The following is a 57,671-nucleotide window of genomic DNA, read 5'->3' on the forward strand; positions in this document are numbered from 1 at the left end:
TTTTTATCTCGTACCAGCGAACACTATTGATATATGATAGACGCTATCTTTGTAGTTGTAATAAAACTTTAAAAGCTAAGAACCACTAACATGAAGAAAAAAATGCAGCATCAGACAGATGTAATTATTGTCGGTAGCGGCGCAGCCGGACTAAGCCTCGCTCTTTCTTTGGCAAATCACTGCCAAGTTACTGTAATCAGTAAAGGGGATTTAAAGGAAGGTTCAACACTTTACGCCCAAGGCGGAATCGCTGCTGTGTTTGACAAAAAGAACGACAGTATAGAATCTCATGTTGAAGATACATTAAAAGCCGGTGGTGGTTTGTGTGATAGAGAAGCCGTTCATTACACTGCATCTAACGCCAAAAAATGCCTCAAGTGGTTAATTGAACAAGGTGTGCCATTTGATATGGAGTTTGATAGCAAAGGCAAAGAGCGCTATCACCTCACTCGGGAAGGTGGTCATAGCCATAGACGAATTTTACACGCAGCCGACGCGACAGGAAAAGCGGTGCAAACCACCTTGGTTGAGCGCGTACTCGAACACACTAATATTACTGTACTTGAGCAATACAATGCGATTGACCTCATCACCGACAAAACCGCCGATGACAAAAGAGTCAATGGACTTTATGTATACAACCGCAAACATAACTGTGTAGAGTCTATTGCCGGGAAATATGTCGCCCTTGCCACAGGTGGCGCAAGTAAAGTTTACTTGTATACATCAAACCCAGATGTTTCTAGTGGAGATGGCATAGCCATGGCATGGCGTGCAGGCTGTAAAGTCGCCAATATGGAATTTAATCAATTCCACCCAACCAGCTTATACCACCCTGAATTACAGAATTTTTTGATTACCGAGGCGATGCGAGGTGAAGGGGCACACTTAAAACGACCTGATGGCACGCGTTTTATGCCCGACTTTGATGAGCGAGAAGAGCTTGCTCCACGAGATGTCGTAGCTCGGGCGATTGACTACGAGATGAAACGATTGGGTGCCAATTGTGTATATTTGGATATCTCACATAAGAACAAAGATTTCATTATTGAGCACTTTCCAACCATTTATGCAAAATGCCTCAGTGTCGGGCTAGATATCACCAAAGAGCCTATCCCTGTGGTGCCCGCGGCACACTACACATGTGGTGGTGTCATGACCGACTTTAATGGTAAAACGGATATATCAAACCTCTATGCGATTGGTGAAGTCGCTTACACGGGTCTGCACGGCGCAAACCGAATGGCGAGCAATTCACTACTTGAGTGTATTGTATTCGCCCATGCAGCGGCCCAAGACATTCTCTCAAATATTGATACTCAACCTGACATACCTACTTTGTCTCCTTGGGATGAGAGCAAAGTCAGTGACTCTGACGAAGAGGTGGTCATCACACACAATTGGCATGAACTTAGATTGTTTATGTGGGACTATGTTGGTATTGTGCGCTCTACAAAACGATTAGAACGAGCACTTAGGCGAGTTGAATTGTTAAAACAAGAAATACACGAGTATTACGCAAACTTCAGAGTCAGTAACAACTTATTAGAGCTTAGAAACCTTGTGCAAGTCGCTGAACTTATCATTCGCAGCGCATTGGCAAGAACGGAAAGTCGAGGTCTTCACTATACCCTAGACTACCCAGAGCAACACAATCAGCCCAAGCCAACAATTTTAACCCCCTAACTTACTTGGCTTGCAAGGCAATGCGGCTCAGGTGTGACCAAGCATCCGAGCCCATTGCGCTAACCGTAAAAGCAAATTTAACCTTCTCGCCAGACTCAGTATACACTTCTACAATTAATAACGACGCAAATACTTTACCGTAACTTATCGTGCCTTCTGTATGCTTAGCTTCACTGGTTAGTTTAAACCAGGCATCCTTTTCAATCAGTGTAATATCGCCCTCTTGGGGCATTATTTTAGTGCAGGTAAATAAGGCATGACGGTAACTAACATAACACAACGTCAAATGTAGCCACCACAGTTCTGGAATTAAGACGAGCAATAAAAAAGCAAAAATCACAAAAAAGACCACAAGTGCTTTGCGGTCTATATTATTTTTTTTAAAAGCAATGCTATACGCGAACTCGGTCAAGAATAAATTGCACCATTTTGCTTAACTCCGGGTGCGGGCACTTCTCGTGTCCCATAAACCACGCAAATAAGTCCGGATCCTCAACTTCTAACAAACGCTGAAAAGTGAGTTTATCTGCATCGCTAAGCTGATCATAAGCTTCATCAACGAATGGCTCAAGCAATACATCTAGCTCTAACATGCCTCGACGACAGGCCCACTTTATGCGGGGTTTAGGATACAATTGTTCCATATTGCTTAAATACCTCTTATCTAGAACATATAAATCTCGCCACGCAGTATAACCGCAATTGGTCGTTCAGGAAAATTAGATCGCCACTCATTTGCGCTAACTCAACAAGCGCAGTTAAAAAGCAACTGTACACTGCATAGTCATTGTTAAGAATTATTGTCATTTGATCTTGCTTTTGCCTACCTCAAGACCCATTTATCAGGTAACATAATCTAAAATATTTACGCAGGATCAGCTTGATGGCCACAGTATACCAACTCCCTCTTCGCTTGCTCTCAGTATCCGGACAAGACAAACTCAGCTACCTTCACGGACAAGTAACACAAGATATGAACTTAGTTCAAGATAACAACTTTCTTTGGACTGGTCACTGTAGCCCGAAAGGCAAGTTATGGGCTGCGCTGCGCGTATTGCGTTTAGACGATGCATTTTGTTTATTGGGCTCACAGCCAGAGGTTGAAGCTGCATGCCGTGAGTTAAGTAAATACGGCGTCTTTGCAAAAGTAGACATTAACTTGTCCGAACACCAATGTTTTGGCGTACTAGCCGATTCATTCGATGAGGTTTGCCACACCTTCAATTTGCAGTTTGATACAGACAATAATGCCTGTTCGTTTAATGGCGGTAAAGCCTTAAAAATCGATGACAGTAGCCTAATTTTAATTATTGAAAACACGACATCTCTCCCTGCTCAATTTACCGTTGAAGGTGATTCAACCGCGTTTGAGATCCGCGACATTCTCGCCGGAGAACCTCAGCTCGGTGAGCATGGCATAGATGAATTTGTGCCACAAATGATTAACCTGCAAGCGCTAAACGGCATTAGCTTTAAAAAGGGCTGCTATACTGGTCAAGAGACTGTTGCCCGCATGCGTTATTTAGGCAAGAACAAACGCGCGATGTTCATTGTTCAAGGCCAATCAGAGTCAAGCCTCGACGTGCAAGATCTTGAAATGCAACTTGGTGAAGACAATTGGCGCCGGGCTGGCAAGGTTATTCGCCAAGCATATGATGCAGCATCAAAAACATACTATGCATTGGCCGTTTTGCCTAACGATCTAGAAAATTCAGCTGTACTGAGACCGAAAGATATCCTTTCAGTATCGCTAAACATCAAGGCTTTGCCTTACTCTATAGAAGATAATTAACGGAAATACTATGAAAGTAGCTCAAAATGCAGTGGTAAAAATGCATTACGCGGTTTTGGATGATGACCAAAATACCATTGACAATACATTTGATGAAGATCCACTAGAATTTATCATTGGCACTGGTTATTTAATCGAAGGCTTAGAAAATGCACTTATCGACAAACAAGCTGGTGACAAAATCAGCGTGACTGTAAAGCCTGAAGAAGGCTACGGTGAGCGCAATGACAGCCTAACTCAAGCGGTACCAAAGAGTATGTTTGAAGGTATTGATGTAGAAGTCGGTATGCAATTTCGTGCGACTACAGATGAAGGTGAACAAGCCGTTATTGTGATAGGCGTCGAAGGTGATGAAGTCATTGTCGATGGTAACCACCCGTTGTCTGGGCTTACATTGCATTTTGATGTCGAGATTTTGGAAGTACGTGAAGCGACAGCTGATGAGCTGGAGCATGGTCACGTACATGGCGCAGGCGGCTGCGGCCACGACCATTAAAAAAAGCGCCTATTCGGCGCTTTCTTCTTGTGCATCTTCTTTAACTTTTTCTTTTAAAGCTTCGAGCAAGCCAGCTTGATCTGATGTACCTAAACGATATTTAGTGCCATCTACCATATTGACTTCTACCGCTTTGAATCCAGATACACTGTAAACCCAACCATCATGGGAAATTCGGATCCCAATACCATGCCTAAAGGAGTTGGTGACTGCACGCACGGATTCAATGTCTTCAAAACGAATTGTTTTTTTCGCCACTTTTGGCCCAAACCACCAGCTTAATTGTTGTGCAGTTGTATCAACTTTAATCGTCAAGCCATAGAAGGCAATTGCAACCAGAACTAAAATAATTCCAAAGGCAATAACCCCTACATTTTCACCAAGCAGTACAAACCCCATCACAACAAAAGTACTTAGCCAAGCCAAGATCCCAAAAATTGCCCATGCGAGCTGCGTTTTTTGATACATATTGCCTCAATCAAAACCATAAACAAAGGTCACACCAAACTCGGTATCTACTTTGCTTTTATTTTCTTCCGGATCGGAATTATACCGATAAGTATACGAAACCTTAAGTGACAAGCCTTCAATTACTTGGCTAATTAACGCTGTTTCTGAGAAACTCCTTGCACCAAGTCCAGACACAGACCTTTCATAACTAAAATCTTGATTAAACCGAGTCCGTTTTGAAATATTACGCTCCCACTGCAATGAAGCACGCAATAAATATCCCCGCTCTACTCTCGCTTGGTGAGGAAGCAATTCTGATTCATTATCAACCCGGTATATTAAGACACCTGGACCAAAATGAAAGTCGACCGTATTCTTACGCCCTTCAAATATGCGATTGCCATACCCCACAACAAAGGTCGATGTATACTCTCGGCCATTAAACTCATCAACTTCGTAGTCACCGTAAAGAAAAAATGACTCGTTATCTATGCCAAACTTATAACTAGTTTGAGCGGACACAAAGTAACGTGATGCCGTTTCATCTTCGACACCTGTTTCAATATCAGTTTCATCAGCGTAGTGACCATCAATTTTAAATTGGTTACGCCAATGCTTAAAATCCTGATAGAGGTTGCCTTTTAATTTAAATGAGGAGTTTTTCGTATTACCACTGTTCGCAATAAACCCAAACTCTACATCACCATATAAAAATTCACCTTTGTGCAACTCGTGGATTTCTTCTTCAGATAACTCACCATATTCGTGGAAGTCTTCAAAAGGATCAACAGCATACGCCTGAGCACAGCATAATGCAGATATAAATAGGAGTAACTTCTCTCTTTTCACTCGACAACATACTCTTTTTTATTGCTTCCAAACTACATGGCAAAATGGCGCATCTAAGTCTCGACTGATCAATGCCTTTGCAAACACTTCATCACCATCTTCAAATTCAATGCCGATAGTGACCTGTACAAAATGATCACGTTCAGCTTCTTGCTCAAATGCCACCACAGCTTGCCAGCTGTCATCAACATCCGCTTCTTCAATAAAGCCAAACTCTTCTCTGTGTTCATTAAATACATCAATATCTTCTTGAGATAAATTTTCTGGCGCCAACTCAAGAAAAATATCATATGCCTGATGTGTTACTTCTTCAATACTGCTTAGTCTTGCTGACATGTCCTCACCCCTCATTTATAACCAACCCCATGATACCAAATCCGTAATTTCGTTTTCTACAAGGATAGGGTGTAATGAATAAATTTAACGCTAAATTGCATTAACTAAATTAGCATGATAACTCTAATAAAACGTACTTATGTCGACTTTAGCTATTAAACCTATACTTAATAAGCTTAAATGGATAATTTAACGTTAATACTCTAATATTTACTTAAAAGAAAAATAACAATACATAGGAGCCGCCATGGTTCAGTACAAAGTCATCGATAACATCGCATGGGTAACATTAAACCGCCCTGAAAAACAAAATGCACTCAACTATGAGATGTTTCGACAGCTCGATCGCTCAATCAAACAGATCAAATCGAACCGCCAAATCAGAGCAGCAGTTATTCAAGGAGCAGGATCACACTTTTGCTCTGGACTAGATGTACAAAGTGTTACCAAACAGCCAAGCCAAGTTTTCAAACTGTTATTCAAATTGCTCCCAGGAAACCAAAACCTAGTGCAAAGAGTTGTATTAGGTTGGCGTACTCTGCCCGTACCTGTATATGCCATATTGCAAGGAAATTGCCTAGGGGGTGGTTTACACATTGCGCTGGGCGCAGACTTTAGAGTTGCCCACCCAGATACACAGGTCGCCATCATGGAGTCTCGTTGGGGGCTTTGCCCCGATATGGGCACTAGCCTTATTTTGCCCTCCTACGTCAAACAGGACAACGCTTTAGCTATGGCACTTAGTGCCGAGCGAATCTCGGCAATACAAGCCTTAGAATTTGGCCTCATTAGTAAAATTGATGAAAACCCGCTGACATATGTAAAACAACACATCGATTCTTTAAGCAGCCATTCGCCCGACGCATTAGCCGCAATCAAACAACTCTATAACCATGCTTACCATCCAGCTAACCGCCAGCTACTATGGCGAGAAACTTGGTATCAAATTAAACTTTTATGCTCAAAAAACACTCGTATCGCTATGAAAAATGGTGTAAAAAAGAACGTACAGCAACCTTACATTGAGCGTGCAAAATGGAAATAACACCCTATTCGTCCCCATACCCCATGAGTTGATAATTTGTGGAAAAGCTCAATTACATCATCGGCATGTTTTATGTACTTGTATGTCTATATAGTGCCAAAATGCTCGTTTTATTGACCGGGCTAAATATTCCAGCTCCTTTGGTAGGCTTAATCTTACTGTTTCTGCTACTGAAAGGTCGTATCCTCGCGCCACATAAATTAGCTCTGACATGCCAATCGCTGATTGCGTATATGGCACTGTTTTTTATTCCAGTAGGAGTTGGCTTTATTGAACACCTGCAACTAGTCGCAAAGCATAAACTTTTAATCATATCGTTACTTTTTTTGCTTCCGTGCCTTGTCCTATTCAGTGTTGGTAAACTGGCCACAAAAGGGAAATACCGTGATTAGCACAGTTGTTTGTATTCTTACAATTGGCTTATTCTTAATAGCGCGAAAAGTTTATAAACGCTGGCCGAGTCCTTTGCTCAATCCGGTATTGATTTGTATCGCAATCATCACTTTAATATTACTGCTAACTGGGTATAAATACCCGCTCTATTTCCAAGCCAGTATGCCCATAGATTGGTTTTTGGAGCCAGCTGTCGTGGCCCTCGCCTACCCCCTGTATCAGCAATACACTCATATAAAGTCGGTATTTAAATTATTGATTTTTTGTACTTTCATTGGCGTGTCCGTGTCTACCGTTTTTGCCTACGCCCTATGTTTGTTCACGCAAGCTGACAGTGTGTTGACCAGCACAATGATGGCGCTGTCGGTCACATCTCCTATCACGTTGCTCATAACGGAGTCGCTGGGGGGAATACCGAGTATTGCTGCTGCTATGGTTATTTTAATCGGTGTGTTTGGTGGCGTTTTTGGTCTTCAGTTACTCACCCTACTCAATATTACGCAGCCCCAAGCAAAAGGCATTGCACTGGGTGTCAGTTGTCATGCGATTGGCACTGCTGCTGCAATGGAATACCACCCGCTAGCTGGTGCTTTTGCATCTGTAGCTATGATATTAAGCGCCATAATAAGCGCTTTTTGGGTTCCGGTACTTTTTACTATACTCAATAACTTATACGCCTAATGGGCACTGAACATTACGCTCAAAGGAGCTCAACTTGATAGAGCAAGAAATAGAACAATTTGAAAAGTACTACGACATGATACGTACTTATTTACTTACCTACAGTATGCAGCTGCTGGCTGCTTTGCTGATCCTGATTGTCGGCTTATGGCTTGCTAAAAAACTTGCCTCAGCAACCCATGCAGTGATGATACGACACAACATTGATATTACTTTGACTAACTTCGTAGCAAATGTTGTTAAGGTCTTAGTTGTCACCATGTTTATTATCATTGCTTTAGGCAAGGTTGGGATCAGTGTGACCCCGTTTGTCGCAGCAATTGGCGCCGCATCACTTGGGGCCGGCTTGGCAGTACAAGGTATGTTATCAAACTATGGCGCAGGTCTTGCGCTGATTGCAACACGCCCGTTTGTTGTTGGTGACACCATTGCCGTAAAAGGAGTTAGTGGACAAGTTAAGTCTATAGAGCTCGGACATACTATTTTAATCAATGAACAAAAAGTAGAGATCACGGTGCCCAATAAACACATTATTGGCGAGGTTTTACACAACTCTTTTAACTATTCTCACATTGAGGGCCAGGTCGGCATAGCTTACGACGCGCCGGTCAATCAAGCTATATCTGTTATCCAGAAAATACTGGTTGACGATGATAATGTCGCTGATAGCCCTGCCCCGCAAGTTGGCATAGAAGCATTTTCGGATAGCGCGATCACTATCAGCTATCGATATTGGACACCCACCACATCTTTGATTGAAAATAAGCTCAATGTCAATCAGGCAATTTACCAAGGCTTTAAAGACGCGAATATTGAAATTCCGTTCCCTCAGCGAGTTGTCACTATTAAATCAAACACACCAAAGCCAGAATAAACCTTTGTACTGCAGGAGGTATCAACCAACTGCAGTGCCCCTCTACATTCTAACACTCATAGAAAAAAGCCATTGATTAACCCTTTACATAGTTCTATGCTGGAAACGTTTTGTTCACAAAACATACAACATGTAAGGAGAAAAACAATGAGAAATAGTAATATTGGTTACTTGCTCGGCAGTGGCGTGCTTTTGCTATCTAGCATGCAAACGCTGGCAGCAAATTGTACCGGCTTGGCTACTTGGCAAGCCTCCGAAGTTTATCGCGCGGGCGATCAAGTACAGCACTTAAGCAGTGCTTTTGAAGCAAGATGGTATAGTCAAAATGAAGATCCACAGCAGAACTTTGGCGATTATAAGGTGTGGAAAAACTTAGGCGCATGTGGTGGCAACCAAAACCCAGAAGTCACATTATTGACGCCTGCCCAAGGAAGTATTTTCACCCAAAATGACAACGTTGTCTTATCGGCCGAAGCGACAGATGCTGATGGGGCAATAGGCCAAGTTGAATTTTTCATCAATGATGTATCTGTCGGTTTTGACAATCAAGCACCTTATCAGGTCACGTGGTCTGCACAGCTCGGTCCGCATGTCGTTTCCGCTGTAGCAACAGATGATCAAGGCGCAATCAGCCAAGTTAGCTCAGCAACAATCGAGGTAACCGATGGCACAATCAATACACCACCAGCGATAGAGCTAACATCTCCGGGCAATAACAATCAGTTTTCGCTGGGTGATACAGTCAACGTCATAGCAACAGCAACAGATCAAGATGGTTCTATTGCCAGGGCATCAATATCCATCAACAATGTAGAGGTCGCGACATTTGCAAATGGAAATATCTCTTATGACTGGATAAGCGATACAACTGGCCAAGTACAAATAAAGGTTTCTGCCGTTGATGATAAAAATGCCAGCAGTAATACGAGCGTAAATATTAACATTGCATCGCCAAATCAAGGCGGATGTGTGGGCCTCAAAACATATCAAGCCGGTCAGACATATCAAACTGGTGAACTAGTTTCTCACAACAATCGCAAGTACCGCTGTGATGTTGGAGGATGGTGTAGCTCAAATGCACAATGGGCATATGAGCCAGGTGCAGGCCAACATTGGCAAGATGCATGGAGCGATCTTGGTATTTGTGCAATTGCACCTGAAATTCGCTTTATTTCTCCAGAACCAAACAGCACGCTTCTTCAGGGGCAACACAGTGAAGTCAGCATTGTAGCGACAGATGCAGATGGCACGGTAGCACAGCTGGATCTTTATGCAGATCAAACATTGCTTGGCAGTTTTACCAGTGGAACAGGCACTGCAAATTGGCAGCCCATTACGCTTGGTGCAGTGACACTGTCAGCGAGTGCGACAGACAATGAAGGAAATGTTAGCACCGAACAAATTCAGGTGAACATTACGGATAAGCCAGTGGTTGTTGACTTAACTTCGCCAACAGCAGGTACGCAATACACACTCGGTGACTCGGTGAATATTAAAGCACAAGCGCAAGCACTCACAGGTACAATTAGCAGTGTGGAGTTTTATGCCAACGGCACACTATTAGGTCATGACACAACGTCGCCATACAATTGGGTATACACACCTGCGGTACTTGGCAATCAGACACTCACCGCTATTGCAAAAGACAATGCCGGAAATCAAGCCAGCAGTGCTGGTACCACGATTAATGTCATTGATAAACCGATTGGTAAAACACACAAATTGATTGGTTATTGGCATAACTTTGTCAATCCAGCTGGCTGTCCTATCCCACTTGCGCAGATGTCACCTGCATGGGATATTATCGATATTGCATTTGCAGAAAATGACCGTAATTCCGATGGCACAGTTCACTTCAAACCATTTGAGAAAGACATTCGCTCCAATTGTCCACCGATTGACCCAGTGCAATTCAAAGCAGATATGAAAGCACTGCAAGCACAAGGCAAAGTGTTCGTATTAAGCCTTGGCGGCGCAGAAGGTACTATTACGCTTAATACCGATGCTGACGAGGCGAAGTTTGTATCTAGCCTAACCAATATCATACAAGAGTGGGGATTTGATGGGCTGGACATTGATTTAGAAAGTGGCTCTAACCTTGTGCACGGTTCACAAATACAAGCTCGTCTGCCTCGTGCACTTAAACAAATCGAACAAAATATCGGTGGCAACATGGTGCTAACTATGGCGCCAGAGCACCCTTATGTTCATGGTGGTATGGTTGCATATACTGGCATTTGGGGTGCCTATATTCCTTTAATTGATGCACTTAGAGATACATTAGACTTACTGCACGTGCAACTATACAACAATGGTGGTTTACCTAATCCATACGAACCAGGTAGCGCACCAGAGGGCTCTGTTAATATGATGGTCGCTCACGCCAAAATGCTCATAGAAGGGTTTGACCTAGCCGATGGCACACGCTTTGCGCCACTGAGAGATGACCAAGTTGCTATCGGGTTGCCATCTGGCCCCAAATCAGCTAACTCAGGACAAGCACCAACGGCAAACATCATCGCTGCGTTGGACTGCCTAACCAAAGGCCTTAGCTGTGGCACTATCAAACCCGCATTTAACTATCCAAAGTTTGGCGGTGTGATGACTTGGTCAATCAATTGGGATAAATATGATGGATATAACTTCTCAAAACCAATTGGCGACAAGTTAACTCAAATGAACCAAGGGAATTAATCAGGTATCGTTCTCTGCGCAAAACGTAAAAAGGCACCTACTGGGTGCCTTTTTCTTATTTCGCTTGAGCAGGAATTGGTCCTTGGGGAACTTCGACATGCGGGTTTTGTCCGCGCTGCCTCAGTAAGTGGTCCATAATTGTGATAGCCATCATGGCTTCAGCAATGGGGATCGCCCGAATACCTACACAGGGGTCATGACGGCCTTTGGTGATCATCTCCACAGACTCGTTCGCGGTATTGATACTCTGACCTGGCACTGTAATGCTTGATGTTGGTTTTAGAGCAATAGATGCGATGATATCCTGCCCTGTAGAAATCCCCGCAAGCACACCGCCAGCATGATTACTGACAAAACCTTCAGGCGTCAGTTCATCTCGATGCTCTGAGCCCTTTTGCTCGACTACGTCAAAGCCATCACCAATCTCGACGCCTTTCACCGCGTTAATGCTCATTAATGAATGTGCAAGTTCGGCATCCAGTCTATCAAATACAGGTTCGCCAAGACCAACTGGAACATTTTTAGCAACTACTTTGACTTTAGCACCGATTGAATCGCCTTGTTTTTTAAGGTCTCTCATATACTCATCAAGCGCGTCTAACTTGCTTTCATCGGGGAAGAAAAATGCGTTTTGCTCAACGCTATCCCAGTTATAAGATTCGGCTTTAATCGGTCCTAGTTGAGACAAACATGCTCGAACTTCAATGCCATGAACTTGCTTTAAATACTTTTTAGCGATACCGCCAGCAGCTACACGAATTGCCGTTTCACGTGCAGATGAGCGGCCTCCACCGCGATAGTCGCGATGCCCGTATTTATGCCAGTAGGTATAGTCACCGTGACCCGGGCGAAACACATCCATGATCTTGCTGTAATCTTTTGAGCGTTGGTCGGTATTTTCAATCAATAACCCAATACTAGTGCCTGTGGTTTTTCCCTCGAATACTCCGGATAATATTTTAATTTCATCCCCTTCACGACGCTGTGTCGTGTAGCGGCTTTGTCCGGGTTTCCTTCTGTCTAGATCAACCTGTAAATCAGCCTCATTGATTTCAAGTCCCGCCGGTACACCATCGACAACACCACCAAGTGCTGTACCATGACTTTCACCGAATGTCGTGACCCGAAACAACTGGCCTATGCTATTGCCTGCCATTAACTTTCCTCATTCCTCGTTACGGTTTTGGTTCATCAGAACCTATGTGGGGTAAACATCCCCCGAATATTCGACAAATTTCTCTGCGCATCTTCCTTTGCCGTACCAAACCAACAATGGATATAGTCCACGGTCAAGCAATGTACCGCAAAGGTTAATCGTTAAAATAGGCTACCAACTCTTGTTTGCTGATCATAAACACGCCTAGACCGCCGTGTTCAAACTCGAGCCAAGTAAATGGTGCACCTGGATATAATGCTTCCATATGTACCATAGAATTACCCACCTCGACAAATAGAATACCGTTCTCCGTTAAGTGTTCAGCCGCATCTCTGAGCAATATACGTGTAACATCGAGACCATCATCGCCAGATGCAAGCCCTAATTCAGGCTCATGATGGAATTCATCTGGTAAATCAGCCATATCTTCGGCGTCTACATAAGGCGGGTTTGCGACTATTAAATCGTATTTCTGACCCGGTACGCCACTAAAGACATCCGATTGAATTGCAAATACGCGGTCATCCATCAAATGGTCGTTAATATTCATCTCAGCTACTGCTAATGCATCAAAAGAGATATCTACCGCATCTACTTGGGCATTTCCAAAGTATTTTGCCAAAGCGATTGCAATACACGCTGAGCCTGTGCACATATCTAAAATACGTGTTACCTCTTCAGGTGCTTGCACCCAAGGTTTAAACTGCTTGGTAATTAACTCTGCAAATGGTGATCGAGGTACCAAAACTCGCTCATCCACATAAAAAGGCATACCCGCAAACCACGCTTGATTTGTTAAATAAGGCACTGGAATTCGCTGTTCAATACGTAGTTTTATCACTTCAACTAAACGTCTTTTCTCTGTGCCAGTTAGCCGAGCCTGCATTAAATCTTTAGGTGAATCAATAGGTAGATTAAGGATAGGTAAGAGTAAATTCACCGCTTCATCCCAAGGGTTATCGGTACCGTGACCATAAAATAGCCCACTTGCAACGAACTGACTTGCAGTCCAACGCAGCCAATCTTGTATCGTTACCAGATCTTCATAAGCCTCTTGGGCGATTTCATTGGTTATTGATAATTCACTCATGATAATTCTCACACTATGTAGATAGCGGCATTGTAGCGGTTTTTAGGCTAGGTTTTTATGCTTTTTTTATTTAAAATGTGCGAATGACTAGAGAATATCCCGAAGTAGCTATGGCCTCTGACGACTTTGACTTATTCCGCGATGCAATTTCCGGAACACAACCACTTAAACAAGACACCGTGGTACACAAACAAAAAGCAACACGCTTTAAAGGCGAAGTAATTGCAGAACAAAAAAAGCAACATCAAGCTGAATTCTACTTTTCTGATGAATACGTTCCAGATATAGATACAAACGGTACCGTAAACTACGTCAGACCTGGTGCTGATAAATACCTTGCAAAACAGCTCAGACGCGGGGATTACGCGCCTGAATTGATCTTAGATATGCACGGTATGAATAAAGAAACAGCCAAAGATGAACTCGCCGCACTCATTCATGCTTGTAAAAAACAGCACGTCAGCTGTGCATGCATTGTCCATGGTATAGGTGAGCGTATTCTAAAACACAAAGTTCCACACTATTTAGTCCAACATCCCGACATTCTTGCAATGCATCAAGCCCCGCTGGAATATGGTGGAAAAGGGGCGATTTTAATCTTAGTTGATTTGCCACAAAATTTAGAATTTCGTAGATAATCGTTAACAACTATTAACGCAGTTTCTCAACCAAGCTAGCCTGAGATTTACAAATAAGCTATATTAGCTGAACAATACGAAGTCAGCGGGAAGATTGTACCCTTAACGGGTGCCACATAAAAACGCGGGCCTTGTACATTTAGTTTCTGCTATTACCCTCAGGCTTAAAATGAACGATTTACTCAGTACAGATTTGACGATATTACTCGTCGAACCTTCAGTTACCCAAAGAAAGATTATTGCCCATGAGCTCCAACAAGAAGGCGTGCAAAATATTGATTTTGCAGATTCTGTTAGCACAGCCATTGACGCATTGAATCAGAACCTTCCCGATTTGATCATCTCTACCCTTTACCTTGCTGACGGAGATGCGCTTAAATTGCTCGACCATGTGCACACACACTTTAGTGATCATCAGCTGCCCTTTATGCTGGTCTCAAGTGAAACACGCAGACAGCAGCTTGAGGCATACAAACAATCTGGAGTGGTTGCAATTCTGCCTAAGCCATTTACCAAGGAGCATTTAGGAAAAGCGATCAATGCGACGCTTGATTTACTGTCACCACAAGAGCTTGAGCTTGAGCTATATGACATTCAAGATTTGAGAATTTTGGTGGTAGATGACTCCAAGTTGGCCCGCAACCACATACAACGGGTTTTGCAAAACTTGGGCGCAACACGGATCAGCGAGGCAGAGAATGGCGCGCAGGCACTAGATGTATTGCAGCAGAGCATGTTCGACCTCATAGTAACAGACTACAATATGCCAGAAGTAAACGGACAAGAACTTACTGAAGCTATTCGCCGCTCAGACGAGCATGCCCACGTTCCTGTACTCATGGTGACTTCTGAAGCAAACGAGACACACCTTGCCAACGTCGCACAATCAGGTGTCAATGCTATGTGTGATAAACCATTTGAGCCAAATATCGTTAAACAGCTCATTTATCAAATGCTTGAACAAAATTAACTATATATTAGTTATTTTAACCACTTCCCTTGGCCAAAAACACCAAATCAATTTTTGGCCAATTAGAACACAAACGTAAAATCATCAAAAAATCAATTGCTTAAAATAAAAATCCAAGCTGGCACAACCTTTGTAATAGTTATTGCGTCTAAACAATCAAAGGGAACAACGCCATGAACTTATTTACTAAATTACTAACTACCAGCCTTTTCATTGGTATATCTGCGTCTGCAAATGCGAACACTATAACCAGTGATATGTTAAGTGATGTGCAAAGTCGAGTAAGTGAAAATATTCAATCGAGCATAGTTGAGTTAAAGCTTAATACTAAAAAGGCACTAGTAGATAGTTTCATCCGTACAAATAAGGACATCGAAACCACTCAACCTGAAACTAAGCAGGTTCAAAAGGAAAACTAATATGTTTAGTGAAGTAACCTTGATTAGCTTATTAGCGATGCCAGTAGTGAGCTTATTGCTGGCTTATTTTTCGATAGAAACCATTAAGATCATCAGTCATAAATGGTTTGCGGAGAGAACTTGATGAAGCGGTTATTGACGAAGACAAAAAACCCGCACAAGGCGGGTTTTTAAACGATGGACGCAAATGCTAATTATAGCTCGCCTTCGTTTTCAGATAGGAACTTAGCAACACCTTCAGGGCTTGCGTCCATACCTGATTTACCTTCAGTCCAACCTGCAGGACAAACTTCACCGTGCTCTTCGTGGAACGCTAGTGCGTCAACCATGCGAAGCATTTCATCGATGTTACGACCTAGAGGTAGATCGTTAACTACTTGGTGACGAACGTTACCTTCAGAGTCAATTAGGAAAGAACCACGGAAAGCAACACCAGCTTCTGGGTGCTCAACGTCGTATGCTTGACAGATTTCGTGCTTAACGTCAGCAACTAGGTCATATTTAACTGGACCGATACCGCCTTCGTTTACTGGTGTGTTACGCCATGCGTTGTGTGAGAATTGAGAATCGATAGAAACACCGATAACTTCAACGCCACGCTTTTGGAATTCTTCAAAACGCTTGTCGAACGCAATAAGCTCTGAAGGACAAACAAAAGTGAAGTCTAGTGGGTAAAAGAATACAACCGCTTTTTTACCTTTGATACGCTCATGTAGATTATAGCTATCTACGATTTCACCATTACCTAGTACTGCTGCTGCTGTAAAGTCAGGAGCCTGACGGCCAACTAATACACCCATTGTTTTCTCCAAATAGTTAGGTTTAGTTCCAATATACAAATCATTTTGTAATTTGATTCTAATTATTGAGGCGCTGTTTAAGAAAAACAACCCCTTGAAAAAATTTGCCTAAGTTTATTCAGCTCTGGGGAAAAATAACAATCGAATTATCCGATAGGTACAATCTAAAAATTCGATGAGGCTAAACTTTAGACATAAAAAAGCCCCTTGCGGGGCCTTTTCTGAATTAGTCCATAATGTCATTTGGCATATCTGCACGGATATGCTGCCACAGCTCACCTGACTGGTGACCATATTTACGTATCAGCGATATCGCGCGATCATGATCGCCTTGCTGAGCAAGTTCTGTTAAATCGCGATAAAACTCTCTGGTGATTTTTCGAATTTTTGGCTCTGAAAAGTAATGACAACCAATCTTCGAATACAAACCTCTAAAACCATTCAGGATGAGGACATAAATCTTATTGCCACCAGCAATCGCAAGTTGATGATGCACTTGATAATCATAATCTGCAAAAGCTTCTGCTGTATCTGGCAACTCTGCATATTGTGCTAGTATTTCGATCACTTTTTCTGGACTTAGCTTGATCGCCGCGCGTGTATAGATAGCACTAATGTTGGTTCTGGCTGACAACAGCTGGTCCGTCAACTCGGGAACTTTGTCTTCATCAAGTCGAGCTAGAGCTTCCAGGATATTAAGACCTGAAGTTTCCCAAAAATTATTAACTCTGGTTGGCTTACCATGTTGAATTGTTAGCCATCCATCGCGGGCCAATCGCTGTAAAACTTCTCTTAAGGTTGTGCGAGTCACACCGATTAGCTCTGATAGTTCACGCTCAGCCGGTAAAATAGACCCAGGTGGAAACTCTCCATTCCAAATCGATTCAACTATATATTCCTCAGCGAATCCCGCTGGGCTCTTGGCTTTAAAAATTCTCATTTAGCACCACTTAATTTACAACCTAAGGCTAGATACATTCAACGCAAGCGACTCTCGAAAGCAGGCGGAGCATGATACTGCAACTCGTTAATCTACTGATTGTACCAGATGGATATAAAGTAACAAGCGCAACTGCAAATTGATGTTCAGGTTATTAACTATTGCGCATTTAAAAAGGGTCGACTAATCCAATTCCTTTCATCTAAATAAACACACCACTTACCATAAAGCCTTTACGCCCGACTTCAATCTGTGCATTTATCCCGCATGTTTAATTCGCACCTGATCTATATAGTTAACATCAATTGATTACATTTTTAATCTAGCTCCGATTAAATTCAGTTTGGCACTCAATTTAAACTCAGTACCATGACGGGATTGTCGGGTAGAATGTAGACCCGCACGCTCTCACATTGAACAACTGAGCAAGAAGTAAAAAGGGAACTTAACTGTAAATCAAGTGACTAATACACTGTTTGCAATACGAATTATACGCACCAAGGTAAATAGGCCAGAACATAATTGCCTCTTTGTGGCTTGTCGTAAATGTAAAGGTCTTGATGCCTTCGTACTACATCGCCATAATAGCGGCCAAAAAAGGAGATATACATGATTGAAAGACTTGCGAGCTTTTCTCGCTCTACCAACGCTTGGGCGCTATTGTTTATAAGTGCACTTATTTTCGAAGTTGTCGCACTATATTTTCAGTATGCCATGGGTTTAGAGCCTTGCGTGATGTGTATCTACCAACGTACTGCTATGTTAGGTGTATTAATTGCCGCACTAATTGGCCTATGTGGTAAAGGTATCTATATCGTCCGACTCATCGCTACAGCTGGATGGGGCATAGCCTCAATTTGGGGTTGGTTGCTTGCACGTGAACACCTTTCTATGCAAACCACAACAGATCCTTTTGCCTTTACGTGTGCTTTTGAACCAGACTTCCCAGTTCCATTGCACGAATGGATCCCATCGTTTTTCGCTGTGACTGGCAGCTGTTCTAGTATAGACTGGTCGTTTGCTGGTTTATCAATGCCCGGCTGGATGGCTGTGGTCTTTGCAGTGTATTCGATTAGCTTTTTAATCTTTGCGCCATTGATTATTTTTAAGAAGTAGATTTGAGATAGATATGATTTTTAGACTGAGTCAGGTTTCCAAGCTTTCAACCCTGTCGCTACGAGACAAGCAAAAAGTCCAAGCAATTGCACTGTCAATGCTATCGGCGAAAAGTAAGGTATTTTTGGCAGTATGTAAGCTGATATTGTTAACACCCCTTTTTATGGCATTGGCATATTTTGAAGGGTGGGCATTGTTACCTGTGCTACTTGTTGCGGGCCTTGCTTATCCATTGCTCACTGCGCCAATCGAAATACAGTTTGCGTTGAAAAATATAGACCAAGCGCTTGAACAGTTTAAGCAGAGCCAAACATAGGCTCTGCGAGACTCTGGCTTACTCAAATACCACGTGAGCTTTTAACTTTTCAATTAGGCCCTTTCCTATCCCTTTCACTCTCTCTAATTCCTGCACATCCACAAATCTACCATTTTGCTCCCTAGAGATCACAATTGCCTGCGCTTTTGCCTCACCAATCCCAGGTAGCTGGATCAGCTCATTTACTTGCGCTGTGTTCACATTTACAACCAGTGGCGCTTGTTCAGGCGGGTTTACATCTTGCGCCTGAACCAAATTACTCAACAAAAATACTGCTACTATCAGTCCAAGAATCCATGTATGTCTTCGCATTTAATTTTCCTTAAAAGTTTATGAGTCTAACACTGCTTAAAAAACTAAATAAGCTATCTAACCATAAGATTTAACGATTACTTTTGTAAAATGCTTACTAATATTTTCATTGTGTTTTTTTCATATGGATCGTCTAATGAAGTGCCTTTAAGTTGCATTAATAGCAAATACAGTTTACTGTATAAAAAAACAGTGTTTTATGGAGGGTCATCATGGCTGTTATAGTAAAGTATGTGGTTGAAAGAAACGGAGTAGAGCGAATGACATTTACTAGCAAAAAAGAGGCTGATGCCTACGATAAAATGCTGGATGTTGCAGAAGCGCTTGAAGCAATGCTAGATAAGGTAGATGTACCACTTAGCGAGCAACAAGTTGAATCACTGGCTCTAGAAATGGCAAAGTATAAAGACGATTTTATTTCTGTACTCAAAGGCAGTAAACCATCAGCAGAGAAAGACAATAAAAAAGCGTCCAAGAAAGCCGAAGAAGTTACTGACGAAGTCGCCGAGGATAAGGTCACTGCTATAAAGCAAGCATAAATATTACTTGGTTCTTAAATTACCTTTACTGACTTATTCGTTCCAAAAACGCAAAAACGCCGCACTATTAATATAGTTCGGCGTTTTAGTTTTATATAACCGACGTAGCGATTATTTTAAAACAGCAGCAACTGCATCAGCAAAATAATCAATATTGCTTTGGCTAATACCCGCCACATTTACACGGCTAGAACCCACGATATAGATTGAATATTCCTCACGTAGGCGGTTAATTTGCTCTTTATTAATACCTAAGAATGAGAACATACCGTGCTGGCGCTCAATGAATGAGAAATCATGTCCAGTATTTCTCTGCGCTAAGCTATCTTTTACAAGGCTACGTAAACCGTTAATACGATCACGCATTTCAGCAAGCTCTTGATGCCACTCTTGTGTTAACTCATCACTTGAAAGGATAGTATTTACAATGTCGGCACCATGTGCCGGTGGCATAGAATAGATGCTGCGTACTACGCTTAATAGAACTGAGTTTGCAACATCCGCATTCGCTGCATCTTTAGAGATAACAGAACATGCACCAATACGCTCACGGTAAAGACCAAAGTTTTTAGAGCATGAAGAACAAATGATCATCTCTTCTACTGTTTGAGCTAGCAAACGTAGACCATTAGCATCTTCGTCTAGGCTGGTACCAAAACCTTGATAAGCAATGTCTACAAGTGGAGTAAAGCCAACCTCTTTAGCAAGGTCCGCAAAAATCTGCCACTGTTCGGCATTCAGATCCATACCACTTGGATTGTGGCAACATGCATGAACTAAAACAACGTCACCCTTTGGCACTTGCTTCAGCGTATCAATCATCTCGTCAAAAAGTAGCCCTTTATTCTCGTAGTCGTAGTAAGGGTACTCTTTTACTGTCAAGCCAGCAGCTTCAAATAGGCTAATATGGTTTGCCCAAGTTGGTGTCGTCACCCAAACCGTCGCATCTTTATTACAACGCTTAATGAATTCAGCAGCTACGCGCAAAGAGCCTGTGCCACCTGGCGTCTGCGCCGTACGCACTCGGTTGGCAAGTAATGTAGTGTGACTATTGCTTAATAACAACTCTTCCATCTTAGCGCAAAAGTCTAAGTTACCAGCTAACCCAATGTACGATTTTGTGGTTTCGTTTTCTAAACGAAATGCTTCTGCTTTTTTAACCGCTTTTAAAACCGGAGTAGCACCTTGCTCATCTTTATATACACCAACGCCTAAATCAATTTTTTTAGGGTTATCGTCTTGCTTATAAGCTGCCATTAGGCCCAAAATTGGGTCTGTAGGAAGTGGTTTTAGTTCTGAAAACATGTGTATTTTTTTCCTATTAAAACTAGTACGCAAAAACACAAGGCCGCAAAAATTCGCTCAAGCGCATTCAAGCTCACCTTCATTTCTCTAAGTATTCAACTCGATAATACGTAGTAATCGTGGGGGTTATAGTTGCCATAATACTAACACAATTTAACGAGAACACGAGCCCTCTCACTCAGGAAGGTAGTGTGTTATTTTCATGCAAGCCGCAACCAGTACAGATAAATTGTCAGGAGTAAAAAAGTCTTTACTAAAAGCCTCTGCATCAATGATCCCGACACACTCAAAACTGTCGTTTAACAATGGAATACAAACCTCAGCTTGCACTTTCGGGTCACAGGTATAATACTCACCGCCCGTTGCAATATATTCGGGAATATCATTGATAATACGGGATTGTTCTGACAATACAGTTTGAATGTTGTTCGAAGTCGCTGCAAATTGTTCATTAATGGGAAAGAGAGGGCGACTTGGCGCACCGTTATAGGCCAACTTCAAGAGCTGATTTTCACCGTCTACCAATCTCGTTTGGTAGATGCCAAACCAATCTACTCCGGTTTTACAGGTAACGAACTCTACAATAGCTTGCAGTTTAGACAGTAGTTCTGTGTTTCTTTCACTGTGTGAAATATAAGAATTCAATTCAAATGGTGCTTCTTGTAGATGACCAAATAAGCTACAACTTCCCCCTTCACCAAGCTCTGGAATTTTATAAGACCATATCGGTTTGGTTTGATTACTTGCCAAAAATGCCTCTAAAGAGTCTAGTTGCAATTTCACCAAAGAAGGTTCCACTGGGGTTTTCGTTTTATTTAAGTATGCAGAAATCATTTAGCCATCCAAACATCTATATATCTAAATCAAATTTAACACGCAATTATGCCGTTGACTATAGGAAAGAGCATGTTTTTTATTTTGAGGAACAATAGAAAGGAATAAGTGAAAAAAAATTTCAATATTTCGAACAGCTAGTTGAGGGAGTAAACAAGCCTTACTTCATTGCCTATTTGATTGTAACTCACACTATCCGCAATCTCTGAAAGCAATTGAACACCGCGCCCATGTTCATTAGATAGAGAGTTATCATGTTGCACTTCAGGCTGCATAAATCCGCTGCCAGAATCTTTTATATCAAAGGTAATCGAATGCTTTTCGGGAGAATAAGAAGCCGATATTTGAATTGACGCATTGTTCAGTTCAGCCAATGCTTCAGCCCGCTGGGTATAATATTCTAGAAACCCATCTTCTTGGTTTTTTAATTCAGAGCTGATCCCCAGCACACCATGGTCTAAAGAGTTATTGTACGCTTCCGATAATAACAGGAATATATTGGACCTATGCGCATCCACTCCCTCAACATTACTCAATACATTAACCACTTCTAATACAGGATCAGTCACTTTCATTTGCTCGGCGTCTAAAGAAACTGACACATCAAAGGGCAAACAAGAATAATGCGTATCACTTGAACTCTCTACCTCGGCTGCCAAACAGTTAACTATTGCAATACTCAAGTCATCCTGTTGCTCCGCATGTTGTGCAAACCCTCTTACTTTATCTATCACTTCCTGCGTTGTGATAGCATTTTTACTTTGCAAAGTATCGATGAACCTTCCTTCACCAAACATTTCGCCATCAGGCCCTTCACTTTCGATGATCCCATCGGTAGCCATCACTAATCGCGTACCCCGCTCTACCTCAAAGTGTAAAATGGTTCTTTCGAATTCTTCATCGTCCAAAATCCCCAACGCCATGTGCTGCGACTCAACGGTTTTCAATACCTTACCCTGGCCATTAATCAAATAAATGTCCGGCAGCCCTCCCAACCAAGCCGAAATATTCTTACCAGAACTGCTCAACTCAATAATCGCTGCGGCGCAAAACATGTGGCCTGGTAGCAAAGTATATAAAGAACTGTTCAGCTCCGTTGCTATATCCCCTACAGCCATTCCCTTTTGTACCATAGTGTAAAAGATTTTCGATGCAGGAAGCGCCCCCACGGCAGCCGCTAAGCCGTGGCCGGTAAAGTCGCCCAACAAGCAATAAAAACCACCTATGGGGCTTTTTGCCATTAAAAACATGTCACCATTGAACATAGAGGCAGGAGAGAGATGAAAGTCACACAGCGTATCAAACCTTTCTTGGCCTGACAGGGCATTTCTAAATATATGCTCTACAATTTCATGCTCTCTTTCAGTTTGATTGTAATGATACTGCAGCTGTTTCTTTTGTTCGTTTGCTTCTTTGCTGAGCTTTCTTGTACGGGCGTGGGCACGAATTTTTGCAGAGAGAATAATTCTGTCAAAAGGTTTATGGATGAAATCATCCCCGCCAACTCGCAGACACTTTTCAAAACTAGCATGATCTTCAAGCGCGGTTATAAAAATAATGGGTAAATACACATCCCCAGCGTACTCCTTGATCTTTGGCGCCGTTTCAAACCCGTTCATAACAGGCATCATGACATCAAGCAATACAATGTCTACCTCATGCTGCTGCAACAAGTCCAGCGCTTCTTGCCCGTTGTTTGCAACCAATACATCATAGTGTTGTTGCTCCAACATGGCAGTGAGCAATCGGCAGTTAAGAGGTTGATCATCAACCACTAAAATAAGCATGCGATCGAACTCAGTTAGTCAATTTCAAACTTTTTATCAAACCGAGATATCTGCAAGATTTTCTTTAATTGTGGTCTACAATTGCTGATCTGTATGCTTCCAACAGAATCACCAAGTGTTTTTTTCATATTTAATAGCATCCCTAAGGCTGAGCTATCCATGTAGTCTGTATCTCGTAAATCGACGACTACTTTTTCTGTTTCGGCGTTCACCTCTGCATAGGCTTGGCGAAATGATTGTACTAAATTAAAGTCAAACTTCCCTTTAATTTGGATTGTTAAGGTCTTTCCGTCGGCTGAAGCATTTTTGCTCAGGCTCATTGCAAGCTCCTACTTTGAATTTGGTATTGTTATCCATCTTTATGTTTTAAATATAATCGTATTACGTAATTTCGCCAAAAAAATATAACAGCACAAAACACTTTTTGTTAGTATCCAAGGTAATGAAACTAGTTTGGAGTAAGCCATGTCAGAAGGTCGTTTAGTATATTCTACCGAGCTGGGAAGAATTAAACCGCAAGACGAACAACCGCAACAAGAAGTAAAGCTTTTTAAAGATGGCCACATTCGCATTGAACGTCAAACCAAAGGTAGAAAAGGTAAAGGCGTGATGTTGGTAGTCGGCATTGATCCTGAACAGCATGATCTAAAAAAATTAGCTAAGTTACTGAAAAGTAAAATGGGGCAAGGTGGTGCAGTAAAGGATGGTGTAATTGAAATTCAAGGCGATGATCGTGAAAAGCTAAAAGGTCTATTAATTGCTCAGGGATTCAAAGTCAAAATAGCAGGGGGTTAATTCCCTGCTACTCTCATAATATCTGGCTCTTGAGCAAATACTTGTTGCTCTGTCAGCGGCGCACTGTAGTAGTAACCTTGTACGATATGGCAATTATTCCGCTGTAAAAAAGCGACTTGCTCGGCGGTTTCCACCCCTTCAGCAACCACCTTCATACTGAGCTTCTGAGCCATCGCAATAATTGCGGCAGTAATTTCCATGTCATTACTATCATCTGGAATATCCTTCACAAAGGACCTATCCACTTTGAGTACATCGACTGGGAAGCGCTTCAGATAACTGAGCGACGAGTAGCCTGTTCCAAAATCATCAATTGATAGTGATACACCTAGCTTTTTCATCTCCTTTAGCTGCTCAATTGCTGCTTCGACATCACCCATTAGCATACTTTCTGTCAACTCAAGGTGAAGCATTGAAGGTGGTAGGCCTACTTCATCTAATGTGTGAGAAATCGTCTCGATTAAATTCGCGTCCTTAAACTGTCGTGCAGACAAGTTAATTGAAATATCAGCGGTATACCCTTTAGATTTTAGCACAGAAGAGAATCTGCAAGCCTCTTTCAAAACCCATGTACCTATTTCGACGATTAATCCCGTAGCCTCAGCAATTGGGATAAACTTAGTCGGCGGGATCCCGCCTTCCGTTGGATGATTCCACCGAATTAACGCCTCATAACCAACAATTTTTCCACTTCGACTATCTATTTGTGGTTGATACTGCAATGAGAATTGTTGACTCTTAATCGCCTGTCGTAATTCATTTTCTATGTGCAATCGCTCATTCGCTGCCGCATTTAGCTCCTGAGAATAAAAATGGAAGGTGTTTCGCCCTTTAGCTTTGGCTTCATACATGGCCAAATCAGCATGTTTTAATAACTGCTCTTCTTCTTGGCTATCAAATGGTGCCAAAGTGATACCAATACTGGCACTGACAATGACTTCGTTGTTCCCTAGCGAAATGGGTTGGCTGAGAGTTTTTTGTATTGTATGTGCCACATCCATTGCGTTGTCTCGGGTGCTTATCCCACTTAGCAAAACAGCAAATTCATCACCACCCAATCGCGCAATTGTATCCTCGGCCCTTAATCTTTGTTTAAGTCTATCGGCAACCTCTACAAGTAACCGATCTCCTGCATCATGTCCGAGTGTATCGTTAATACGTTTAAATTCATCGAGGTCAAAGTAAAATAGCGCAAACGCGTAGTGCCCACGAGAGGCCAATGCCATGGATTTACGCAGTTGCATACGGAAAAAGGTACGATTAGCTAAGCCTGTTAGAGTGTCAAAATAGGCCAGCTCTTCCATCTTTCTTTGACTTTCTTTAACAAATGAAATGTCTTGTGCAGATGCCACATAACTTGAAATGCGACCACCATTTTCCCGGATTGGAGAAATACTCAAACTCACCCAAATTTGGTCATTGTTGCTACTTTGCAACAAAGTATCACCACGCCAGTAGTTACGGCTTTTGAGGTCAAAATCTATATCATCAATTAAAATAGCCATCTCGCTAGAAATAATATCTAGCAGTGGTGCATCCAAAAAGTGAGATTCGGCAAACCCAGTCATTTCAACCATTTTTGGATTCACATACTCAATTTTGAATCGTTCATTGGTGATCACCACCCCAGTACCAGAAAAAGCAACAGCTTTGGATAACCGGTTTGCCGCCTTCTCTGCGATTTCTTTTTCATTGATACGCTGATTCAATCCGTTGACTAATTTTTTAATATCATCACTCATGTCATTAAATGATGCATTCAACAAACCGATTTCATCATCACTGTCGGCGAGTTTCGGATGATCCCATTGACCTCGACCAAAACTGATCAGAACTTTAACCAATTGATTAATACGCTTCAAAATCAGATGGTAAATTACTTGGTGCAGGAGCATGGCAACAAAACCGGCGTAGAGAACAAACAAGCCAAAAAACTTGACCTTGAGCTCTTCAAGCGCGTGCAAAGCCGTATCTCGGCGCTTGTACATACCAACATACCAGTCAAGCTCCCCCAAATGCATCACATTTGCGATATGGCCTGCTTTGTCATGTACAAACTCATCTTGATAGCTTGGTAAATTTACCTTGAGCGCAGTGTCAATCACGCGTTGTATTGGGCTGGGTAATGCATCTTTTGTTAACAACTCGGAATGCTCGGTATCTCTGAGTAAATTTGGCGCAGATATAATCCGCCCCTGTTTATCAAAAATAATGTAACTTTGCTCTGCGGTCGGTTTTGGCAGCCTAGAAAGCAAGGTTTCTAAATCTAAATCGCTCCCAGTAAAGCCTCGATACACATCTCCTTCATACAGCGGAACTAAAATACTCACTACCCATTTGCTCCAAATAGGGTCGTGATGTACATCGGACCAAACAGCTTCTCTGGTAGGGTTTAACTCCTCGCGTAACAGCGGTTGAGCGTGAATATTAGCCTGTCTATTCTGTGCGCTGTCTAAAAGGACCGAGTTAGGTGGCGCAATTCGTACAAAGTTCTCTGTGGTATAGATATAAAAATTGAAAAAGTCTTGCAGCAAAATAGGTGACAGAATATTCCAAAGACTTTCTGACTTTTGAAATAACGCTTGATCGCTTTCGCTCAATGTATCTTTCAAAATGTAAGCTGCCGACATGCCATTAGCAGCAACACTATGCATTCTGCCATTACTCGTAGTTAAGGGTAACTCGGTATTTAGTGGTATCTCCGTTGCTGACAGAAGCTTTTTTGACACAACGACATTTGTCTGTTGAGCGAGGCTCTTTTTAAGTTCTAAATAGTGAGAAAACTGCTGTAATACTTGCTCACTTAAACCGTGTAATTGGACAAATTCAGCCTCAACGAGATGCTTTTCCTCAGATTTCAACATCAACGCGGCTGCAAATACGCCAGCAATGACACACACAGCGGAAATTAAGATTGATAATTTCACACTTAGAGAATTAGCACCAAAACGCGAAGGAGGACGACGGTTGCCCACGATAAACCCTTTACCCTGTTATGTTTTTTTTCATATATTGACTTGAATATATCAGATCACGTAATTCGTAGCCAATGCAATTAGAGTATAATTTAAAATACCTAGTTGTAATTGGTTCGATATCTGTGTTAATAATACTGCTAATACTGATTTTTAGATACGAACAGATTATGAACTTTTTCACGCGCCGTTATTTTTTCTTTTTTAGCTTCTTTAGGTGAAGAGGCTTAACTGTTTGCGCGTAAAAACGAATAGCTAAGCCTCCCACCATCTGGGAGGCTTTTTTTTTGGCACAATGGGAGTGAGGACCATGACGCAAGATACTTTAGATGCATTGAGGACAGAGATTAATGAAATTGACTCTGAATTATTAGTACTTTTGGCAAAGCGTAGACGTATTAGTCACGGGGTATTGGAATACAAAATTAACAACAATAAACCGATCAGGGATGAAGAACGAGAACTTGCCCTCTTAGAAAAACTAATTCGATACGGCAAGTCTCTGGGCCTAGATCAGTTTTACATTAATAATGTTTTTCAAGTAATTCTGGAAGACTCCGTACTCAATCAGCAGGCGCTCCTGCAAAAGAGCCTGAATCCCGACACCGTCAATGATACGCATAGAGTTGCCTACCTAGGTGGGCAAGGTTCGTATAGCCAGTTAGCTTGTCACAAATATTTTAGCCGTCGCCCCGGGAAAGTCGTCGAAATGGGCTGCCAATCATTTGAAGATATCACCAATTCAGTTGAAAAAGGCAAAGCCGATTTTGGTATTTTACCAATCGAAAACACCAGCTCAGGCAGTATTAATGAAGTGTTTGACTTAATGCAACACGCTCAAGTTTCTATCGTTGGAGAGGTCACTCACAGTGTAGAGCACTGCCTATTGGCCAAACCCGGTATCGAGCTTAAAGATGTGAAAAAGATCTATGCACACCCACAACCTTTCGCACAGTGCAGTCGCTTCTTACAAAGTCTTGCAGACGTTACCCATGAAACATGTGACTCCACTTCGAGCGCTATCATGGCTGCTGCGGAATGTGACCAAAGTGCGGCGATTGGTTCTGCGCAGGCAGGGCGTTCACAGGGCTTGGAAGTCATAAAAAGTGAACTTGCCAATCAAGCTGAGAACCACAGTCGCTTTATTGTAGTCGCAAGAAAACCACTTCAAGTATCAACTCAAATCCCAACAAAAACCAGCCTTATCATGGCGACAAAACAGCATGTCGGTTCCCTTGCAGATGCATTGATGGTGTTTAAAGAAAACAGCATTAACATGACAAAACTTGAATCGCGTCCTGTTCCAGGTAACCCGTGGGAAGAAGTCTTTTACGTAGATCTACAGGCAAATATTGCGGATCCTCAAGTGCAAAAGGCGCTGGAAGCGCTCAAAGAGCATACTCAAACGGTTAGGATTTTAGGCTGCTATCAAAGTGAGTCACTCAAAGCGGTAGAGCCTATTTGATTGAAAACCCCAGCTTAGGTGCTGGGCAAACCCTCTTAACTTAATACATACTTTCTCTTAAGAGTATATGCGCTACTAATGTAGCGCAAAAAATTACTACTTATGAAGCTAACTCATCGAGCACCTTGGCATCATTGGCTTTATTTAAAATACCTCTACTCTGCGCTAAGAAAGTATGGGCACTGTCAGAGAAATAGGTCTGCGCTTTATCAAACCCTTCTATCAAAGCTTTTTTGTCACGTTGTTTCAAGCTTTGAAGTGTTTGCGCAAAGGTATCCTGATAGCTGGCGAGCAATCCTTCAACGTCGTCAAATTGAGCAAGCATAATATCGGCATATAACTCAGGGGACTGTGCAAATAAACGGCCGACCATCATCAACTCCAATTGATAAATGGGTGAAGAACAACTGCGAAGCTCTTCCAATGTGTGACACTGTTTTGCTAAAAACTGACCGTAAACAAATGTAGTCAAGTGCCGCATGACCTGAATAATTTGCATCGCTTGGTCGTGCTTTTTCGCTTCCATTGAGACGATATGGCATCCCCAGATCTGAAGTTGTTTCAGTAACCCCTCATATGCCGCTTGATCTCGCCCGTGGCAAGCTACTACAGTTTGCTTAACCCAGTGAGAGATATCTGGGCCAAACATTGGGTGCAAACCAACTACAGGGCCTGGGTGTTTTTTGAGTAAACTTTTAAGTGGAGTCTGCTTTACAGATGTAATATCCGCCAAAATGCATTCGGGATCCAGCGCAGGCAAATCATCGATAACTTGTTCTAAGCTGTTTATAGGCACGCTCACAAGCACAAGTTTCGCGCCGGATAAAATATCTGCGGCCTCTTCTTGATGACTTTTATCGAGTATTTTGACTTCATAACCTGAGCGTCGAAACTGCTTTGCAAACAACTGACCCATTGCTCCTTCACCACCTACTATCACTATTGGCGAAAGCTGCGGAGCTGTACACGCTAATTTACTTTGCTGATTTTCGTATGCTTCACGCATCATTCTGCGCAAAATATCTTCAACCAATTCAGGGTTAACCCCCTTTTCTTGCGCTTGCTGACGACGTGCCGCAATTAAAACCGCTTCTCGATCTGGAGCGTGTAGTGGCGCCCCCTGTTGCTGCTTAATTTTCCCAACCTGCTCTGTTAGTTTTCTGCGCTCAGCAAGCAAGCTAACCAGCTCGCTATCACAGCGATCTATCTGGACACGCAGCTCATCTAGACTCAAATTATCTCTCATTCCCATACCGTAAACCTTAATTTACACCAGTAAATATTTAATTACACCTAGTCTAACAGGACGAATTTTATTAAGAAAGTAACATTTCGTTACTTCATGAAATTATAAGGTACAAACCAATGGGTTTTAAATTTACATGTCAGTAGGTGAGTATTACGACAAAAGATAGCAGACAATCAATGAATTGAAATATAGAGGGAGAAACCAAACAGGCCGCATGAAGCGGCCTGTTTGTTAAGCATAGGTAGTATGCGCGTATTAGTTAAGTTTTTCTTTAATACGTGCAGATTTACCAGAACGCTCGCGTAAGTAGTAAAGCTTAGCGCGACGAACCGCACCACGACGCTTAACTGTAACGCTGTCAACCAGTGGGCTGTGTGTTTGGAAAACACGTTCAACACCTTCACCGCTTGAGATCTTACGAACAGTGAAAGATGAATGAAGGCCACGGTTACGCTTAGCGATTACAACACCTTCAAAGGCCTGTAGACGCTCTTTGTTACCTTCTTTAACACGTACTTGTACAACAACTGTGTCACCAGCGCCGAACGCAGGTACGTCTGTTTTAAGCTGCTCTTCTTCAAGCGCTTTAATAATATTTTGGTTTACTTTTGCCATTTTATTTCTCACATTCCTAGGAGTAACTGTCTTCTAGCCACAAGCTTCGTGTTCTTGCTGAAATTCAGCAAGGAGCTTTGCTTGCTCCTCAGTCAGAGCTAGGTTACGCAACAAGTCCGGACGGCGTAGCCAAGTCCTGCCTAATGACTGCTTTAAGCGCCATTTTGCAATTTCTTTGTGGTTCCCACTGAGTAATACAGCAGGGACCTGCTTTCCATCCAATATTTCAGGCCGAGTATAGTGAGGGCAATCTAACAGGCCATCCGAAAATGAGTCCTGCTCAGCAGACTGATTGTGACCAAGCACACCAGGCACTAATCGTGCAACCGCATCGATAAGCGTCATAGCGGGCAATTCGCCACCACTGAGAATAAAATCACCAATGGACCACTCTTCGTCTACATGAGACTCAATGATCCGTTCATCTATACCTTCATATCGACCCGCCACTAAAATCAACTTTTCAGACTGTGCTAATTCAGCAGCGCCTTGTTGATCCAGTTTGCGTCCCTGTGGAGACATATAAATTACTTTTGCACCATCACCCGCTGCAGATTTTGCATCAAGAATGGCTTTTTCAAGCGGCTCTACCATCATCAACATACCTGGACCACCGCCGTAAGGCCGATCATCTACAGTACGATGTTTGTCAGTAGCATACGCTCTAGGGTTCCAACAATTGAACTCAATCAAACCGTTTTTCACAGCTCGACCAGTTACACCTTGCTGAGTAACTGCATCAAACATTTCTGGGAACAGCGATACCACGCCCACCCAAAGTTTTTGCTGATCACTCATTAAAATGCAGGATCCCAATCAACCGTAATTTCACGTTCATCATGCTTAACTTCAATAATGACAGAATCTGTCAAAAATGGAATTAAGCGCTCAGTCTGACCAAATGCATCTTTTTTGTTTGCTTTCACAACCAAAACATCATTTGAGCCAGTCTCCATCAGGTCATCGACATGACCTAAGTTGTAACCTTTATTAGTTACAACCGTCATACCAATTAAGTCTCGCCAATAAAACTCCCCTTCAGGTAATTCAGGAAGCTGCTCACTATTAACGGCGATTTCAGCGTTGGTATAAGCCATTGCTTCGTCTCTGTCGTTAATGTTTGCAAATTTAGCGATGAAACCCTTGTTGTGGCGACGCCAGTCGCTCACTTCAAGTGCTTGCCATTTACCTTGTTGCCCTATCAACCATGGGCTGAAATCGAAGATCCCTTGGGGATCATCAGTAAATGAATGCACCTTAAGCCAACCCTTAATACCATAAGGGGCACCTAATTTGCCGACAACTAGTGTCGAGGTGTTATCTTGACTCATGGTTACACTTACGCCTATTAAGCCGCTTTACGAGCGTCTTTAACTAACTTAGCTACGCGATCTGAAAGAGATGCGCCTTGGCCTACCCAGTGATCAACACGAGCAAGATCTAGACGAATTTTTTCTTCCTGACCAGAAGCGATTGGGTTAAAGAAACCTACTTTCTCGATGAAACGACCGTCACGCGAGAAACGGCTATCCGCAACCACGATTTGATAGAATGGACGCTTTTTAGCGCCGCCACGTTGCAAACGAATAGTTACCATACCGTCCTCTACATAGATTGACTGTTTTCATTAATAAGATATTACTTCCCACTACGGGAAGCTGGGGAATTGTACGAGTTTTTCTCAACAATGCAAGCATGTTTTGGATTTAATTCTCAATCTTGACATGCCTAGGTCAATTTGGACCTAAAACGCACTCATTGTTTGGCTTCGCACACGCCAAAATAAAGAAACGGGTGCTGTTAAAAACACCCGTTTAAAAGCTCAAGCAAAGCATTAATCACCTTGCTCGCAGGGAGGTATTACACCTTAGAACGTATATTTCGCATTTAGGGCAAAATTGCGTCCAGGTTGCGTGTACTGTCCTAGCGCTGCGTCAGCAGACTGTCCAGCAACGCTCTCATATGGAATATATTCCTTGTCTAGCAAGTTAAAGACGCCCGCATTGAGTCTCAAGTTACCAAAATCGTACTCAGCGAAGAGATCAACCGTACCCCAACCCGCTGTTTTGACTTTGTCATCAGCTGGTACCTTAGTCATGCGTTTGGCTGCTTTAAATGCAGCTGTAACTGACCAGTTGTCCAGCTCATAGCGTGCTTTTGCAAAGCCATTGAGTGGACTAAGAGTGCTAATGTATTCATTGGTCTCTTTATCTTTACCCTGTACATAAGTAAAGCCAGTATCAATCGATACATTGTCGTTTACCCAGACAGTGAAATTAGCTTCTAAACCTTTGATCTCGACTTCTGCGATATTTTGGTACTGATAGTATGTCTTAGGAGGCATGCCTGGAATTTGGCTTGGCTCTACGCGCACTATTTTGTTTGAGATAAAATCATCAAATTTTGAATTAAATACTGTGACAGAGAACTGTTTCGACTCAAAATCACCTTTAACACCAAATTCAATGCTATCGCTGGTTTCTGGCTCTAAATCTGAATTAGGTAGAATTTGATAGAACGGCTCAACACCATGACTTTGATATGCAAGATCATGAGGTGGGATTTTGAAACCTCGAGAATATTGAGCAACAACATTTAAGTTTTCTGACACAGAATAAACTAAGCCCAGTTTAGGAGACAGAGCCGTTTCACTGATGTCGCCGAACTCTGTGCCCGCATATAATTCACTTTGTTTAGCATCCATCTCATAGCGGTCAATACGTAAGCCAGCATTGAGCTTAAGTGTATCTGGTATCAAGGTAATGTTGTCTTGAACAAATAGACCTAGCATAGTTGTATCTGCGCCTGGAAACGTCTTTTGTCCTTCTCTATCTTTGCTTTTATTGCCTTGCGCATCAATCCGTGTTTTATAACGAGGACGTGACGTCTCGTAGCTATCAAAATCAAATCCATAAACCAATTGATGAGCCAACGAGCCAAATTCAAGCTGTTTATCAAGGACCAGGCGCGTACCAAAAATAGATTGCTCGAAACGGTAGTCATTGAAGTCAGTATATGGTCCTGTGCGACTGCGGCTGCCATCATTAGCGCGGATCTGGTCGCTCAGTTGCTCAAAGTCTGTGTAATAAACTTGTGCGCTTAGATTATCGTAAAAACTGGTTGCACTCGCTGTATCAAACTCTAAAGAGAATGAAATGCTTTCATTGTCATCTCTTGTTTCATAAGCATTTGCAGTAATGATTTGCTCAACATCTTGGTCAAAGTAGTCCACTGTCGCCAAAATACTTTCATTATCAGTAATTTTGAATTCAGATTTGAGTAGCAATGCATTTGATGTGTAGTCAAAACCGGGCAAATCTTCTGCATAGTTTTGGGTTTCTTCACCATCGCGACGTGTAACTTGAATAGATGTCGCGTTAGAATCACTCAGCTGCTTGGCAAATGTCGCCGTCGCGCTTTTTTCAGCATTTACGCCATAGTAACCAAGGCCAACTTGTGCGTATGTATCCTTACCCGATAAATAATCAGACGGATTTTTTGTCGAAATGACAACAATACCGCCAAGCGCATCTGAACCATATAGCGACGATGCCGCGCCTTTGGCAACCTCGATTTGCTTAACATTATCTACATCAAAATAGCCGCGGCCGATAATTAAACCACCACCACCTGAGTATGCATCATTTAAACGGCGACCGTCTTTGACGTACACCACGCGGTTTCCACCGATACCACGAATATTGAGCGCTTGGGCTTCACCTGTAGAGCCCGTAGTTGTAATCCCTGTTTGATACTTAAATGCGGTATTTAAGTCAACTGCTAACTCACGTTCAATCTCTTGTTCGGTGACAACATTTACAGTGCCTGCGACATCTTCAAGCTTTTGCTCAATACGCGACCCTGATACTACGATTACTTCGCTATCTTTTTCAAATTGTTCAGCAACAACATTAGGCGCAGTTAAGACTGCCGCCGCAATACCTAGCGAAAGAGTAGTTCTTTTAAACATTATCTTTTAACCTCAAACAGGAAGAATGAATAATTTTCGCTGTGCACTATAAAGGTATTTTCACTCGATCGCAAACGATAATTATTTGCATTTCTATAATCATATAGATTTTATTTTCTGTAGAATGTATTATTGCCGTTATTGGATACATGTACTCATAAGGGATTTATCAGTCGCTCAAACTGAGGCAATTACAGCGCAGTTTTGGGTCAAATACTCAAGTATTAAAACGTGAGAAAAACAATGAAACATACCTTTTTTATCGGTATTTTACTGATGGTAAACAGCTTCATGGCTAACGCCGAACGCTTGGTTGTTGCTGGCGGTACAATTACTGACATCGTTTATGCACTAAATGCTGGTGACAACGTTGTTGCCGTAGACACCTCAAGTACTTGGCCTCCAAAAGCGGCTGCTTTACCTAAAGTCGGCTACTATCGAGATCTCGCCGCCGAAGGTATTTTGTCGCAAAAACCGACCATGATTTTGACTTTAGAAGGCGCAGGTCGCCCAGAAGTGCTTACACAAATTAAAAGCACAGGTGTGCCGGTTCATCACTATGACAAGCCAGATAAAGTTAACGATCTTTACACTTTAATCAACCAAGTAGCAAAGGACTTAAAAAAAGAGCACCAAGCGACTATATTGATAAAATCGCTCAAGTCCCAGTTGCCCCAAAAACCTAAACCCTCAAAAACCAAAGCCTTATTTATTCTCTCCGCGGGTGAACGTGGTGTGATGGTCGCAGGGAAAGAAACTGTACCTGAGGTGCTGTTTAACTACACAGGAATTAAAAACATCGCGACACATAACGGGTTTAAACCAATTAATCGAGAATCTATGCTCGTCGCCAACCCCGATTTTATCATCGCGCCCAGCCACGTTGTATACGGAGCCGGTGGTCCAGAAAAGTTTTGCAATCAAGCTGCACTGGCTTTGATCCCCGCTGCGAAGGAATGTCGTCTTTTAGTTATGGATTCATTAATGGCACTAGGTATGACCACACGCTTACCTGAAGCCATTGCCAAGCTAGACGCATTTCATCGTAAGCAGGCACTATGAGTAATATTACGCTCCCGATTTTAAACTCAAAGCAACATTTAAAATGGTACTGGCTAAGCATTTTTTTGCTGCTTAGCCTTGCTTGGCTGTCGCTAAGCAGTGGCCCTGTCGGTTGGGATTGGAAAATGCCCATCGTATGGCTGTTACCGGATTCAATGACAACCGACATTAATGACCTACATATAAGCGTTGTATCACAAATTAGGCTACCGAGGCTCATGCTTGCCATTTTAGTTGGCTCTGTACTTGCCTGTAGTGGTGCAGCAACCCAAGCTCTTTGCCGCAACCCATTGGCCGACCCTAGCCTAATGGGAGTCACTGGCGGTGCAGCAGTAGCCGCCATCGCTGTGATCGCACTGGCCCCCAAAGTCAGCTTTATAAACGAAGCCATGGTTGCACCGGCTGCATTCATAGGTGCATTAACCATCACCTCTGTCATATATCGCCTAGCAAATCATCAAGGACAAGTGCAAATCACCACTTTGTTACTCGCTGGCGTCGCTATTAATGCCATTGCCATGGCTATTATAGGCTTGTTTAGCTTTTTTGCTGACGACAGCTCATTGCGACTAATGACTTATTGGCAAATGGGCTCTTTAGGTGGTGCTAGTTGGTCAGCAATGACTTATGGTGCGCCATTGATCATCATTAGTACAATTATGTTGCTGTTGAAAAAACGTCAAATCAATGCATTGATGTTAGGAGAGCGAGATGCAAGGCATCTAGGTGTCAACGTAAAACGCCTTAAAACAGAAGTGGTATTTTTAGTTGCTTTGGGCGTTGGTGGCGCTGTTGCAATGGCCGGTATGATTGGCTTTGTAGGCTTAGTTGTGCCACATATCGCACGTTTATTGGTGGGTCCAGATCTGCGTAAAATGTTACCACTAAGTATGCTTTTAGGCTGCTTACTTATGCTTTTGGCTGATTGGATTGCACGCTTAATTGTTGCACCATCTGAATTGCCAATTGGCATAGTTACCGCTTTGTTTGGCGCGCCATTTTTCATCTACCAGTTAATCAAACAAAAGCGAGGTGCACATGCTTGAATGTAAAAATGTTAGCATTACTCGTGGTACCAAGCGTATTGTTCACGATCTCTCATTTACTGCTCGTCAAGGTGAGTTTATTGTATTGCTGGGAGAGAATGGTGCAGGCAAATCAACCTTGTTGAGTGCAATATGCGATGATTTGAGCTACACCGGTGAAGTGTTATTGAATGGTCAGTCTGTTCATGCTCTTGACCCTCAAACACTGGCAACCCAGCGAGCGATGCTACTACAAAACAACCGAGTAAACTTCGCCTTTAATGCCGCAGAGCTAATTGCAATGGGTCGCTACCCTTACCATGAAACAACGCAAACACAAGCGGATGTTGTCAATGATATAATAGCGCAAATGTCTCTTGAAACTTTGGCTGACAGAGATGTCACTGTGTTGTCTGGGGGCGAGTTTCAACGCGTTCAATTCGCGCGTTGTATTGCACAATTAAATGCACATAGCACTCAAACTACAGGTAAACTTATGTTGTTGGATGAGCCGACATCCGCGCTCGATCTTCACCACCAACACGTAACCCTGAGCAAAGCCAAATCATTTGCCGAACAAGGCAATACAGTTATTGCCGTGTTGCATGATTTGAACCTTGCTTCATTATATGCAGATAGAATCTTACTACTACATCATGGCATTATTTACCATGACGGAAAACCGCAAGACGTATTGCGCCCAGAAGTATTACAGCCTATCTATCGTGCTGGTATGCAAATTAACTTGCACCCCAGCTTTGAAATCCCTATGATTTTTTCAGAACCGCTAACAGGAGCCTCCAATGCGTGAACAAGCCGCTTTTGAAGCACGCACCCTAGTAAGACAGTCATCTGTCTGTGTGATCTCAACTCTTTCTAAAAACCTACAAGGCTACCCTTTTGGTTCTGTGTCTCCTTTTATGACGGACAACCAAGGTAGACTCGTGTTTTATATTGCCGGCATCGCGCAGCATTCGCGCAACCTAACCGAAGACAGCCGCATGTGCGCTACGGTTTTTGACGCCGCAGAGCAAGGTGACCAAAACGCCCATGCACGCGTTACTATCGTCGGTGATGCTGCTCCAGTGCCAACTGAGGAATCTGAAGCACTGCTAGAACGTTATGAACGTCAATATCCAGAGGCTGTTTCTTACCGACAGGCCCATGATTTCCAACTATGGCGTATGGACGTAAAACGCGTTCGCTACATTGGTGGTTTTGGTCATATCTTCTGGATAGAACAAAATGAGTGGAATGCGCAAGAACCGGAATGGACATTAGAAGATGAAAAAAGAATGGTTGAGCATATGAATGACGACCATGCTGACGCCAACCAATTAATGCTCAAACTTATTCATCAGGTCGAAGCCGAACACGTAACTATGACCACCATAGTACCTGATGGATGCTACTTACGAGCCAATGATAAAAATTACTACATTCAATTTGAAAATGTGTGTATGGATAGTAAAGCTGTTCGAATGGAATTAGTCAGGCTCACTAAGCTGGCCAGAAAAGAGTTAAACACCAGCACTGAAACTGCGCAAGATTAAATTGAAACACAGCTAAGCTGTTCAACTTTAGATCAAAAAAGGGAAGTGTCACCACTTCCCTTTTTTATATTTTTGGCAAATTAAAACTTGGGGCCACCGCCGCCAAACATACCTGGTGGCATCATACCTTTCATGCCGCGCATCATTTTCATCATGCCGCCTTTGCCTTTCATCTTTTTCATCATTTTCTGCATTTGTGTAAATTGCTTTAGCAGCTTATTGATGTCTTGCACCTGAGTACCTGAGCCCGCTGCAATACGCTTCTTACGCGAGCCTTTGATAATTTCAGGACGAGCACGCTCTTTGGGCGTCATAGAGCTAATAATCGCTTCCATTTGATTAAAAGTTTTGTCGTTAACTTGTCCTTTAACCGCATCCGGTAAATTATTCATACCTGGAAGCTTTTCAAGCATGGACATCATACCGCCCATGTTTTTCATTTGCTTTAACTGCTCAGCGAAGTCTTCAAGGGTAAAACCATCCCCTTTAAATACCTTTTCTGCAACCTTAGCCGCTTTGTCTTTATCAACTTTTGCTTCGACTTCTTCAATCAGTGATAAAACATCACCCATACCAAGAATACGAGAGGCTATACGATCAGGGTGGAATGGCTCTAAAGCGTCAGTACGCTCACCGACACCCATAAATTTTATTGGTTTACCCGTTATATTACGGATTGACAGTGCAGCACCACCACGAGCATCACCATCAGTTTTCGTTAAGATCACACCTGTCAGCGGTAGCGCTTCATCAAATGCTTTTGCCGTGTTTGCCGCATCTTGACCTGTCATGGAGTCAACAACAAATAGGGTTTCAATTGGGTTTATCGCCGCGTGTAGCGCTTTGATCTCTTCCATCATGTCGCTATCGACATGAAGACGACCAGCGGTATCCACCAGCACCACGTCGATGAATTTTTTCTTGGCGTGACTAACTGCATTGTTTGCAATATCAACAGGCTTTTGTGAAATATCACTTGGGAAAAACTCAACATCAACTTCTGAAGCTAAGGTCTCAAGCTGTTTGATTGCGGCAGGACGATAAACGTCAGCACTGACAACCAGCACAGATTTTTTCTTTTTCTCTTTTAGGAATTTAGCAAGTTTACCGACACTGGTCGTTTTACCAGCACCTTGTAAACCAGCCATCATGACAACTGCTGGCGGCTGTGCGTTGAGGTTCAGCTCTTCGTTAGCTTCACCCATCGCTTTTTCAAGTTCTTCACGAACAATTTTAATGAAAACCTGACCAGGACTTAGACTTTTGGTTACTTCTACACCAACAGCACGCTCTTTAACTTGCTTTACAAACTCGCGTACCACAGGCAATGCCACATCAGCTTCCAATAAAGCCATGCGTACTTCGCGTAGTGTCTCTTTAATATTGTCTTCGGTCAGTCGGCCCCTGCCACTGATGTTTTTAAGCGTTTTTCCTAAGCGTTCTTGGAGGTTCTCAAACATGTATCGCTTCCACTATCTCGTAATTACGCAACATTATACTGATATGCGCGCAACTAATACAGTATTCAAGTTATACAAAGATTCTTTTTACAAAGTCTATGCAAGCGGCGAGGCTTAAAATACAATAGCCTATTAAAGGACCACGAAAGTAGACACAAAGTTCATGATCATCATTTTGTCATTGTTGGCGAGCCTGTTTTATATACTAGCAACCGGACACGTGCTTTCACGTTTATTCCACAAAGAAGGCCCAAGTCAGAAGTTAACCGTTATTCTAAGCACGGTTGCAATTTTGAGCCATATGCTGGTTTTAGTGAATTCGGTGTTTACCCAACACGGACAGGATTTGAGTACCATAAATATTGCGCTGTTGACTTGCTGGGTCATTGTGGTCTCTGTGACAACAGTCTCATTAAAGTTTCCCGCAACTTTACTCTTACCCGTTGTCTACGGCTTTGCGGCTATCCTACTGATTGCAAGTCTGTTTATTCCACATCACATTATTATGGATGATATCCATGTCGATATTGGTTTGGTCACACATATTTCATTATCACTGCTGGCCTATTGTATTCTGATCATCGCAACGCTATATGCCGTGCAATTTTATTTCATCGACAAACGTCTAAAAAGCAAAGACCTGGCAATTATGAATAGCCACTTACCCCCACTAATGCAAGTAGAGTCCCAACTTTATCAATTACTTACAGTAGGTACAGGACTCTTAACCTTGGCACTGTTGGCCGGTTTTGTATTCTTAGATGGTATGTTTGCTAAAGCCTCTATCCACAAAACAGTGCTTTCTCTAATTGCATGGACTATTTTTACAGCTGTTACATTGGGCCACCATCAATTTGGCTGGCGTGGAAAGCCCGTTGTATTTGCAGTAATTGGCGCTTCTGGCATTGTGACTTTGGCTTATTTTGGTAGCCGATTTATTCAGGAAGTCATTTTAGACAAATTTTAATACAAAAAATTAGGTGTCGAACTTGACTCTGCTCCTGTGCTGACGCTTAATATCCGTTCGAAAGTAAAAAAGGGATCCTCTGTTGGACGACATATCTACCAGCGCCTTGTTTATCATACTCGGCGTACTGATACTTATATCAGGTTATTTCTCAAGTTCTGAGACTGGCATCATGTCCATTAATCGCTATAGGCTCAGACATTTAGTTAAAGAGAATAACAAATCTGCCAAACGGGTCGATAAACTACTAAAAAGACCTGATCGCCTTATCGGCCTTATTCTTATCGGTAATAACCTCGTTAACATTGCTGCATCCGCAGTAGCAACTGTCATTGGTATGCGCCTACTAGGAGATGCAGGTATTGTTGTTGCAACCTTTGCATTGACTTTAGTCATCTTGATTTTTGCTGAAGTGACGCCAAAAACACTTGCCGCTCTGTATCCCGAAAAGGTCGCCTTTCCAAGCTCTGTGATACTGAAAGTGCTATTAAAAGTCCTTTTCCCTGTTGTCGTCACTGTCAATTGGATCACAAATGGCATGTTAAAATTATTTGGTGTTTCTCCTGAACAAATTGAAGAGCACAGCTTGAGTAAAGAAGAGCTAAAAACAGTCGTAAATGAATCAAGTGCCATGCTGCCTACAAACCACGGCAATATGTTAACGTCGATTTTAGATCTAGAGCAGGTTACCGTCGAAGATATTATGATCCCGCGCAACGAAATCAACGCCATAGATATCAATGACGACTGGAAAGACATTACCCGCCGACTTACCAATGCGCAGCATACGAGAGTACTTCTGTACCGGGACCAAATTGACGATGCGGTCGGGTTTATTCACTCTCGTGATGCGCTGCGTCTGCTGACCAAAGAACAATTTGATAAACCTTCTCTGTTACGCGCAGTTCGTGAAATTTACTTTATTCCAGAAGGCACTTCCCTCAATACCCAGTTGTTAAAGTTCCAACAAAATAAAGAGCGTATTGGATTAGTGGTTGATGAATACGGCGATATTCAAGGTTTAGTAACACTTGAAGACATTCTCGAAGAGGTTGTTGGCGACTTTACTACCACCCAAACACCAACACCTAGCGATGAAGTCAAAGTCCAAAGCGATGGCTCTGTGCTAGTAGATGGGAGCGCGAATATTCGTGACTTGAATAAAGAAATGGGATGGGAGCTTCCTACTGAAGGGCCAAAAACTCTGAGTGGTTTGATTGTTGAATACTTGGAAGATATTCCCGAGTCACAACTGAGTTTAAAAATCGCAAACTATCCAATGGAAGTGATGGAAGTGAAAGAAAATATGATCAAGATGGTGAAAATTTTCCCACTGCAACAGCCTGCACGAAAAGAAGCGTAATCAAAAACGGGTTTAGCCACTGCTAAACCCGTTTGTCTATTCAAAGTAATTTAGATTATTTTCCTGCTTAAGAGAACAGCCTCTCAAACCAGCTCTTATTTAAATCATCTTCACACTTACGAAGTTGGGCTCCGTATCGAGAAGCACGGTGCTTAACCTTATTTGCAACTTTAACCAACCATTGCTTCTTTTTGTACGTGCCACGGCGATATCCGCCCCACCCTTCATGATAATTTAGGTATTGAGCATAAGCATCCCACTTGGAAACACCATTGACTTTATGGGTTTTATAGACAAACCAGCCCATGAAGTCGATAGCATCCTCAAAATCATCTCTATCTGCACCTGAATTACCTGTTTCACGAATATAATCACTCCAAGTCATGGTTTTTGCCTGAGAGTAACCGTAAGCAGAGCTGGCTCGCCCTATTGGAATAAAGCCCAAAAAATACTCCATCGGCGGTGCAGCATCGTGCCTAAATGAGCTTTCTTGATACATCATACTCATCAAGACGTGCTTTGGTGATCCCCACTTCTCTTGCGCATCTCGAGCATCGTAATACCAGTCTTCTTTTTCTTCAAAAATCTTACAAATATCATTGGGTTGCTTTGGTGGCGCTGTCGCACACCCGGTTAATGCTAAGAGTAGAGGCAAAAATATTATTTTTTTTCTCATTTTTTTTAAACTCACCTGAACTTTTTCATTTTGCTAGGGTCATATTACTTGAATGCAGCAGTTTAGCATTGTTTCATCCCTGATATTTTTATACGCAGCCCCATGGGCTGCGTTTTTTTATGCCTTTTCGAAGTAGTCTTGCAAAAACGCTTTTAATGTCAACTCGTCACTTTGACATATCGCTTGTTCATCAATGAATGATTGGGCTGCTTGTGCGTTTAATTCAGCCTCTTGATAAAACTGATACGCTCGCTGCAAGTGTTCCTCTTTGTATTGTTTCGCAAGGTCAAGAGCCTGTTCAGAAGAGTCAGCACTTTGCGCACCAAGGGCCGCTACCAGCTTCCCTGAAAAAGTTTTATTAGGGTTATCGACCCATGTTGCCAAAGTAGCTATGGTATCTGAATACGCATTGTTGCCATGCGCTTTATCAAATAGACTTGCAACTTTAGTTAAATCACTGAAGATACCCTTTGCCCACGCTTCCACCGAGACAACTGAGTCACCTTGCTGTAACTGAGTTTCTGTATCTCTGCCTGTGCTAATGACACTTTGCAGATTTTTATCAGAAACTTGCTGCTCGTCCCAATCCATCTCTGGAGAATCTTTTAGCAGACAATAAGTCAAAAATACATCCAAAAACCGGATCTGCTCCAAGCTAATCCCGGTATCGGAGAACGGATTCACATCGAGAGCACGGATCTCAATATACTCTATGCCACCACGAGAGAGTGCCTGTGTTGGCGTCTCTTGTGGATTAGCATTACGTTTGGGACGAATTGGCGAATAAAATTCGTTTTCAATTTGGAGAATATTTTTATTGAGTTGTTTTGGCTCAGAAGCTCGGTAATCATCAATACTTTCGTACAAATCTGAACGACAGCGAATAGCAGTTTGCAACCCTTTAACATATTCAGGGAGGCTGTTATACATTACTTTAAGCGAAGACTGTGCGCTGTTTGTATAACCGAGATCTCCTAACCTCAATGCCGTGCCATTTGCCAAATACAACGTACCTTTACCTGACGCTTCAAACGGTAGGTCACTTTCCTTCCCTTGCAAAAATGAACGACACAGGGCAGGAGATGCTCCAAATAAGTAGCTAATTAACCAAAGCTCTCGTTTAAAGTTTCGGATCAAGCCCAAGTACTTATTTGATATAAAGTCTTGCAGGGTTGATTGATCTTGCTCAGCGGCCTTAAGCGCATCCCAAAAAGCGTCAGGAAACGACATGTTAAAGTGTACACCCGCAATTGCTTGCATCATGCTGCCATAACGATTTTTCAACCCTTCTCGGTACAAGGTTTTCATTTTACCGATATTTGAGTTACCAAACTGCGCCAGCACAATATCGTCTTGATCTTCAATAAAACAAGGCATACTCATAGGCCAGAGCATTTCATCGCCCATATTTGCCAATGTGTATTTCTGTAGATCTCTTAGTTGAGACAAGGTTTGCTCAGCCGACGAGCTTACAGGCGTGATAAACTCAAGTAAAGACTCTGAAAAGTCTGTTGTGATTGAGTTATGTGTGAGCGGGTGTCCTACACCTTTTGGGTGAGACGTTTTAGCAATTTTGCCGGATGGCTGGATCCGTAAAGCTTCTCGTTCAATACCACGCTGGATACTCGATAAAGAAGGGACAAGCGCAGTGTTGGCAAGTGTATCTAACTTGCTTTCTAAATTAGTGTGTTTCAAAAAAATACCTCGAGGCTCGGACCAAGCTTAAGTTATGCCACCTTCAATGGGGGCAAATTTAAAATACTCAAGCCACAATAATTACTTTACCAAAGTGCTCGCCTTGCTCAATAAACTTGTGAGCCAAAGCAATCTCATCTAGTTTAAATTTTTTGCTCACAACAATGCGTAGTTGTTGTGTTGCGACAGCTTGATACAGTTCATCAAGCTGATTGGAATTTGCGTGTACTAACATACCCTCACCATGCGCATCACATGATGCAGCATGCGCAATAACCTCATCTTTTGTTATTGACGGTACCGTGACAAATGCCGCGCCGCTTTTCATGTTTGACAACATATTGCAAGCGAGCTCTCCACCGACTAAGTCTAGCAGCTGGCCAGTTCTTACTTGCATAAAAAATTCATCGTATGACATCATTGGAACATCAAAGTTCATTGCCTTCATCGTCGCCTTGCGCGACGTTACAGCAACTACATCAAAGCCTTTACGCGATGCCAATTGCAGCGCCAAATGACCAACGCCACCCGTTGGTGCATTGATAAATAGCGTGCCACCATCTACATTGAGCTTTTCTAATGCCTGCAATGCAGTTAACCCCGCAAGACTCAGACCCGCTAAGTGCTCAGAAACTTTCGCATCGACCACAATTAATTCGTTGTGCTGCGCCGTTACATGACTTGCATAACAGCCCGGTTTAGTTGGAAACCCAGCCATACCTAAAACAGTATCACCAACCTTGACACCTTTAGCTTGCTCGCCAATTTCCTCAACCACTCCGTAAACATCATAACCGAGGGGCAAAAATGCATCTTCGGCTTTAGATTGAGCTACGTAGCCCAAACCAGCGCGAGTTTTAACATCAATGGGGTTGACTGAAGATGAGATAACACGAATAAAAACTTGTTCAGGCTCCAGTGATGGCATGGACATAGTTTGTGATTGAAGTCTATCAGCGGTGCCAAAACGCACAACGCCAGCTTGTATGTATTTTTTATTCATTTATTTTCATCAAGATCGACTAAATAGTTGTTAAATTTACCATATAAAAGCAAGACCCCCCAAACAACTTCATCGTGTTCTTTAGGGGGTTCATAACAAATAGAGACAATCTCCAAAAACCGCTTACAAGCTTGGTTTAGCGGCCATTAAATTGAATTTTGTCATCTTCAATATCCACAGCTATCATGGTGTTACCGTTGAAGTCACCCTGCAATAGACTTTGTGCTAACGGGTTTTCAATATACTGCTGAATTGCTCTTTTCAAAGGTCTGGCACCAAAAACAGGATCGAAGCCACTTTGCGCAATCTTTTCAAGCGCCTGTTCACTGACCTCAAACGCAAAACCATTGTCTTTAAGACGAGTAGACAACTTATCTAGTTGAATACGCGCGATCTGTTTTATGTGCTCGGTAATCAGAGGATGGAACACAACGGTTTCATCAATTCGGTTGATAAACTCGGGTCTAAACTGAGTACTTAAAACATCCATCAGTTTGCTTTTTAATGCCACAAAATCATTGTTTCCAGCTTGCTCTTGGATCACATCTGAGCCCAAGTTTGAAGTCATAATGATCACCGTATTCTTGAAGTCAACAGTTCTCCCTTGGCCATCGGTTAATCGACCGTCATCTAGCACTTGCAATAAAATATTAAACACATCAGGGTGCGCCTTTTCTACTTCATCAAGTAATACCACTGAGTAAGGCCGACGACGCACAGCTTCCGTGAGGTAACCGCCCTCTTCATAGCCAACGTAGCCAGGAGGCGCCCCCACTAAACGTGCAACCGAATGTTTTTCCATAAACTCTGACATATCGATGCGTACCATGGCATCTTCTGTATCAAACATAAAATTGGCCAGTGCCTTGGTCAGCTCTGTTTTACCTACCCCCGTTGGGCCCAAAAATAAGAATGAGCCAATAGGACGATTTGGATCTGCAAGACCCGCTCGAGAGCGACGAATTGCATTTGCAATGGCGTTAACAGCCTCGTCTTGACCAATGACTTTTTGATGAAGTTCATCTTCCATATGGAGTAGTTTTTCACGCTCTCCTTGGAGCATTTTTGCGACCGGGATCCCCGTCCAACGTGACAAAATTTCAGCAATTTCGTCTTCAGAAACTTGGTTTTTCAGCAGGCTCATTTCTTGCATTTCGGCCTGAGAAGCCAAATCTAGCTTGCGTTCCAATGCTGGGATCCTACCGTATTGCAGTTCAGACATACGTTGTAAGTCACTCGCGCGGCGCGCTACCTCCAGATCAAGTCTTGCCTGTTCCAGCTCGGCTTTGATCACTTGTGTGCCTTGCAATGACGCTTTCTCAGCATTCCAAACTTCATCAAGTTCTGTATACTCAGATTCCAGTTGTGCAATCAAAGTTTGCATTTCAGTGCGGCGTTTTTGACTGGCTTCATCTTTTTCTTTCGCCAGCGCATTGTCTTCGAGCTTCAATTGAATTATGCGCCTTTCTAACTTATCAAGCTGCTCAGGTTTTGAGTCAATTTGCAAACGAATAGATGATCCCGCTTCGTCGATCAGATCTATGGCTTTATCAGGAAGCTGTCTGTCGCTGATATAGCGGTGTGATAAATTTGCCGCGGCAACGATTGCAGGATCTGTAATATCAACTGAGTGGTGCAGTTCATAACGCTCTTTCAATCCGCGTAAAATGGCAATGGTGTCTTCGACCGTTGGCTCTGAGACAAATACTTTTTGGAAACGCCTTTCCAGCGCTGCATCTTTTTCAATATATTGACGATATTCATCCAGCGTCGTCGCGCCCACACAATGGAGTTCACCTCGTGCCAGTGCAGGCTTCAACATATTTCCAGCATCCATTGCGCCATCGGTTTTGCCTGCACCGACCATTGTGTGGATCTCATCGATAAATAAAATCACACTGCCTTCTTCTTTGGCTAACTCGTTTAGAACAGACTTCAAACGCTCTTCAAATTCACCACGGTATTTAGCCCCAGCAACGAGCGCTCCCAGATCCAGAGATAACACACGTTTGTGTTTTAACCCTTCAGGCACTTCCCCATTGACTATGCGCTGAGCTAAGCCTTCGACAATCGCGGTTTTACCAACGCCCGGCTCTCCAATGAGAACAGGATTGTTTTTTGTGCGTCGTTGCAGCACCTGAATTGTTCGTCTAATTTCGTCATCTCGACCAATTACGGGATCTAATTTACCTTGCTCTGCTCGCTCGGTTAGGTCGATTGTGTATTTCTCGAGTGCCTGACGTGTTTCCTCCGCATTTGGGTCGTCGACCTTTTGGCCGCCACGGATAGCCTTAATGGCTTTTTCAACCTTATCTTGGGTAATATTCAGCGCCCGGAATATATCGCCCAGCTCCCCTTTGTCTTCACACGCTGCAAATACAAATACTTCACTGGAAATATATTTATCTTTACGCTTTTGTGCATATTTATCACAGAGATTGATAAGCGAAATCAGCGTGTTCGATAGCTGCACATCTCCGCCAACCCCTTCAACTTTGAAAAGCCGCTCTATAGATTGGGATAATTTGGTATTGAGTTCATCTGCGCTGACACCCGCTTGGGCAAATAGCGCCCTAACACTTGAGCCTGTTTGCTGTAGCAGAGCATACATTAAATGCACAGGTTCAATAAATTGATGATCTCTGCCTAAAGCTAGAGATTGGGCGTCTGACAACGCACTTTGGAATTTGCTGGTAAATCTATCTAAACGCATGAGACTCCACACCTAAGTAATCTTAACTACTTCTTTAAGTGGGTCCTTTTGCGAATTTGTTCAAGTGGCGAAGGGAATTTATTTGCGCCAGATCACCGTGGCCATGCGACCACACTGGCCATCACGTCGATATGAAAAGAATTGTTCTTTGTCACTATAGGTACATAGCTTATCAGTATAGATGTCATTCACATTGAGAGCTTGCAGCTGCATCTGAGCAATTGAAAAAATATCTGCGAGATATTTCCCATTACCAATGGCTCTAAATGCCTCTGACAGTTCAGGGGACTGTGCTATAAAAGTATCTTTAACTTCCGACCCAACCTCAAAGGCATTGCGACCAATTGCAGGTCCCAACCATGCTACAAGTTGATCTGGAGCAGTCTCAAAATGGCGCACCATTTTTGCAATGATCCCTCCAGCCAATGGTCGCCAACCACCATGGCCTGCGGCAACTTCACTGCCACACCGGCTGGTGATTAGAACAGGTAGGCAATCTGCGGTCATGATGGCCAATGGCTGTCGTCTTGTTCGAGTGTATAGAGCATCGGCACTGACGAGTAGGTTAGCATCTGTGTTTGTATCAACTACGTGCACATCGCAGCCATGTACTTGATCAACCCAAATTGGCGGTGCTGGCAGGTAACTTTCTAATCTTGCTCGATTCTTTGCAACATGCTCGCTGTTATCTCCCACGTGGTAGGCAAGATTAAAGGAGTCATAAGGCGCGCATGAGTGCCCACCCAAGCGGGTGCTGGATACAGCACCGACTTGATGTTGCACAGGCCATTGAGGCACTATCATATGACTAGTATTCAATTTGTGGGTTAGCTTTAGTATCAGCCCTTAACATGTCAGTGAGCGCTTGCATATCATCCGGGATTGGTGCTTCCCAAGTCATTTTTTCACCTGTAATAGGGTGTGCGATACTGAGTTTAACCGCATGTAATGCTTGTCTCTTAAAACTACGTAATGTATCTAAAAACTCTGCTGACGCATTTTTCGGAGGACAAGGACGGCCATTATATAGTTGATCACCTATTAGAGGGTGTTTCAAATAAGCCATATGTACACGGATTTGGTGTGTTCTACCCGTTTCCAAGCGTAACCTCAAGCGCGTATGTGCTCTAAATTTTTCAGCAACACGGTAATGTGTGATTGCAGGCTTGCCCATTTCATGTACGGCCATATGGGTGCGTTTAGTAGCATGACGCCCAATCGGCTTTTCAATTACACCACCTGCCGTCATAGTGCCATTACAGATAGCTTCATACTCACGGGTAAAGTTGGTTCGTGCTTGAAGGTTTTTTACCAAGTGGGTTTGCGCCTGAATAGTTTTTGCAACAACCATCAGACCTGTTGTGTCTTTATCCAGACGATGAACAATGCCGGCACGAGGCACGTTGATAATATCTGGATGATGATATAGTAATGCGTTTAGCACAGTGCCATTTGGATTACCGGCTCCTGGGTGAACGACCAAGCCCATTGGTTTATTGATCACAAGGATATCTTCATCTTCATAAACAATATCTAATGCAATATCTTGTGCTTCGTATTCGCGCTCTGCTTCTATTTGTGTTTCGATCTCTACGACTTCACCACCAAATAGTTTTTCTTTCGGTGTGCTCAATGTTTGACCATTAACTGTCACCTTTTCATCTAAAATCCAAGTTTTTATTCTTGAACGTGAAAAATCTGGGAACAATTGCGCTAATATTTGGTCTAGACGTTTACCGCCTAACTCGATTGGCACTTCGGCTTGTAGAGAAATTTGCTCTGACATGTGTAACTTTACCTAAATTACCAGTGCAAGCCTCGCTCGACTGGGTTAGAATCGCATAAATGCATAGTTTACTCGGTTTTACCGACTTGGCCTAGCCGAAGACAACGAAGGTAGTAAAATAAAATGATAATGAAGTTGGGAAAACGCGCTGCAGCAGTGTTTATTAGCGCATCTATACTAGGATTAGCTGCATGTTCTTCAGCACCAGAACAAGAAGAGATTGAACGTGTACCGAATAAGTCAGTACAAGCTTTGTATGACGATGCTAAACGCACTCTAGACTCAGGCTTATATGCCAGAGCCATTCAACTGCTTGGTGCAATTAATGCCCGCTATCCGTTTGGCCCTTATTCGAGACAAGTACAAATGGATTTGGTCTATGCCTACTACCAAACTGGGAACGTAGATCAAGCGCTTGCAACCATTGACCGTTTTATTCGCTTAAATCCAAACCATAAGAACCTTGATTACATGTACTATATGCGTGGCCTTGTTAATATTAAGGCTGACGAAAACGCATTCCAAGAGTACTTTGGTGTAGATCGCGCAGACCGAGATGTCAGCAAAACGCGTGTCGCATTTCAAGACTTATCAACTTTGGTCAAAAACTACCCTGACAGCAGCTACACACCCGAAGCGAAAAAGCGCTTAGCATGGTTACTTAACAAAATGGCACGTTATGAGCTAAAAATTGCCAATTATTACTATGAGCGTGAAGCATATCTTGCGGCGGCAAACAGAGGTAAGTATGTTGTGGAGCACTACTCTCAGAGCAGCTATTTACTTGAAGCGCTGGATATGATGGAAAAAAGTTACGACAAGCTAGGATTAACAGAATTGAGTGAAAACGTGAGAAAAACGAAAGCACTTAATCAGCGTTAATTGTATCTGATCAGGCATCACTGATGCCTGATCAACAAGCAATCAAAGCAATATTAAATTGCTTCTTCGTCTTCTTCACCTGTACGGATCCTAACAACACGCTCAACTTCAGTGACAAATATCTTACCATCGCCGATTTTACCTGTTTGTGCCGTTTTTAAAATAACGTCAATTGCACGCTCAACATCTTCTTCTGCCAATACAATGTCTAATTTCACTTTCGGTAGGAAATCAACCATATACTCTGCACCACGGTATAACTCTGTATGGCCTTTTTGACGTCCAAAACCTTTAACTTCACACACGGTCATACCGGTTATGCCGATATCTGACAGGGCTTCTCTCACATCATCTAACTTAAATGGTTTAATAATTGCTTCAATCTTCTTCATGATTATCATGCTTCCTCTGGTAATGCGTCGATTTTAGACAATAGGGGCAAGCAAGGCAAACATAGCAGTTGAATAATATATTGAAAAGGCGCAAAATAAAGTATCAACACCAGCCTAGATTAGGAGCTTTCCATGCGACACCAACACGGCATGAGCTTACTGGAATTGTTAATGACAGTTGCCATTTTAGGCGTTTTGGCCTCCCTTACATTTTTCTTTACTAACACCACCTATCATGAAAACCGTGCACAGAGTTTTTTACTAGAGCTCAAACGCAGCGTTACGTTTGCCAGAGCAAAAGCAACTGCGAGTGACGAAATTGTCATTGTTTGCCCGGTATTAGAAAAGCTGCTACTGGAAAACAGAGACTTTAATTGTTTAGCAGATTGGCAAAGTAATCGTATCGTTATTTTTGTTGATCGAGACAATAATGGCACTTTCACGGTAAATACCGATGATATTCTCAGAGTAATGGAAAAAGTAACCGAAAACGATACGCTGAATTACCCAGTAGCATCACTAAAATTTGATTCCAGCGGTCGCTTGGGTAATGGACAAAATGGCAATTTTATATATTGTCCTAACGGAACAACCACGCAAAATCAAAGCCTGAGTATTACCCAAGCTGGTACAGCATTGTTTACCGGAGACACCGCCCAAACTTGCACTTAGAACTTGGCGGTGTCAATATTGATGGGAAAGATTAACCTTTTCATATCACATCATTTTATCGTAGAAAGACATACAAAAATAATAATTCAGTGTGTCCTGGCGGCCTAAGCTAACGTGTTGTATACGCGTTCACCCTTAAACTCTACCCACTTCTAAAACACTTATTATTCGTTACTTCGGAGGGTAAATGATGTGGGTAGGAAAAAGGACTATACAAGGCTTTTCAATGCTAGAGCTTATTATCACTTTGCTGATCTGTGCAATTGTAATCATGCTCGCCATACCTTCAATGAGTGAAATTCTTATTGTTAATAGACCAAAAAACGCTTTGATGCATTTAGATAGGCTGGTTAGCTTTGCACGACTCAAAGCAATATATTCAGGTGAACGTATCACCCTTTGCCCCTTAATCGAAAATCGCTGTTCTCGGGGTTACTGGGACAAGGAGCTGACTTTGTTTATTGATAGAGGCAAGCTGGGATGGTTGGATAGCCGAGACACCATATTGCGAGTAACTTCAAAAATAGCCGCCAACGATGAGCTGACATACCAAAGAAATGCTATTACGTTTAAACACACAGGCACCACATGGGGGCTAGGTAATGGCACATTTACATACTGCGTCACACATAGTGACGGTACAAAGTCTGGAAAATCTCTATCCCTGAGCACAACCGGGCGTACAAGACTAAAGGATACCTCCCGATGCTTGTATTAACGCTCCCAACAGTGATCTGCGCTTCCGGTTCCTGTAACAGACTTAATACCCAAATTGTTTATTGACAGCGTAGTACACTCTGTATCTCCACTGACAGGGCCACTTGCCGCAGTTGCAGTCAAAGTATACCCGCCATTGCTCAGTACAACTGTAATTGTAAAGTAACCGTTTTCGCTAGTTGTTGGTATGCCAATATCTGATAACTTACTCGCATACTCTCGGTTGTCCACAAAGTACTGCTCCTGCTTGTTTGCACCGTCAAGCAACAGGGTCATGGCGTCTGAGCGCGCACCGCGTTTTAAATAATTAGAGTAATTTGGGTAAGCTAAGGTTGCTAAAATACCAACAATAGCAACCACAATTACTAGCTCTATCAAAGTAAAACCTGTGTGAAGCCGTCTATCACTTTTCATCATTATCTTCTTTCTTATAAATAAACAATTGTCTTGTTTCATAAGTTATCGTCAAAGGCGATACACTGGGCACATTTGCAGACCCATCAGCGTTTTTGTACACATTGGGTGGCTCAAGCCGTTGCGGATCTATGCCATCTGCTGGGTTGTTACCAAACATAGGATCAATGGCATCCTCTTTTATCACTGTGGGGCTAATAATCTTAGCTTTTACCGTCTTTTTCTTGGTGATCGGATCTTCATATACATCATAATGTGTTCTGGGTGTATCAGGCAGAGTTGCTGTGGTGCGATAGCGGCGTAATTGGAATACCTGCATGCCATAGTGCAAATGGACAATATACAAATATCCAGTACCTTCACCTATCGCACATTGATTCTGAGACACAGTCGTCGGAGAAAAAGATGTAAAATAGGCCAAACCGCCTATTGCTGTCGCCGCTGACAGTGACTTTTCGCCAGATTGAAGTCTAATTTTCCAACCTTTCGCTTTACCCAACTCCGCTTCTTGAGTCGTAAAATTCTCATAGCTGTTCAAATTGGCCTTAAACGGGTCGTTGGTAACATTGAATAATTGGCTCGCCTTGATTGTAGCAGGTGTATTCTCAGAGGTAAAAGATTGCGTTTTAGTATATTCATCTCTGAGCATAAACAAGAAGTTTTTAACATGTGTAGAGGTTGGCTTAGCCCGGTTACCACTGCCGATCAATATCCCTTCATAAGGCACATCTCGCCTTATTTTTGTTGGTTTGCCATCAACAATCTCTACAGTGACCTTGCTAAAATAGGTTCTGGCGATCATAGGGCGATAGAAAAAACGGCGTTTTGCATCATCTTTTCCACCGCTCAGATTGGCAAACATAAAATGCGTCCACGGCGCGTCTTTATCATTCGGAGATGCGCTCGGTAAGTCCATTCGCCAAATGCCACCACCTGTATCCGCGGCATAAATCCTGTCTACAAAGCCATCATAATCAGAGTCAAGTACACTGACATCGGCAGCAATACTGTGCTTGCCTTTAAAACCATTGCTAGGTGTCAACGACCATATTGGCTTACCACTTTCTAAATCAACAATATAAATACCGCGACCTTTGCTGTCTTCAGAAAACAGTGCATTGTCTTTATTTGTATCGTAGCCCGCGCCAAATATCAGTACAGGCTTATTTGGCTGCGCTGTAATAAAAGATACAATCGGCTTAGACCAAGATTGTGCTAACTCGGCATAATCACCAACCCCACCTTTGATAGGCCCACCCCACATTAATCGAGGTCGATCAGGCACTGTAATATCAAAACCAAAGTATTCGTTTCCGCCCCGTCGCATGCCTGCAATCAGCCATACTTTTTCACCAGGATCTACTACACCGCTATCGTTTTTATCCCAAAAATACACAGTAATAGGGCCATCCATACCGTATAACTTAGTATCTTGCTTACGATTTCTCAGAGGTTGTAATACTTTCAATAGTGAGTCTGGAATAAACGCCCAGCTTTCCTCAACGGTGTCTCCCTTGTCTTTAAACATGTGCAAGAAACCCGCATTAGTGCCTACAATGACCCTTAAGTCATTGTTGCCGTAATCAATTGTTACAGGTCTAGAGTGAAGGGGGTCACCAAATATATCATTGCGTCTTTCATTGGTGATGCGGTTGCCATTTTGATCATCAACATCCAACCCTCTTGCCCATGACATCGTATTTTGTACTTGAGAAGTGGAGCTGCCGAATTTCGCAGCCAGATTAACAAGAGAGCCTTGGTGCGCATTTAATGCAGTGTTGTAATCAAAGTTATATAAAGCGCCTTTACCAAAATCTGAATAGAGTTTGCGTGTAGTTTGTCGCTCAGTTAATTGATAATTTACGCCGCCCTCTAGTACGACATTGCCATCTTTGCCTCTGGGGTTTGACCAATACGTCGTAACAGACTTATCAATTTGGCCTTTATCATTAATCGCATTGGATGTTGTGCCTACACCATGTACAACCCCGCCTGTGACCTTTAGCTTTTTCAAGTTACCAGCCCAACGAGTATGTGTTTCTGGGTAAAACATCGTGAAATACACAGAGTCACCACTACGGCTTAAATCTGAACTACTCGTTGATACAGAAGGAGATGAGAAACTGTCACTTTGCTCGCGTATTTTTGAGATAGTTAGCTTCAGAGCTTCAGACAACTGAGATGCAGTATTTGCGTGGAGATAATCCCCACCGCCATCAACTTCACCTGTTTGCTGTAAAAGCGCTTTACCTGCATTAGACATACCTGTGCCAAAGCCAATGGTATATACACGCGCAAAATCTTGTTTATCTGCCGTTGTCGGGTATAGATCAACTTGTGTTTGAGAGGTGCCGCGCATCAATTTTGCCAATGAGTTCAAATAGCTATTTGAAACTCGAGATGGATAAGAGCCAAACACCCTATAGTGCTCATCAGAAATGGCTTGGTTTTTCCCCGTATCACTAGTTGGGTCACCGTCGGTCATTAAGATAATATTTGTCGAGGTATCACAGCGTTCTGGTGCACCTGCAACTGGGGCAAAAGGCGATTTGTAACGCCCATTGGACTCAATTGATTTGTCCCTATCATTGCCGCCATTGTAACCATAGTCTATCGCTTTGCCAGTCAGATATAAGTAAGACTCCCACAAGGTTTCTGCCAAGGGGGTGTTACCACTGGCCCGCAAAGCGTTAATTTTACTGACAACAACACTTGGATCTGCGCCAATACCATTTAATACATATCCACCTGAACTGGAATACAAACGCATCAAACCAAAGTCAAAATCAGGATTGTCGTTGACCAATGTCGTCATTGCTGATTGCGCCACTTTTAATCGGCTGTCACCACAATTGACTGAACGATATCGACCATTGATGTATTTGTAACACCGTTTAGATGTTTTCGAGGTATCAAAACACTCTGTTGAATAAAACCGTCTATATCTATATTCATAACAACGTTTTCCATCAACCACATCCCACGCCATGCTGCCTGAGGTATCAAAAATAACAATGACACGTGACTTCTCAGAACCACTCACATCGTGTTTAACATAAAGTTCAATGTCTTCGGCATTTACGGCACTGCTAATAACAAGGCAGAAAAAAAGTAATCGTTTAAAGTACATCATTGATTTGCCTTAATATCTTGGATTTCTTGACCGATACCAATCACAACTGTGACCGTATGACGACCTTGATCACCATACTCAACAGAACTTGTTAATTCGGTCATATTACAGACAACGCCCTCTGTATAGCTATATATACGAGGACACGGCACTTCCAACTGGCCTCTATTTAAATTTCTTAACTCGTAATCAACTGGGTTGTTTAGATCTTGGTTATCAAACTTATGTACACCATTGTCATTTTCATCGATCTGTCCATTGGTTAAGTGAAACTTGCTGGCGCCAAACAATTGCTTTTGATTCTTTACGAGACGTTGTACTTCACCCATCAAATAGGCTTCCGCAGTCTCACGCTCCTGTGCCGCGTTAGTGATCTTGATATCAATGGTGCTGCTGCTCATCAAAGTCACAGCAATACTCGTTACAGCCACGATTAAGACCATTGATACAATAAGCACCATACCGCGCTGCTTAGCCTGATTTACCATGCTGAAGACCCCATGTTATAAAGCTGAACTGTCGTCGAAAACACCGTTCGCCGATAACTATCTGAAAAGGTGCGTACGACTTTGTCGTTATCACTTCCCAAAGTGTATGTTTGATTTTTCAATTTAATACCAGGATCGGGTTCCAAAGACCTAACTAAGACAATTACTTGGACTGTTAAAACGCCTTCGGATCTCTCCCAATCAGCTGCTGTCATTTGCTTTACACTGCGATAACCATCTACACGACTATCACCGTCTAGATCAATACCAAAAAGAAAGCGTATGTCCTCGACACCTTCAATAACCGTTTCGGTAGTCATATCTCCATTTACGGTCAGTCGTTTACGGCTCAATACTGGGATTGTAAGCTGTACATTGTCGATGGTGATCTGCTGCTCTTGGATAAAATACGCATGGTGGCTATAGGGCCACAGCGTTGCATTAACGTTCGGCAAGCCTGTAAAGCTGGGGCCCGATATAAAGTCACCTTGCTCTTGTTGCGCAATAAAGTAGTACTTATTAGCACTTACAACACCATTGGTAATCCTGTCACCTTCTAAAAACTTCAGCTGTAACACTTCGGTATTTTTTTTGGCGCCCGTAATGCAGTCCAACGCGTTTCCGTTAGTGCTATATTCTGCAAAAATAGGACGAAAATTTGTTGGTGATAAGTTTGGAAAGCTGCCGTTATTGAGACCACCAAAACAATCACCAGCAGGGTTCGCCGGACCACTTGAGTTATTGGCACTGAAATTCTTATCGTAGAACGTCCCCCAAAAACCAATTTGCTCCAGATCTCTGCGCAATAAAGTCAATGATAATCGCCCTATTTCTTGCAGCTCCCCTATCGCCATTGTATCTTTTGTTGTTACGCGCATGCTCACGTAGGTAGCTACCACACCTCCGAGGAGAATCGCTCCAATAAACAAGGAGATCAATATTTCAATCAGGGTGAAGCCACGCTGACGCATTGTTAGCTCCTTACCAGTACGAAGCTGGTTAAAGAAACAAGTCTTCTGTAATCATCTTTCGTACCGCAGTTAATATTTGACGTTGTATTATTTGCCTTGATGGCCTGTCGCC

59 protein-coding genes (1 of these 59 only partly in view) are annotated in these 57,671 nt (G+C 42.6%); 25 read left to right on the plus strand and 34 right to left on the minus strand.

Features of this window, described 5'->3' with window-relative positions; all coding sequences use genetic code 11:
• The first annotated feature begins 90 nt into the window (after positions 1–90).
• Positions 91–1,686 (plus strand): L-aspartate oxidase, encoded by a 1,596-nt coding sequence (nadB, locus tag MHN81_RS09965; protein WP_239425662.1) that lies wholly within the window; start codon positions 91–93, stop codon positions 1,684–1,686.
• Between the two features lies 1 nt (position 1,687).
• On the opposite strand, the gene MHN81_RS09970 is transcribed toward nadB, so the two are convergent.
• Entirely contained in the window at positions 1,688–2,026 is a 339-nt protein-coding gene (locus tag MHN81_RS09970) for a hypothetical protein (protein WP_155250741.1), read from the minus strand.
• Positions 2,027–2,078: 52 nt separating this feature from the next.
• A complete protein-coding gene (locus tag MHN81_RS09975; RefSeq protein ID WP_023398658.1) occupies positions 2,079–2,330 on the minus strand; it encodes a succinate dehydrogenase assembly factor 2 in 252 nt (83 codons plus the stop codon).
• A 239-nt stretch (positions 2,331–2,569) separates the two neighbouring features.
• Between MHN81_RS09975 and MHN81_RS09980 the strand changes: the two genes are divergently transcribed.
• Positions 2,570–3,478: a folate-binding protein YgfZ gene (locus MHN81_RS09980; RefSeq protein WP_023398657.1), complete on the plus strand. Its 909-nt coding sequence runs from the start codon at positions 2,570–2,572 to the stop codon at positions 3,476–3,478.
• 10 nt (positions 3,479–3,488) lie between these two features.
• Complete coding sequence (locus MHN81_RS09985; RefSeq protein ID WP_023398656.1) at positions 3,489–3,974, plus strand: peptidylprolyl isomerase; 486 nt, start codon at positions 3,489–3,491, stop codon at positions 3,972–3,974.
• 9 nt (positions 3,975–3,983) lie between these two features.
• Here MHN81_RS09985 and MHN81_RS09990 read toward each other — a convergent pair whose 3' ends face one another.
• The 3 genes from MHN81_RS09990 to MHN81_RS10000 are packed head-to-tail and all read right to left on the minus strand — an operon-like array spanning position 3,984 to position 5,609.
• Positions 3,984–4,442, minus strand: coding sequence for a hypothetical protein (locus MHN81_RS09990; protein ID WP_023398655.1), 459 nt, complete (start codon positions 4,440–4,442; stop codon positions 3,984–3,986).
• A 6-nt stretch (positions 4,443–4,448) separates the two neighbouring features.
• A complete protein-coding gene (locus MHN81_RS09995) occupies positions 4,449–5,273 on the minus strand; it encodes a DUF481 domain-containing protein (RefSeq protein WP_023398654.1) in 825 nt (274 codons plus the stop codon).
• A gap of 18 nt (positions 5,274–5,291) precedes the next feature.
• Complete coding sequence (locus tag MHN81_RS10000; protein ID WP_239425663.1) at positions 5,292–5,609, minus strand: DUF440 family protein; 318 nt, start codon at positions 5,607–5,609, stop codon at positions 5,292–5,294.
• A 247-nt stretch (positions 5,610–5,856) separates the two neighbouring features.
• Here MHN81_RS10000 and MHN81_RS10005 point away from each other — a divergent pair, with 247 nt between their 5' ends.
• From MHN81_RS10005 to MHN81_RS10025, 5 genes are all read left to right on the plus strand, one after another.
• Positions 5,857–6,654, plus strand: a complete 798-nt coding sequence (locus tag MHN81_RS10005; protein ID WP_023398652.1) for a crotonase/enoyl-CoA hydratase family protein — start codon at positions 5,857–5,859, stop codon at positions 6,652–6,654.
• Positions 6,655–6,692: 38 nt separating this feature from the next.
• Positions 6,693–7,046, plus strand: a complete 354-nt coding sequence (locus tag MHN81_RS10010; RefSeq protein WP_023398651.1) for a CidA/LrgA family protein — start codon at positions 6,693–6,695, stop codon at positions 7,044–7,046.
• Complete coding sequence (locus MHN81_RS10015) at positions 7,039–7,728, plus strand: LrgB family protein (RefSeq protein ID WP_023398650.1); 690 nt, start codon at positions 7,039–7,041, stop codon at positions 7,726–7,728. The genes MHN81_RS10010 and MHN81_RS10015 overlap by 8 nt, the downstream gene beginning before the upstream one ends.
• A 34-nt stretch (positions 7,729–7,762) precedes the next feature.
• Positions 7,763–8,602 carry a mechanosensitive ion channel family protein gene (locus MHN81_RS10020; RefSeq protein ID WP_239425664.1) on the plus strand — a complete coding sequence of 280 codons (840 nt, stop codon included), beginning with the start codon at positions 7,763–7,765 and terminating at the stop codon, positions 8,600–8,602.
• Between the two features lie 147 nt (positions 8,603–8,749).
• Positions 8,750–11,296: an Ig-like domain-containing protein gene (locus tag MHN81_RS10025; RefSeq protein ID WP_239425665.1), complete on the plus strand. Its 2,547-nt coding sequence runs from the start codon at positions 8,750–8,752 to the stop codon at positions 11,294–11,296.
• Positions 11,297–11,351: 55 nt separating this feature from the next.
• Here MHN81_RS10025 and aroC read toward each other — a convergent pair whose 3' ends face one another.
• Together aroC and prmB are read right to left on the minus strand one after the other, a co-directional pair.
• Positions 11,352–12,452: a chorismate synthase gene (gene aroC, locus MHN81_RS10030; protein WP_023398647.1), complete on the minus strand. Its 1,101-nt coding sequence runs from the start codon at positions 12,450–12,452 to the stop codon at positions 11,352–11,354.
• 154 nt (positions 12,453–12,606) lie between these two features.
• Positions 12,607–13,542, minus strand: a complete 936-nt coding sequence (prmB, locus tag MHN81_RS10035; RefSeq protein WP_239425666.1) for a 50S ribosomal protein L3 N(5)-glutamine methyltransferase — start codon at positions 13,540–13,542, stop codon at positions 12,607–12,609.
• Between the two features lie 83 nt (positions 13,543–13,625).
• Between prmB and smrB the strand changes: the two genes are divergently transcribed.
• From smrB to MHN81_RS10050, 3 genes are all read left to right on the plus strand, one after another.
• Positions 13,626–14,180, plus strand: coding sequence for an endonuclease SmrB (gene smrB, locus MHN81_RS10040; protein ID WP_023398645.1), 555 nt, complete (start codon positions 13,626–13,628; stop codon positions 14,178–14,180).
• Between the two features lie 169 nt (positions 14,181–14,349).
• The gene (locus MHN81_RS10045; RefSeq protein WP_023398644.1) at positions 14,350–15,150 is read left to right on the plus strand and encodes a response regulator; all 801 of its coding nucleotides are present in this window, start codon (positions 14,350–14,352) and stop codon (positions 15,148–15,150) included.
• Between the two features lie 173 nt (positions 15,151–15,323).
• Positions 15,324–15,569, plus strand: coding sequence for a hypothetical protein (locus tag MHN81_RS10050; RefSeq protein ID WP_023398643.1), 246 nt, complete (start codon positions 15,324–15,326; stop codon positions 15,567–15,569).
• 194 nt (positions 15,570–15,763) lie between these two features.
• Here MHN81_RS10050 and MHN81_RS10055 read toward each other — a convergent pair whose 3' ends face one another.
• Positions 15,764–16,369, minus strand: a complete 606-nt coding sequence (locus MHN81_RS10055; RefSeq protein ID WP_023398641.1) for a peroxiredoxin C — start codon at positions 16,367–16,369, stop codon at positions 15,764–15,766.
• A 226-nt stretch (positions 16,370–16,595) separates the two neighbouring features.
• Positions 16,596–17,309: a fatty acid metabolism transcriptional regulator FadR gene (gene fadR / locus MHN81_RS10060; protein WP_023398640.1), complete on the minus strand. Its 714-nt coding sequence runs from the start codon at positions 17,307–17,309 to the stop codon at positions 16,596–16,598.
• Between the two features lie 609 nt (positions 17,310–17,918).
• On the opposite strand from fadR, the gene dsbB reads away from it, so the two are divergent.
• Both dsbB and MHN81_RS10070 read left to right on the plus strand, forming a co-directional pair.
• A complete protein-coding gene (dsbB, locus tag MHN81_RS10065; protein WP_023398639.1) occupies positions 17,919–18,425 on the plus strand; it encodes a disulfide bond formation protein DsbB in 507 nt (168 codons plus the stop codon).
• Between the two features lie 13 nt (positions 18,426–18,438).
• The gene (locus MHN81_RS10070) at positions 18,439–18,741 is read left to right on the plus strand and encodes a hypothetical protein (RefSeq protein ID WP_239425667.1); all 303 of its coding nucleotides are present in this window, start codon (positions 18,439–18,441) and stop codon (positions 18,739–18,741) included.
• An 18-nt stretch (positions 18,742–18,759) separates the two neighbouring features.
• On the opposite strand, the gene MHN81_RS10075 is transcribed toward MHN81_RS10070, so the two are convergent.
• Positions 18,760–19,053, minus strand: a complete 294-nt coding sequence (locus tag MHN81_RS10075; protein ID WP_239425668.1) for a ComEA family DNA-binding protein — start codon at positions 19,051–19,053, stop codon at positions 18,760–18,762.
• 212 nt (positions 19,054–19,265) lie between these two features.
• Between MHN81_RS10075 and MHN81_RS10080 the strand changes: the two genes are divergently transcribed.
• Positions 19,266–19,592, plus strand: a complete 327-nt coding sequence (locus MHN81_RS10080; protein ID WP_023398636.1) for a YebG family protein — start codon at positions 19,266–19,268, stop codon at positions 19,590–19,592.
• Between the two features lie 111 nt (positions 19,593–19,703).
• Here the strand turns inward: MHN81_RS10080 and MHN81_RS10085 are convergent, their stop codons facing one another.
• The 4 genes from MHN81_RS10085 to MHN81_RS10100 form a co-directional block, all read right to left on the minus strand.
• The gene (locus MHN81_RS10085; protein WP_023398635.1) at positions 19,704–20,897 is read right to left on the minus strand and encodes an amino acid aminotransferase; all 1,194 of its coding nucleotides are present in this window, start codon (positions 20,895–20,897) and stop codon (positions 19,704–19,706) included.
• A gap of 174 nt (positions 20,898–21,071) precedes the next feature.
• Positions 21,072–21,731 carry a hypothetical protein gene (locus MHN81_RS10090; protein WP_023398634.1) on the minus strand — a complete coding sequence of 220 codons (660 nt, stop codon included), beginning with the start codon at positions 21,729–21,731 and terminating at the stop codon, positions 21,072–21,074.
• Between the two features lie 137 nt (positions 21,732–21,868).
• Positions 21,869–23,518 carry a SpoIIE family protein phosphatase gene (locus MHN81_RS10095; protein ID WP_023398633.1) on the minus strand — a complete coding sequence of 550 codons (1,650 nt, stop codon included), beginning with the start codon at positions 23,516–23,518 and terminating at the stop codon, positions 21,869–21,871.
• 14 nt (positions 23,519–23,532) lie between these two features.
• Positions 23,533–23,838 carry an STAS domain-containing protein gene (locus tag MHN81_RS10100; RefSeq protein WP_023398632.1) on the minus strand — a complete coding sequence of 102 codons (306 nt, stop codon included), beginning with the start codon at positions 23,836–23,838 and terminating at the stop codon, positions 23,533–23,535.
• Between the two features lie 145 nt (positions 23,839–23,983).
• On the opposite strand from MHN81_RS10100, the gene yciH reads away from it, so the two are divergent.
• The gene (yciH, locus tag MHN81_RS10105; RefSeq protein WP_023398631.1) at positions 23,984–24,313 is read left to right on the plus strand and encodes a stress response translation initiation inhibitor YciH; all 330 of its coding nucleotides are present in this window, start codon (positions 23,984–23,986) and stop codon (positions 24,311–24,313) included.
• Here the strand turns inward: yciH and MHN81_RS10110 are convergent.
• Positions 24,310–27,288 carry an EAL domain-containing protein gene (locus MHN81_RS10110; protein WP_023398630.1) on the minus strand — a complete coding sequence of 993 codons (2,979 nt, stop codon included), beginning with the start codon at positions 27,286–27,288 and terminating at the stop codon, positions 24,310–24,312. The genes yciH and MHN81_RS10110 overlap by 4 nt on opposite strands.
• A gap of 310 nt (positions 27,289–27,598) precedes the next feature.
• Here MHN81_RS10110 and pheA point away from each other — a divergent pair, with 310 nt between their 5' ends.
• On the plus strand, positions 27,599–28,753 hold the full coding sequence (gene pheA, locus MHN81_RS10115) for a prephenate dehydratase (protein ID WP_023398629.1): 1,155 nt from the start codon (positions 27,599–27,601) through the stop codon (positions 28,751–28,753).
• Between the two features lie 100 nt (positions 28,754–28,853).
• Here the strand turns inward: pheA and tyrA are convergent, their stop codons facing one another.
• The 6 genes from tyrA to MHN81_RS10145 form a co-directional block, all read right to left on the minus strand.
• Positions 28,854–29,999, minus strand: coding sequence for a bifunctional chorismate mutase/prephenate dehydrogenase (tyrA, locus tag MHN81_RS10120; RefSeq protein WP_239425669.1), 1,146 nt, complete (start codon positions 29,997–29,999; stop codon positions 28,854–28,856).
• 258 nt (positions 30,000–30,257) lie between these two features.
• The gene (rplS, locus tag MHN81_RS10125) at positions 30,258–30,617 is read right to left on the minus strand and encodes a 50S ribosomal protein L19 (RefSeq protein ID WP_023398627.1); all 360 of its coding nucleotides are present in this window, start codon (positions 30,615–30,617) and stop codon (positions 30,258–30,260) included.
• A 33-nt stretch (positions 30,618–30,650) separates the two neighbouring features.
• A complete protein-coding gene (gene trmD, locus MHN81_RS10130) occupies positions 30,651–31,415 on the minus strand; it encodes a tRNA (guanosine(37)-N1)-methyltransferase TrmD (RefSeq protein ID WP_239425670.1) in 765 nt (254 codons plus the stop codon).
• Entirely contained in the window at positions 31,415–31,948 is a 534-nt protein-coding gene (rimM, locus tag MHN81_RS10135) for a ribosome maturation factor RimM (protein ID WP_023398625.1), read from the minus strand. The genes trmD and rimM overlap by 1 nt, the downstream gene beginning before the upstream one ends.
• 17 nt (positions 31,949–31,965) lie before the next feature.
• The gene (rpsP, locus tag MHN81_RS10140) at positions 31,966–32,214 is read right to left on the minus strand and encodes a 30S ribosomal protein S16 (RefSeq protein WP_023398624.1); all 249 of its coding nucleotides are present in this window, start codon (positions 32,212–32,214) and stop codon (positions 31,966–31,968) included.
• A 270-nt stretch (positions 32,215–32,484) separates the two neighbouring features.
• Positions 32,485–34,587 carry a TonB-dependent hemoglobin/transferrin/lactoferrin family receptor gene (locus MHN81_RS10145; RefSeq protein WP_239425671.1) on the minus strand — a complete coding sequence of 701 codons (2,103 nt, stop codon included), beginning with the start codon at positions 34,585–34,587 and terminating at the stop codon, positions 32,485–32,487.
• 243 nt (positions 34,588–34,830) lie between these two features.
• On the opposite strand from MHN81_RS10145, the gene MHN81_RS10150 reads away from it, so the two are divergent.
• From MHN81_RS10150 to MHN81_RS10165, 4 genes are read left to right on the plus strand one after another with little or no spacing between them, the layout of a single operon-like run.
• Positions 34,831–35,649, plus strand: coding sequence for an ABC transporter substrate-binding protein (locus MHN81_RS10150; protein WP_239425672.1), 819 nt, complete (start codon positions 34,831–34,833; stop codon positions 35,647–35,649).
• Entirely contained in the window at positions 35,646–36,695 is a 1,050-nt protein-coding gene (locus tag MHN81_RS10155; protein WP_023398621.1) for an iron ABC transporter permease, read from the plus strand. The genes MHN81_RS10150 and MHN81_RS10155 overlap by 4 nt, the downstream gene beginning before the upstream one ends.
• Entirely contained in the window at positions 36,688–37,485 is a 798-nt protein-coding gene (locus tag MHN81_RS10160) for a heme ABC transporter ATP-binding protein (RefSeq protein ID WP_023398620.1), read from the plus strand. The genes MHN81_RS10155 and MHN81_RS10160 overlap by 8 nt, the downstream gene beginning before the upstream one ends.
• On the plus strand, positions 37,478–38,227 hold the full coding sequence (locus MHN81_RS10165; RefSeq protein WP_023398619.1) for a DUF2470 domain-containing protein: 750 nt from the start codon (positions 37,478–37,480) through the stop codon (positions 38,225–38,227). Before MHN81_RS10160 ends, MHN81_RS10165 begins: the two co-directional genes overlap by 8 nt.
• A gap of 80 nt (positions 38,228–38,307) precedes the next feature.
• Here MHN81_RS10165 and ffh read toward each other — a convergent pair whose 3' ends face one another.
• Complete coding sequence (gene ffh, locus MHN81_RS10170; protein WP_023398618.1) at positions 38,308–39,687, minus strand: signal recognition particle protein; 1,380 nt, start codon at positions 39,685–39,687, stop codon at positions 38,308–38,310.
• A gap of 163 nt (positions 39,688–39,850) precedes the next feature.
• Here ffh and ccsA point away from each other — a divergent pair, with 163 nt between their 5' ends.
• A complete protein-coding gene (ccsA, locus tag MHN81_RS10175) occupies positions 39,851–40,654 on the plus strand; it encodes a cytochrome c biogenesis protein CcsA (protein ID WP_023398617.1) in 804 nt (267 codons plus the stop codon).
• 82 nt (positions 40,655–40,736) lie between these two features.
• Positions 40,737–42,017: an HlyC/CorC family transporter gene (locus tag MHN81_RS10180; RefSeq protein WP_036975671.1), complete on the plus strand. Its 1,281-nt coding sequence runs from the start codon at positions 40,737–40,739 to the stop codon at positions 42,015–42,017.
• 67 nt (positions 42,018–42,084) lie between these two features.
• Here MHN81_RS10180 and MHN81_RS10185 read toward each other — a convergent pair whose 3' ends face one another.
• The 6 genes from MHN81_RS10185 to rluD form a co-directional block, all read right to left on the minus strand.
• Positions 42,085–42,693 (minus strand): hypothetical protein, encoded by a 609-nt coding sequence (locus tag MHN81_RS10185; protein ID WP_023398615.1) that lies wholly within the window; start codon positions 42,691–42,693, stop codon positions 42,085–42,087.
• 117 nt (positions 42,694–42,810) lie between these two features.
• Positions 42,811–44,388 carry a glutamate--cysteine ligase gene (gene gshA / locus MHN81_RS10190; RefSeq protein ID WP_239425673.1) on the minus strand — a complete coding sequence of 526 codons (1,578 nt, stop codon included), beginning with the start codon at positions 44,386–44,388 and terminating at the stop codon, positions 42,811–42,813.
• A gap of 67 nt (positions 44,389–44,455) precedes the next feature.
• Positions 44,456–45,391, minus strand: a complete 936-nt coding sequence (locus tag MHN81_RS10195) for an NADP-dependent oxidoreductase (RefSeq protein WP_023398613.1) — start codon at positions 45,389–45,391, stop codon at positions 44,456–44,458.
• A 136-nt stretch (positions 45,392–45,527) separates the two neighbouring features.
• Positions 45,528–48,104: an ATP-dependent chaperone ClpB gene (gene clpB, locus MHN81_RS10200; protein WP_063383397.1), complete on the minus strand. Its 2,577-nt coding sequence runs from the start codon at positions 48,102–48,104 to the stop codon at positions 45,528–45,530.
• A gap of 78 nt (positions 48,105–48,182) precedes the next feature.
• The gene (gene pgeF / locus MHN81_RS10205; protein WP_239425674.1) at positions 48,183–48,908 is read right to left on the minus strand and encodes a peptidoglycan editing factor PgeF; all 726 of its coding nucleotides are present in this window, start codon (positions 48,906–48,908) and stop codon (positions 48,183–48,185) included.
• A gap of 4 nt (positions 48,909–48,912) precedes the next feature.
• On the minus strand, positions 48,913–49,890 hold the full coding sequence (gene rluD / locus MHN81_RS10210) for a 23S rRNA pseudouridine(1911/1915/1917) synthase RluD (RefSeq protein ID WP_023398609.1): 978 nt from the start codon (positions 49,888–49,890) through the stop codon (positions 48,913–48,915).
• 123 nt (positions 49,891–50,013) lie between these two features.
• On the opposite strand from rluD, the gene MHN81_RS10215 reads away from it, so the two are divergent.
• Complete coding sequence (locus tag MHN81_RS10215) at positions 50,014–50,772, plus strand: outer membrane protein assembly factor BamD (protein WP_023398608.1); 759 nt, start codon at positions 50,014–50,016, stop codon at positions 50,770–50,772.
• A gap of 53 nt (positions 50,773–50,825) precedes the next feature.
• Here the strand turns inward: MHN81_RS10215 and MHN81_RS10220 are convergent, their stop codons facing one another.
• On the minus strand, positions 50,826–51,164 hold the full coding sequence (locus tag MHN81_RS10220) for a P-II family nitrogen regulator (RefSeq protein WP_023398607.1): 339 nt from the start codon (positions 51,162–51,164) through the stop codon (positions 50,826–50,828).
• Positions 51,165–51,296: 132 nt separating this feature from the next.
• On the opposite strand from MHN81_RS10220, the gene MHN81_RS10225 reads away from it, so the two are divergent.
• Both MHN81_RS10225 and MHN81_RS10230 read left to right on the plus strand, forming a co-directional pair.
• Complete coding sequence (locus tag MHN81_RS10225; protein WP_023398606.1) at positions 51,297–51,836, plus strand: GspH/FimT family pseudopilin; 540 nt, start codon at positions 51,297–51,299, stop codon at positions 51,834–51,836.
• A gap of 190 nt (positions 51,837–52,026) precedes the next feature.
• Positions 52,027–52,554 (plus strand): GspH/FimT family pseudopilin, encoded by a 528-nt coding sequence (locus MHN81_RS10230; RefSeq protein ID WP_023398605.1) that lies wholly within the window; start codon positions 52,027–52,029, stop codon positions 52,552–52,554.
• Here the strand turns inward: MHN81_RS10230 and MHN81_RS10235 are convergent.
• The 5 genes in view from MHN81_RS10235 to pilV are tightly spaced (at most 2 nt apart) and all read right to left on the minus strand, a layout consistent with a single transcriptional unit that may run on beyond the window.
• Positions 52,551–52,970 (minus strand): type IV pilin protein, encoded by a 420-nt coding sequence (locus MHN81_RS10235; protein ID WP_155250740.1) that lies wholly within the window; start codon positions 52,968–52,970, stop codon positions 52,551–52,553. The two genes, MHN81_RS10230 and MHN81_RS10235, sit on opposite strands and share 4 nt — an antisense overlap.
• Positions 52,957–56,100 carry a PilC/PilY family type IV pilus protein gene (locus MHN81_RS10240; RefSeq protein WP_343224729.1) on the minus strand — a complete coding sequence of 1,048 codons (3,144 nt, stop codon included), beginning with the start codon at positions 56,098–56,100 and terminating at the stop codon, positions 52,957–52,959. Before MHN81_RS10240 ends, MHN81_RS10235 begins: the two co-directional genes overlap by 14 nt.
• Positions 56,097–56,588, minus strand: a complete 492-nt coding sequence (locus MHN81_RS10245; protein WP_239425675.1) for a pilus assembly protein PilX — start codon at positions 56,586–56,588, stop codon at positions 56,097–56,099. The genes MHN81_RS10240 and MHN81_RS10245 overlap by 4 nt, the downstream gene beginning before the upstream one ends.
• Entirely contained in the window at positions 56,582–57,559 is a 978-nt protein-coding gene (locus MHN81_RS10250) for a PilW family protein (RefSeq protein ID WP_023398601.1), read from the minus strand. The genes MHN81_RS10245 and MHN81_RS10250 overlap by 7 nt, the downstream gene beginning before the upstream one ends.
• Before the next feature lie 2 nt (positions 57,560–57,561).
• Positions 57,562–57,671: the 3' end of a type IV pilus modification protein PilV gene (gene pilV / locus MHN81_RS10255; RefSeq protein WP_023398600.1), read on the minus strand. It continues 442 nt past the right edge of the window; 110 of the gene's 552 nt are visible here — the last part of the coding sequence; its start codon lies off the right edge, out of view — the gene reads right to left on this strand; its stop codon occupies positions 57,562–57,564.

Source organism: Pseudoalteromonas sp. Of7M-16 (assembly GCF_022347805.1).
In the GTDB taxonomy this organism is placed as follows: Bacteria; Pseudomonadota; Gammaproteobacteria; order Enterobacterales; family Alteromonadaceae; genus Pseudoalteromonas; species Pseudoalteromonas luteoviolacea_F.

Coding starts and splice junctions, on each gene's coding strand:
- nadB (WP_239425662.1), top strand. CDS start 91: ATGAAGAAAAAAATGCAGCATCAGACAGATGTAATTATTGTCGGTAGC.
- MHN81_RS09975 (WP_023398658.1), bottom strand. CDS start 2,330: ATGGAACAATTGTATCCTAAACCCCGCATAAAGTGGGCCTGTCGTCGA.
- MHN81_RS09980 (WP_023398657.1), top strand. CDS start 2,570: ATGGCCACAGTATACCAACTCCCTCTTCGCTTGCTCTCAGTATCCGGA.
- MHN81_RS09985 (WP_023398656.1), top strand. CDS start 3,489: ATGAAAGTAGCTCAAAATGCAGTGGTAAAAATGCATTACGCGGTTTTG.
- MHN81_RS09990 (WP_023398655.1), bottom strand. CDS start 4,442: ATGTATCAAAAAACGCAGCTCGCATGGGCAATTTTTGGGATCTTGGCT.
- MHN81_RS10000 (WP_239425663.1), bottom strand. CDS start 5,609: ATGTCAGCAAGACTAAGCAGTATTGAAGAAGTAACACATCAGGCATAT.
- MHN81_RS10005 (WP_023398652.1), top strand. CDS start 5,857: ATGGTTCAGTACAAAGTCATCGATAACATCGCATGGGTAACATTAAAC.
- MHN81_RS10025 (WP_239425665.1), top strand. CDS start 8,750: ATGAGAAATAGTAATATTGGTTACTTGCTCGGCAGTGGCGTGCTTTTG.
- aroC (WP_023398647.1), bottom strand. CDS start 12,452: ATGGCAGGCAATAGCATAGGCCAGTTGTTTCGGGTCACGACATTCGGT.
- prmB (WP_239425666.1), bottom strand. CDS start 13,542: ATGAGTGAATTATCAATAACCAATGAAATCGCCCAAGAGGCTTATGAA.
- smrB (WP_023398645.1), top strand. CDS start 13,626: ATGACTAGAGAATATCCCGAAGTAGCTATGGCCTCTGACGACTTTGAC.
- MHN81_RS10045 (WP_023398644.1), top strand. CDS start 14,350: ATGAACGATTTACTCAGTACAGATTTGACGATATTACTCGTCGAACCT.
- MHN81_RS10050 (WP_023398643.1), top strand. CDS start 15,324: ATGAACTTATTTACTAAATTACTAACTACCAGCCTTTTCATTGGTATA.
- MHN81_RS10055 (WP_023398641.1), bottom strand. CDS start 16,369: ATGGGTGTATTAGTTGGCCGTCAGGCTCCTGACTTTACAGCAGCAGCA.
- fadR (WP_023398640.1), bottom strand. CDS start 17,309: ATGAGAATTTTTAAAGCCAAGAGCCCAGCGGGATTCGCTGAGGAATAT.
- dsbB (WP_023398639.1), top strand. CDS start 17,919: ATGATTGAAAGACTTGCGAGCTTTTCTCGCTCTACCAACGCTTGGGCG.
- MHN81_RS10070 (WP_239425667.1), top strand. CDS start 18,439: ATGATTTTTAGACTGAGTCAGGTTTCCAAGCTTTCAACCCTGTCGCTA.
- MHN81_RS10075 (WP_239425668.1), bottom strand. CDS start 19,053: ATGCGAAGACATACATGGATTCTTGGACTGATAGTAGCAGTATTTTTG.
- MHN81_RS10080 (WP_023398636.1), top strand. CDS start 19,266: ATGGCTGTTATAGTAAAGTATGTGGTTGAAAGAAACGGAGTAGAGCGA.
- MHN81_RS10085 (WP_023398635.1), bottom strand. CDS start 20,897: ATGTTTTCAGAACTAAAACCACTTCCTACAGACCCAATTTTGGGCCTA.
- MHN81_RS10090 (WP_023398634.1), bottom strand. CDS start 21,731: ATGATTTCTGCATACTTAAATAAAACGAAAACCCCAGTGGAACCTTCT.
- MHN81_RS10095 (WP_023398633.1), bottom strand. CDS start 23,518: ATGCTTATTTTAGTGGTTGATGATCAACCTCTTAACTGCCGATTGCTC.
- MHN81_RS10100 (WP_023398632.1), bottom strand. CDS start 23,838: ATGAGCCTGAGCAAAAATGCTTCAGCCGACGGAAAGACCTTAACAATC.
- yciH (WP_023398631.1), top strand. CDS start 23,984: ATGTCAGAAGGTCGTTTAGTATATTCTACCGAGCTGGGAAGAATTAAA.
- pheA (WP_023398629.1), top strand. CDS start 27,599: ATGACGCAAGATACTTTAGATGCATTGAGGACAGAGATTAATGAAATT.
- tyrA (WP_239425669.1), bottom strand. CDS start 29,999: ATGAGAGATAATTTGAGTCTAGATGAGCTGCGTGTCCAGATAGATCGC.
- rplS (WP_023398627.1), bottom strand. CDS start 30,617: ATGGCAAAAGTAAACCAAAATATTATTAAAGCGCTTGAAGAAGAGCAG.
- trmD (WP_239425670.1), bottom strand. CDS start 31,415: ATGAGTGATCAGCAAAAACTTTGGGTGGGCGTGGTATCGCTGTTCCCA.
- rimM (WP_023398625.1), bottom strand. CDS start 31,948: ATGAGTCAAGATAACACCTCGACACTAGTTGTCGGCAAATTAGGTGCC.
- rpsP (WP_023398624.1), bottom strand. CDS start 32,214: ATGGTAACTATTCGTTTGCAACGTGGCGGCGCTAAAAAGCGTCCATTC.
- MHN81_RS10145 (WP_239425671.1), bottom strand. CDS start 34,587: ATGTTTAAAAGAACTACTCTTTCGCTAGGTATTGCGGCGGCAGTCTTA.
- MHN81_RS10150 (WP_239425672.1), top strand. CDS start 34,831: ATGAAACATACCTTTTTTATCGGTATTTTACTGATGGTAAACAGCTTC.
- MHN81_RS10155 (WP_023398621.1), top strand. CDS start 35,646: ATGAGTAATATTACGCTCCCGATTTTAAACTCAAAGCAACATTTAAAA.
- MHN81_RS10160 (WP_023398620.1), top strand. CDS start 36,688: ATGCTTGAATGTAAAAATGTTAGCATTACTCGTGGTACCAAGCGTATT.
- MHN81_RS10165 (WP_023398619.1), top strand. CDS start 37,478: ATGCGTGAACAAGCCGCTTTTGAAGCACGCACCCTAGTAAGACAGTCA.
- ffh (WP_023398618.1), bottom strand. CDS start 39,687: ATGTTTGAGAACCTCCAAGAACGCTTAGGAAAAACGCTTAAAAACATC.
- ccsA (WP_023398617.1), top strand. CDS start 39,851: ATGATCATCATTTTGTCATTGTTGGCGAGCCTGTTTTATATACTAGCA.
- MHN81_RS10185 (WP_023398615.1), bottom strand. CDS start 42,693: ATGAGAAAAAAAATAATATTTTTGCCTCTACTCTTAGCATTAACCGGG.
- MHN81_RS10195 (WP_023398613.1), bottom strand. CDS start 45,391: ATGAATAAAAAATACATACAAGCTGGCGTTGTGCGTTTTGGCACCGCT.
- clpB (WP_063383397.1), bottom strand. CDS start 48,104: ATGCGTTTAGATAGATTTACCAGCAAATTCCAAAGTGCGTTGTCAGAC.
- pgeF (WP_239425674.1), bottom strand. CDS start 48,908: ATGATAGTGCCTCAATGGCCTGTGCAACATCAAGTCGGTGCTGTATCC.
- rluD (WP_023398609.1), bottom strand. CDS start 49,890: ATGTCAGAGCAAATTTCTCTACAAGCCGAAGTGCCAATCGAGTTAGGC.
- MHN81_RS10215 (WP_023398608.1), top strand. CDS start 50,014: ATGATAATGAAGTTGGGAAAACGCGCTGCAGCAGTGTTTATTAGCGCA.
- MHN81_RS10220 (WP_023398607.1), bottom strand. CDS start 51,164: ATGAAGAAGATTGAAGCAATTATTAAACCATTTAAGTTAGATGATGTG.
- MHN81_RS10225 (WP_023398606.1), top strand. CDS start 51,297: ATGCGACACCAACACGGCATGAGCTTACTGGAATTGTTAATGACAGTT.
- MHN81_RS10230 (WP_023398605.1), top strand. CDS start 52,027: ATGTGGGTAGGAAAAAGGACTATACAAGGCTTTTCAATGCTAGAGCTT.
- MHN81_RS10235 (WP_155250740.1), bottom strand. CDS start 52,970: ATGATGAAAAGTGATAGACGGCTTCACACAGGTTTTACTTTGATAGAG.
- MHN81_RS10240 (WP_343224729.1), bottom strand. CDS start 56,100: ATGATGTACTTTAAACGATTACTTTTTTTCTGCCTTGTTATTAGCAGT.
- MHN81_RS10245 (WP_239425675.1), bottom strand. CDS start 56,588: ATGGTAAATCAGGCTAAGCAGCGCGGTATGGTGCTTATTGTATCAATG.
- MHN81_RS10250 (WP_023398601.1), bottom strand. CDS start 57,559: ATGCGTCAGCGTGGCTTCACCCTGATTGAAATATTGATCTCCTTGTTT.